The sequence below is a fragment of the Roseovarius azorensis genome, assembly GCF_900109455.1.
Taxonomy (GTDB): domain Bacteria; phylum Pseudomonadota; class Alphaproteobacteria; order Rhodobacterales; family Rhodobacteraceae; genus Roseovarius; species Roseovarius azorensis.
Genome location: NZ_FOAG01000006.1, coordinates 221225 through 271213 on the forward strand (window position 1 = coordinate 221225; position 49989 = coordinate 271213).

Consider the following 49989-nt stretch of genomic DNA (forward strand, 5'->3'; position numbering starts at 1 on the left):
GGATATGCGCACCGCGCTCAATATTGCCGCTGCCGTGCTGATCATCACCTGTCCCTGTGCTCTGGGTCTTGCGGTGCCTGCGGTGACGACCGCCGCCTCGGGGCGGCTGTTCCGGCGGGGGATGCTGATCAAGCATGAAACCGCGCTGGAGCGGCTGGCGCAGGTCGATACGGTGGTGTTCGACAAGACCGGCACATTGACCACTGGCACGCCGCATCTGACCAATCTGGAGGGGTTGCCGCGTCACGTGGTCGAACTGGCGCTGGCGTTGGCGCAGGGATCGTCGCACCCGCTGGCGCAGTCGATCACCCGTGCCGCGCGCGAGGCCGGTTTTGCGGCGGCGGCGGTCACGGATGTGACCGAGGTGCCGGGATATGGCACGAGGGCGATGGCCGGGGGGCAGGAGGTGCGTCTCGGGCGGGCCAGCTGGACCGGAGCGCGGGCGCTGTCGGAAACGGCGGCATTCCTGCGGCTGGGGGATCAGCCGCCGGTGGCCTTTACCTTTGCCGATGCGCTGCGCCCCGGTGCGGTCGAGGCGGTGGCGGGGCTAACCCGGCAGGGCAAGCGGCTGATCCTCATATCAGGCGACACCCCCCCGGCGGTCGAGGCGCTGGCCACCCGTCTGGGCATCCCGCAATGGATGGCCGAGGCGTTGCCCGCCGACAAGGCGGCGCGCGTCGAGGCGCTGACTGCCGAAGGCGCGCATGTGCTGATGGTGGGCGACGGGCTGAACGATACGGCGGCGCTGGCTGCCGCGCATGTCTCGATTTCGCCCGCCACGGCGCTTGATGCGGCGCGTGTGGCCAGCGATATCGTGCTCCTGGGCAATGACCTCTCGCCGATTGCGTCGGCCTGCGATACGGCCCGTTCGGCGACCCGCCGCATCCGTGAGAATTTCCAGATCGCCACGGTCTATAACGTGATTGCCGTGCCGCTTGCCGTGGCGGGACTGGCGACGCCGCTCATTGCGGCCTTGGCCATGTCGCTGAGTTCGATTACCGTAACGCTGAACGCGCTGAGGCTGAGGTAGCGGCGATGAATATTCTCAGCTACCTGATTCCGATTTCGCTGATCCTGGGGGGGATTGGCCTGCTGGCCTTTGTCTACACGGTGCGCAGCAACCAGTATGATGACCCCGAGGGCGACGCGCGCCGTATCCTGTCGGATGACTGGGACGACCGGCCCAAGCCGTGAGATCGGTCTCGTTTCAGCTTGGCCCGATCATGAAGCAGGTGATCTTCTTGGCCTGCAATCGGCGGCAGGCGAGATCGGCGGATTCGCGGGTCATGCCCATGAAATTCGCGTCAAAGCCGGACGGTCTCCGGACTACCTTGCGCAGCGATCCGTCGAGCGTGGCCATTTCATTGAGTGCGGTTTGTAACAGAACCTGCCGCGCCTTGTATTCATTGGGATAACGGCCCACATTGATGCCCCAGTGCCGCCCCCCGGATGTCGAGACGCGGGTCACGACCTCTGGTGTCGGATCGGCCTCGGGCAGGCTTGCCAGCACGACATCCTCAGGACGGGGTTCGGGGCGCACTTCGGGGGTTACGCCGGTGCTGCCCTGGGGTATCGAGGCGGGCTCAGGTTCAGCGGAGGCAACCGCGGTCCCCTGGGCTGCGCGCAGAGCGCGTTCGATGTCTGACCGGGCGGCGACCAGCACGGGCGCGGACTGAGGCATTGGCCTGACCTGTGGTCTCAGGCTCTTGCGCACAGCGGCCGCTTCGGCGAGGCGCACGGTCTTGCCGGCCAGTTCGGGACGGTCCTGTCCGACGGCGATCATGATCGGGCCAGAGCCGATCTTGCCCATGTAGGGGGGACGCGCGGGACGATGCAAGGCGACGCGGTTCGGGGCCTTGTTGAAGCCGAGATCGAGCAGTTCGGCCACCTTGGCATTGCGCGCGGCGGTGGACTGGCCGCCAAAGACGGTGGCGATGATCCGCTCGCCGCCACGTTCCGCGCTTGCGGTCAGGTTGAATCCGGCGGCACGGGTATAGCCGGTCTTGATCCCGTCCGCGCCGCGATAACTCTCCAGCATGCGGCGATTCGTGTGGCTCACCTGAGCGATGCCGGCATTGGCGGTGATGCGCGAGAACAGGTTGTAGTATTGCGGATAGTCATAAAAAAGGTGGCGACCCATGATGGTCATGTCGCGTGCGGTCGACAGGTGCCCTGACTGCGTGAGACCATGTGCGTTCTTGAATGTGGTGCGCGTCATCCCGAGCGCCTGGGCGGTGCGGTTCATGCGGCGGGCGAACTGTGCCTCGGAACCCTCTATTGCCTCGCCGAGCGCTGTGGCCGCGTCGTTGGCCGACCGCACAGCCGCCGCGCGGATGAGATAGCGCAGCGCGATGGTCTGGCCTGCGCGCAGGCCCAGTTTGCTGGGCGGCTCATTGGCGGCATTGGCGCTGATGCGCACCTTGTCGTCCAGCCCGATCTCGCCGTTCTCGACAGCCTCGAACACGACATAGAGCGTCATCATCTTGGTCAGCGAAGCCGGATGCAGCCGCGTGTCCGCATTATGGGAATAAAGCACCTCGCCGTTGCGCGCATCCATCACAAGCGCCGCATAGGGCGCTGCCGCCGCGCTCAGCGGCACGATCACCAGCATCCAGAAGGTTGCGAACGCCACCAGACCCCAACGGACCGGCTGCCTGCCCCGTGCTTTCATAGAACCGCTCTTATACTGCCTCACGCCGCCGGTTATCCGACTGGCTTTGATTATGGTCGAACGCTAGCACATGAAGGGCTTGTTTTAAAGCGTTCATTTCTAAGAAATTTTAGCGTGGCAGGTAGGTCAGACAAGATATGGTGGGCAATAAGGCGCCGCCCTCTAAATCCGCCGATGCGCAGGTTGGGAGCAGGATTTTGTCACGAAAAAGCGACCCGGGCGCGCCGCCCGGGTCTGTTCTCTTGCTGAAATATTGATCAGTTCAGCGCCGCATCGGTGATGACATGGGTCCAGGCCGCGTCGCCGGGATGTTTGCTGATCACCGGATCAGAACCACCCGACAGCAGGGATTGCACCGTGCGCTCGTAATCCTCGGGATCAAGCGCGCCGTTTGAGCCTGCGGTCAGCTTGGCCACTTCGCTCATCATGCGGATCTGATGCTCTTCGGTCTGTGCGCCGGTTGCGTCATTGTCCAGCACGATCATCGCCGCCTCTTCGGGGTTTTCCTCGGCCCATTTCCAGCCCTTCATCGAGGCGCGTACGAAACGGGTGAGCTTGTCCACTTCGGCGGGATCGCTCAGCTTGTCTTCGAGCACATAAAGCCCGTCCTCGAGCGTGGCGACGCCCTGATCCTCGTATTTGAAGGTGATCAGTTGATCCTCGGAGATGCCTGCATCAATCACCTGCCAGTATTCGTTATAGGTCATGGTCGAGATGCAATCGGCCTGTTTCTGCAACAGCGGATCGACGTTGAAGCCCTGTTTGAGCACCGTCACGCCATCCGCGCCGCCGGTCGTCGGGATGCCAAGCTGGCTCATCCATGACAGGAACGGAAATTCATTGCCAAAGAACCAGACCCCCAGCGTGCGGCCGGGAAAATCCTGCGGCCCGGTGACGCCGGTTTCCTTGAGGCAGGTCAGCATCATGCCTGAGGACTTGAACGGCTGGGCGATATTCACCAGCGGCAGGCCCTTTTCCCGCGCCGACAGGGCGGCGGGCATCCATTCCACCGTCACATCCGCGCCACCGCCTGCGATCACCTGCGTGGGCGCGATATCCGGTCCGCCCGGCTTGATCGTGACGTTGAGGTCTTCTTCGGCGTAAAAACCCTTGTCCTGCGCCACATAGTAGCCCGCGAACTGCGCCTGCGTCACCCATTTGAGTTGCAGCGTCAGATCATCCGCGGCCTGTGCCATGCCCGCGAGGCTGGTCAGCGCCGCGACGCCAAAAGTTCCCATCAGTTTTTTCATTGGTCGTCTCCCTTGTTGAACATCAAGCCTTATGCCCGGCCTCTTTGCGACGGATGCCAGAAGGTCACCGCCTTTTCCAGCAGCGCTACCGCGCCGTAGAATCCTGAGCCTGCGATGGCGGCCACCACGATCTCGGCCCAGACCAGATCGAGCGCCAGTTGCCCCACCGAGGTGGAAATACGAAAGCCCATGCCACGGATCGGGCTGCCAAAGAACTCTGCCACGATCGCCCCGATGAGCGCCAGTGTCGTCGCGATCTTGAGCCCGTTGAAAACAAATGGCATGGCGGCGGGCAGCCGAAGTTTCAGAAGCGTCTGCCAGTATCCGGCGGCATAGGTGCGCATCAGGTCGCGCTGCATCGCGCCCGCCTCCTGCAGTCCCTGAACGGTGTTCACCAGCATCGGAAAGAACACCATGACCACCACCACGGCGGCCTTGGATTGCCAGTCAAAGCCGAACCACATCACGAGGATTGGCGCCATGCCGATGATCGGCAGGGCGGCGACGAAATTGCCCACCGGCAGGAGGCCGCGCTTGAGAAACGGGAATCGGTCTATGGCAATGGCGATCACAAAGGCGGCGCCGCAGCCCAGCACATAGCCCGTGAGCGCGCCCTTGATCGCGGTCTGCACGAAATCCTGCCAGAGAACATGCGTGGACCTGGCGAAAGTGGTGGCGATTGCCGTGGGCGGCGGCAAAAGCACGGGCGAGATGCCCAGCCCGCGCACCAGGCTTTCCCAGATCACGATGACCGTAAGGCCGAAGATGACCGGCACCAGCAATCCGGTCAGTCGTGTCCGGGACTGCCGCGCCAGCCGTGAATTGATCCACCAGCCAAGCACCCATGCGAAAACCCCCGTGGCCAGCCAGCCCATCACGCCATCCCCATGCGTTTCAGCGTGATCCGCTGGATGAGGCCGATCAGCCCCACCAGCACCGCCGCCAGGGTCGCGGCCATGATGAGCGCGCTCCAGATCTGAATGGTCTGGCCGTAATAGCTTCCGGCCAGCAGGCGCGCGCCCAGTCCCGCCACGGCGCCGGTGGGCAGTTCGCCGACGATGGCGCCTACGAGGCTTGCGGCCATGCCCACCTTGAGCGAGGTAAAGAGATAGGGCATCGACGACGGCAGGCGCAGCCGCCAGAAGGTCTGTGATGCGCTGGCATTCCAGGTGCGCATCTGGTCCAGTTGCATCGCGCCGGGGCTGCGCAGCCCCTTGACCATGCCCACGACGACCGGAAAGAACGACAGATACATCGAGATCATCGCCTTGGGCAGGAGGCCGGAAATCCCCACGGCATTCAGCACCACGATGATCATCGGCGCAATGGCGAGGATGGGAATCGTCTGGCTGGCGATGACCCAGGGCATCACGCTCATGTCCATGGTGCGGTTGTAGACGATCCCGATGGCCAGCGCGATGCCCAGCCCCGTGCCCAGAAGGAACCCGAGCGCGGTGGCGCTGAAGGTGATCCAGCTGTGATAGAACAGCGAGCGTTTCGAGAATCCGCGCCCCTCCAGCACCATTTCGCCTGTGGTCTTCCATATCTCGGCGGCCACCTGATGCGGCGCGGGCAGCTTGGGCTTGTCCTGCGACCAGGTGTCGGCGACGAGTGCGGAAATGGTCAGATCCTGCCCCGCCCGCGCCGCCTGGTCCCGCGCCCATTGCGCGTTGAGCGCCACGGCAGAGCCATACCAGAGGGCGAAAATCGCGGCGACAATGGTGAGAACCGGAAGAAGATTGCGCATCACGTATCCCCTGCTTTCACTGTTCCGGAAATACTCGGATCGCAGCGCTGAAATCGAGCGCAGGTTTGGAGTATTTTGAGAACGAGGAAAGTCCTCCTCCCCGTCAGAGGGGAGGGGGCATTTTCAGGGCGGGCGGGTTCAGACCTCATCGCCATGCCCCGCGCGCAGCCCCTCGCGGACGCGATGGGCGATCTCGAGGAATTCCGGCGTCTCGCGAATGCCGAGCGGACGCTCGCGGGGCAGCGTGCTTTCGATCACGTCGGTGATCCGGCCGGGGCGCGGCGACATGACCACGATCCGGGTGCTCAGATAGACCGCCTCGGGGATCGAATGGGTGACGAAGCAGATCGTCTTGTTGGTCCGCTCCCAGAGCTGCAAGAGTTGCTCGTTGAGGTGATCGCGCACGATCTCGTCGAGCGCGCCAAAGGGTTCGTCCATCAAGAGGATGTCGGCGTCAAAGGCCAGGGCGCGGGCGATCGAGGCGCGCTGTTGCATGCCGCCCGAGAGCTGCCAGGGGTATTTCCGTTCGAACCCCGCCAGATCGACCAGTTCAAGCACGCGCTTGACGCGGGCGTCCTGATCGTCGTGCGCATAGCCCATGATTTCGAGAGGCAGGCGGATGTTGCCGCCGATCGTGCGCCAGGGATAAAGTCCCGCCGCCTGAAACACATAGCCATAGGCGCGGGATTTGCGCGCCTCTTCCGGGCTGATACCGTTGACGGTCATCGTGCCGCCGGTGGGATGTTCCAGATCGGCCATGCAGCGCAGGAATGTCGTCTTGCCACAGCCCGAGGGGCCGATGAAGCTGACGAAATCGCCCTTTTCGACGTCGAGGCTCACGTCCTTGAGCGCATGCACCGGCCCGTCATTGGTCTGAAAGGTCAGCGACAGGTCGCGCGCGCTGATCACCGTATTCGTCGTCAATTTCCATCCCCTGCTGGCCCCGCGCGTAATGCGCCCGGCTGGCTCGTTCTTGTCAAGAGGCGCGCCTCGCGAAATCGGCGGGGCGCGCCGGATTTCTCAGATCCCTGCCGGAATGTTGAGCGGGTCGCGCCGGATCATCTTGGGCGCGGTCAGCGCCTTCCATTTCGAGAGCGCCTGATGCGCCGAGGGGAAGGCCGGGCGCGGCACGAAGCGGCCGCGACCGGGCTGTGGCTGCGAATTCTGCCCCCAGGCCCAGATCACCTCGCCGCGGCTGAGGGTGTAGCGCGGTTGCGCCTTGACCTCGAAGCCCTCGAAGACGTTGTAATCGAGGATCGAATGGTGGTTCGAAGCGCTGATCGTCTTGGTGATCTTTGGATCCCAGACCACGATATCGGCATCCGCGCCCTCGACCAGCGCGCCCTTTTTCGGATAGATATTGAGGATCTTGGCCACGTTCGATGAGGTGACGGCGACAAATTCGTTCATCGTCAGGCGCCCCGTTTCCACCCCGTGCGTCCAGAGCACCGCCAGCCGCTCCTCCAGCCCGTTCGAGCCGTTGGGGATGATGCGGAAATCGTTGCGTCCGGCGCGTTTCTGCTCGGTGTTGAAGGCGGCGTGATCGGTGGCCACCACCTGCAACGAGCCGGCCTGAAGCCCGGCCCACAGACTGTCCTGATGATCCCTGGAGCGGAAGGGGGGCGACATCACCCGGCGCGCGGCGTGGTCCCAGTCCTTGTTGAAATACTCGGATTCGTCCAGCGTCAGAAACTGGACCAGCGGCTCGCCATAGACGCGCATGCCCTTTTGCCGCGCGCGGCGGATCGCCTCGTGCGCCTGTTCGCAGGAGACATGCACGATATAGAGCGGCACGCCCGCCGCATCGGCAATGCAGATCGCGCGGTTGGCGGCCTCGCCCTCGAATTCGGGGGGGCGGGAATAGGCGTGGCCCTCGGGTCCGGTGATGCCCTGGTCAAAGTATTTCTGCTGCATCTCGGCCACCAGATCGCCGTTCTCGGCATGGACCATCGGCAGCGCGCCCAGTTCCGCGCAGCGCTTGAAGGAGGCGAACATCTCGTCATCCTCGATCATCAACGCGCCCTTGTAGGCCATGAAATGCTTGAAGGAATTGACGCCCATGTCGACGGCATCCTTCATCTCGTTGAAGACGCTCTCGTTCCAGCCGGTGATCGCCATATGATAGCCGATGTCGCTGCAAATCTGCGGCGTGGATTTGCGGTGCCATTCGTTGATGGCATTTTTAATGCTGCCATCGGCGCCGGGCAGGCAGAAATCCACCACCATCGTGGTGCCGCCACAGGCCGCCGCCCAGGTGCCGGTCTCGAAGGTTTCCGCCGCCGTGGTGCCCATGAAGGGCATTTCCAGATGGGTATGCGGGTCGATACCGCCGGGGATGACATAGGCGTCCGTGGCGTCGATATAGGTGTCGCCTTTAAGGTCCGTGCCGATCTGCCTGATCGTCTCGCCCTCGATCAGCACATCGGCCTTCCATGTCCGGTCGGCGGTGACGACGGTGCCGTTCTTGATGACTTTGGTGGTCATGTCCTGTCTCCCTGTAGCTCTGATGCCCGGGGTTTCTTCTTGGCGAAAATACCCCGGGGGTTTGGGGGCTGGCCCCCAATCATTCCACCACCTCCGCCGTCTCCAGCACCGCGTGCAGGAGCACGTCCGCGCCGGCGCGCGCCCAGTCGGGGGTGATTTCCTCGGCCTCGTTGTGGCTGAGGCCGTCCTTGCAGGGGCACATGACCATGGTGGTGGGATAGAGCTTGTTGACCCAGCAGGCATCGTGGCCTGCGCCCGAGATGATGTCCATATGGCTGTAGCCCAGCCGTTTCGCGGCGTCGCGCACCCGGCCCACCAGCGTCTCGTCAAAGGCGGGCGGGTCGAAGAAGCCCACGACCTCGGCGCTGAATTTCACCCCGATGTCGGCGCAGAGCCCCGGCGCGGTCTCCATGAGTTCCTCGACCATCGCCTCCAGCGTTTCGAGCACGTGGCTGCGGAAATCGACCGTGAACACCACCTTTTCGGGGATGATGTTGCGGCTGTTGGGGTAGACGTCGATATGGCCGATCGCGCCAACGGCATTGGGTTGGTATTGCAGGGCAATCTCATGCACCAGTTCGGTGACACGCGCCAGCGCGCGGCCCGCGTTGCGGCGCATGTACATGGGCGTCGATCCGGTGTGCTGTCCCTTGCCCGTCACCGTGCATTCGATCCAGCGCAGGCCCTGACCGTGGGTCACGACGCCGATCTGTTTGCCTTCGGCCTCCAGAATCGGCCCCTGTTCGATGTGCAGCTCGAAAAAGGCGTGCATCTTGCGGTCGCCCACCTTTTCCGGGCCTTTCCAGCCGATCCGCTCCAGCTCGTCGCCAAAGCGTTTGCCCTGCGCATCGACCCGGTCATAGGCCCAGTCCTGATCCAGCACGCCGGCAAAGACGCCCGAGGCCAGCATGGCGGGGGCAAAGCGGGCGCCTTCCTCGTTGGTCCAGTTGGTGACGACGATGGGGTGGCGCGTCCTGATGTCGAGATCGTTGAGGGTGCGGATGATTTCCAGCCCCGCCAGCACGCCCAGCACACCGTCGTATTTGCCGCCCGTGGGCTGCGTGTCGAGATGGCTGCCGACATAGACCGGCAGCGCCTTGGGGTCGGTGCCCTCGCGGCGTGCGAACATGGTTCCCATCTCGTCCACGCCCATGCCGAGGCCCGCCGCCTCGCACCATTTCTGAAAGAGCGCGCGGCCTTCGGCATCCTCGTCGGTGAGGGTCTGACGGTTGTTGCCGCCCGCCACGCCGGGGCCGATCTGCGCCATTTCCATGATGCTGTCCCAGAGCCGTTCGCCGTTGATTTTCAGGTTTTCGCCGGGTGCCGCCATTGGTGTCCTCACTGTATTTCCTGCCGGGGGCGCCGCGCCGCCCCTTGTCGCTTTTTTACCATTTGGTAAACTTACGATTGCGTGCCGGGGTTGCCCTGTCAAGATTCGTCTTGGGACGAGGGGGCGATCTGGCTAACCTGAACGCGGGGGCGGTGAAAATCGCACCGCTCGACGTGAAAGGACCAGGATGCAGGACAGCCCCGCCGCGCAGGCGACGCGCAAGCCCAGCCGCATTCAGTTGCGCAATCGCAAGCGGATTCTCGATGCGGCGCTCGAGGTGTTCTCGGCGCATGGATATCGCGGTGCGACGCTGGATCAGATCGCGGAGGAGGCCGGGATCAGCAAGCCCAACATCCTCTATTATTTCGAGGGCAAGGAAGAGATTCACGTGACGCTGCTCAATCATCTGATGGATGAGTGGCTGGCACCGCTGCGCGCGGTCGACCCGGAGGGCGATCCGCTGGAGGAGTTGCTGACCTATGTGCAGCGCAAGCTGGAGATGGCCCGCGATCTGCCGCGCGAGAGCCGACTTTTCGCCAACGAAATCCTGCAGGGTGCGCCGCGCATGACCCCGCATCTGGAGAGTGTGCTGCGACCGCTGGTGGATCAGACGGCGCAGTTGATCTCGGGCTGGATCGCTGTTGGCAGGCTGGCCCCGGTGGACCCGCGGCATCTGCTGTTCTCGATCTGGGCGACGACGCAGCATTACGCGGATTTCGACGCGCAGGTGCGGGTGCTGATGGACGAGGCAGAGGTGCATGCGGGCGCCGCGGCGCATCTTGAGCGGATGTTCCGGCGGCTGCTGACGCCCTGAGGGCGGGCGTGGTCGGACGACAGGCCCTATTCCGCCGCGCATCGCCCCGGATTGTTGGGATGCGTCGTCCAGTTGGCATACTCCCGGCGCACCACTTCGCCGGTGCGCGGATCGACCGCGCCCGCCGCCATGGGTTCCATCGTGATGCAGCCCTCGACCGGACAGACATTCACGCAGAGATTGCAGGCGACGCATTCGTCATCCTTGACGGTAAACACGCGGTCGGGTGACATCGCGATCGCCTGATGGCTGGTATCCTCGCAGGCGGCATAGCAGCGACCGCATTTGATGCAGTCGTCCTGACTGATCCTGGCCTTGGCGACATAGTTGAGGTTCAGATCCTGCCAGTTGACCACATTGGGCACGGCGCGCCCGACCAGTTGGTCGACCGAGGCAAAGCCCTTGTCGTCGATGTATTGCGACAGGCCCGAGATCATTTCCTGCACGATCCTGAAGCCATAGGTCATGGCCGCTGTGCAGACCTGGACATTGCCCGCGCCAAGCGCCATGAATTCCGCCGCGTCGCGCCATGTTGTGACGCCGCCGATGCCGCTGATCGGCAGGCCCCTTGTGGCCGGATCACGGGCAATCTCGGCCACCATGTTGAGCGCGATGGGTTTCACCGCAGGCCCGCAATAGCCGCCATGCGCGCCCTTGCCGTCGATGCTGGGTTCGGGGCTGAAGCTGTCGAGATCGACCGAGGTGATCGAGTTGATCGTGTTGATGAGGCTCACTGCATCGGCGCCGCCCTCCTTGGCGGCAAGGGCGGGTTTGCGGATGTCGGTGATATTCGGCGTCAGTTTCACGATCACCGGCAGGCTTGAGTGTTTCTTGCACCAATGCGCCACCTGACCCACATATTCCGGCACCTGGCCAACGGCGCTGCCCATGCCGCGTTCGCTCATCCCGTGCGGGCAGCCGAAATTCAGTTCTACCCCGTCGCATCCGGTATCCTCGACCCGGTGCAGGATTTCGCGCCATGCGTCCTCGTTGACCGGGACCATCAGGCTTGCGATCAGCGTCCGGTCGGGCCAGTCGCGCTTGACCCGCTTCATTTCCTCAAGGTTCACTTCGAGCGGGCGGTCGGTGATCAGTTCTATATTGTTGAGCCCCAGAAGGCGGCGATCAGCGCCATAGATGGCCCCGTACCGGGGGCCGTTGACGTTGACGACGGGTGGCCCCGCTTCGCCCAGTGTTTTCCATACGACGCCGCCCCAGCCCGCCTCGAAGGCGCGGCGGACATTGTATTCCTTGTCCGTCGGCGGGGCCGAGGCCAGCCAGAACGGGTTGGGCGATGTGATGCCGATGAAATTCGTCGTAAGGTCAGCCATGGCTCTGTCTCCCTTAGCTCGCCCGGCCTGTCAGGCTGGCGTGGATGTCCTCGGCGGCGTCGCGGCCCTGGGCCACCGCCGTCACGGTCAGATCGTCCCCTCCCGCTGCGCAATCGCCCCCGGCCCAGACACCGGGCAGCGAGGTGCGCCCGGCGCCGGTGACGGCGATCTTGCGACCCTCGAGATCGGGCAGTTCCGCCCCTTCGAGCGTCTGGCCGATGGCCTTGAACACCTGATCGGCGGCAAGGCGGAACCGCTGGCCGGTGGGGTTGAGATCGTCATCGGTATATTCGAACTCGACCTCGCGCACCGCGCCATTGCCATGCACGGCGATGGGGGTGGCATTGGTGATGATCCGCACGCCCTTGGAGGTGGCGAGATCCTGTTCATAGCGGCTGGCGTTCATTCGGTCGCGGCCCCGGCGATAGACGAGGCTGACATTGAGCGCGCCAAGGAGTCTGGCCTGAACGGCGGCGTCCACGGCGGTCATGCCGCCGCCGATCACCACGACGTCGCGGCCGATGGGCAGGCGCGCCAGATCGCCGGCCTGCCGCAGGTCTGCGATGAAATCCACCGCGTCGCGCATCCCCTCGCGGTCCTCGCCGTTCAGACCGAGCGCATTGACCCCGCCCAGCCCGATGCCGAGAAAGACCGCATCGAAATCCTCGCGCAGGCCGGCCAGTGACACCTCGCGGCCCAGCCGCTTGCCGGTCTCCAGGGTGATCCCGCCAATCTGCATCAGCCAGTCCACCTCGCGCGCGGCGAAGCTGTCGGTGCTCTTGTAGGCGGCGATGCCGAATTCGTTGAGGCCGCCGGGTTTCGCGCGCCCGTCGTAGAGCGTCACGTCATGTCCGTGCATCGCCAGCCGGTGCGCGCAGGCGAGGCCCGCAGGCCCCGCGCCCACCACCGCGATCCGCCGCCCGGTGGGCGCGGCGCGGGTGAAGGGATGCACGCCCTGCGCGATCAGCGTGTCGGTGGCATAGCGTTGCAGGCGGCCAATCAGGACCGGCTTGCCCTCCGCCGCCTCGCGCACGCAGGCCTCTTCGCAGAGGGTTTCGGTCGGGCAGACACGGGCGCACATGCCGCCAAGAATGTTCTGGCTGAGGATCGTTCTGGCCGCCGCCTCGGGCGTGCCGGTGGCGATCTGCCGGATGAAAAGCGGGATGTCGATATCCGTGGGGCAGGCGGTGATGCAGGGCGCATCATGGCAGAAATAGCAGCGGTCGGCGGCAACCAGCGCCTCGTGATCGTCAAGTGCCGGGTGCAGATCGGTGAAATTCTCGGCCAGATGCTGTGGATCGAGGCGACCGGCGACGATGCCGGGGGTCAGCGCGTTGTCACTCATGGCGGTCTCCATAGGATCGGATGGCTGATCTCAGTATTCCACGATTTGAAATTTTATCAATTGGTAAAATTTAGAATGAGGGTCAAAATTGCTTGCCCATGCTGCGGCAGGGCGGCTTGGTCTGAAATTCAGGACGGCTGAAGGGTGTGACGTACGACGCTCAGCGCGAGCGTTCGTGTTCGAATCGCTGGCGCGCGATCGCCTCGTTGCGGTCTGCCTTTTGCTGATCGGCGAGTGACTTCTCGACATAGTTCAGATGCGCGGTGACGGCGGCCTGGGCGGCCTCGGCGTCGCGCGCCTGAATGGCGGTGTTGATGGCGCGGTGCTGATCGAGCAGCGCTCCGCGCGTGGTGCGTTGTTTGAACATCACCTGACGATTGTAGAACACGCCTTCGCGCAGCAACTGGAACATCGAGCGCATCATGTGCAGCATGATCACGTTGTGACTGGCCTCGATGATCGCCATGTGGAACTCTGCGTCGAGCCGGGCTTCGTCTGCCGGGTTGGTCTTGCGGTGTGCCGCTTCCATCTTGTCCATGATGGTCTGGATCACCTGTCGATCCGTGTCCGAGGCCAGTTTTGCCGCGCGGCAGGCGGCCAGCCCCTCAAGGTCACGGCGAAAGGCGATGTAGTCGAACACCGCCTCGTCATGCTCGGCGAAGAGCCGGATCAGGGCCTCGGAAAACGCGCTGCCCAGCACATCGGCGACGTAGACACCGGCCCCGGCGCGGGAGGTCAGCAGGCCCTTTTCCTGTAGCTCCGCGACGGCCTCGCGCAGAGAGGGGCGCGAGACACCCAGTTTCTCGGCCAGTTCCCGCTCGGCGGGCAGACGTTCGCCGGGACGCAGGATACCGCGCAAAACGAGTTTCTCGATCTGCCGGGTGACGGCGGTTGAGAGTTTCTCGGGAGTGACTTTCTGAAAAGGCATGTCTTCACTCTGGTACAATTGGTCAGATCATATGACCACCGGGGCAATCGGGCAAGCGTGCTGTGGTCAGAACTCGACACCCGGCTGCGCCTTGACGCCCTGATCGCGGAACGGGTGCTTGATCTCCTTCATCTCGCTGACCAGATCGGCGATTTCGATGAGTTCGGGCTTGGCGTTGCGCCCGGTCAGCACCACATGCGTCATCGGCGGTTTTTCCTCGGTCAGAAAGCGCACCACGTCCGCGATATCGAGATAGTCGTAGCGCAGCGCGATGTTGATCTCGTCCAGCAGCACCATGCTGTTGGCGTCGTCGCGGATCAGATCCTTGGCCTTGTGCCATGCCGCCTGCGCCATTTCCGTATCGCGGACGCGGTCCTGCGTTTCCCAGGTGAAGCCCTCGCCCATCGTGTGAAAGGCGCAGACATCGGCAAAGCGTTCTTTCAGCAGGCTGCGTTCGCCGCTGGGCATGCTGCCCTTGATGAACTGCACCACGGCGCATTGCATGCCGTTGCCGATGCAGCGCAGGATCATGCCAAAGCCGGAACTGCTCTTGCCCTTGCCATTGCCGGTATGGACGATGATGAGGCCCTTTTCGCCGGTCTTGGTGGCCATCATTTTGTCGCGCGCGGCCTTGATGCGGATCATTTTCTGCGTGTGGCGTTCGGGGTCGTGGGTCATGGGCGGCTCCTTGGAAAGATCGGGGGCAAAGGAAGGTGACGATAGGACGCCAGGCGGTCGCGGGCAAGGCATCGCATGCCGGGTGCGCGGCGTTAAGGGGATGTTAATCATATCCGATACAGGGTCCGCGGCATGCGCGGATTTGTTGTGATACTCATGGCGGCACTTGCCGGGTGCAACACACCCGGTCCCGAGTTTCGCGGGACAGACCCGGTAAGGGCGCAGGTCGGGCGGAGCGTTTTCGATGTGCGTGTCGACGGCACAAGGGCGCAGGCAATCCGGGTCAATTCCGAATGGGCGCCACGGCTGGAGGCGGTGGCGCCGCGCGGGGCCGCGGCCATCGCGCAGGTGAGCGGCTGCCGGGTGGTGCGCGTCTGGGGCGATCAGGCGGTGATGGTGGCCGAGATTGATTGCGGAGAGGGCGCCGCCCTCCTGCCCAGGGGGCATGCCTATGACTGTGAACTGGATCATATCCATGGCGGCTATGCCGAGTTGATCTGCACACCGAGACATTGACCGACTGCGCGGTTGCCGCTTGAATGAATGCCGGGTTTGCGGCACAGAGCGGCCAGAGCGACCCGGCAGCGGGTGCACAGCCGAAAGGGTACGATCATGGATTACAAAGCAGCAGGCGCGCCCAAAAAGGGCAACAAGATTCCGCGTCACAAGGAGCATAACGCGCCCGGATCGGAGAAGAACCCGTTTGGCAAGCGCCCTTCCAAGGAAGAGTTGGTTGCCCGGCTCAAGGCCAAGGCTGAAAAGTCCGCGAAAGAGGGCTAGAGGGTCTTTTCCAGAAACAGCGACGAGGGCGCGGCGGGATAGTCGCCGAAGGGTCCGCGCGGGACAAAGTCGTGGCGTTCATAGAGCCGGTGCGCCGCGTGCAATTTGTCGCCGGTCTCAAGCCGGAGATAGTGTAGATCAAGGTTGCGCGCCTCTTCTTCGATCCGGCGCAGCAGGGCGTCGGCGATGCCACGGCCACGGGCCGAGTCGTCCACGAACATGGATTTCACCTCGCCATAGCCGCGCCTGAGCGCCAATGCGCCGGTGCCGAGAACGCGGTCGCCGATCCGGGCGGTAAAGAAGCGGATGTCCGGCGCGCAGAGCGCGTCGATGTCGAGAAAGAAATTCTCTTCGGGTGGAAACAGCGATTGCATCAGCGCGTGGCTGGCGCGCAGCAGGGCCACCGTGCCGGGCTCGCGGGGATCACCGTAGCCGATGTGCAGCGTGGCGTCGGGGGTCATGGCGGTCCTGATCTCAGCCTGCGATCATCGCCAGAACCGGGGTCTCGATGGCCTCAAGGCACAAGAACAACCCGATGCCTGCAATCATGGCACCGGCAAGGCGGGCGTTGATCGCGTCCGCCTCGGTCGCGCCGAGAAATTTCCCGGCGGCCCGCCCTGCGGCGAGCGCGATCACATATTGCACCAGCCCCAGCCCGATGAGGTAGCCGATCAGGACCGGGATGCCTGCGCCGCCTTCCTGCGCCGCGAGGGTGTCACCGAAGGCAGAGCCGTGAAACAGGCCGAAGCCTGCGAAAATCGCGATGGCGCCGCCGGTGGACAGCGCGCGGCCCGACAGGATGACGCCGCCAAGCACCAGCAGCGAAAGTGCGATCATCGCCTCCTTGAGCGGCAATCCCAGACCGGCATACATCAGGCCGCAGCCAAGCAGCATGGCGGCGATATAGCCTGCGGGGGCCAATATCGGGCGCGGAGTGAAGCGCGCGGCAATGCCCATCGCGATGACAAAGAAGAGATGATCGAACCCCAGAACCGGATGGCCGAGGCCCGAGAGCACCCCCTGGCCAAAGGTGATCATCGGCGCACCCGCAAGCGGATGATGCGCCAGCGCGGGTGACGCGGCCATGATGATGGCGGCGACGGCGCAGGGCTTTTTCATGTATCGTCCCTCCGGCTTTGGGAAAATTCCCGCTGCAAACGGGTCTGGTATGCAGAGCCGGACGCCATGCGTCAACGTCGATTGTGGGCGGATCAGGTCATGTTCCAATGGCGGCAGGGTTGGCGCCGACGGAGTTTGCCGCAATATTGTGTGGATAACTGGTCGGTGCGCCCCATATGCGGTGGTTCGCCGTTGACAGACGCAGGCCCCGCCGCCCACAATTCCGGGATAGTGGAATCACCGGGCCAGAGATAAGCGTGCAGTTTTCCAAACTCAGATTGACCGGCTTCAAGAGCTTTGTCGATCCGACCGACCTGATCATCGCCGATGGGTTGACGGGTGTGGTGGGGCCGAACGGCTGTGGCAAGTCGAATCTGCTGGAGGCGCTGCGCTGGGTGATGGGCGAGAACCGGCCCACGGCGATGCGTGGCGACGGGATGGAGGATGTGATCTTTGCCGGGGCCGCCACGCGGCCCGCGCGCAATTTCGCCGAAGTGGTCATTCATCTCGACAATTCCGAACGTCTGGCGCCTGCGGGTTTCAACGAGGCCGACCACCTGGAGATCGTGCGCCGGATCACCCGCGATGTGGGCAGCGCCTACAAGCTGAACGGCAAGGATGTGCGCGCGCGCGATGTGCAGATGCTGTTTGCCGATGCATCGACGGGGGCGCATTCGCCCGCGCTGGTGCGGCAGGGGCAGATTTCGGAGTTGATCAACGCCAAGCCGAAATCGCGGCGGCGCATTCTGGAAGAGGCGGCGGGAATTTCCGGCCTCTATCAGCGCCGTCATGAGGCCGAGTTGAAATTGCGGGCTGCGGAGACGAACCTCACGCGCGTCGATGACGTTGTCGAGCAACTGGCAGCACAACTGGCGCAATTGGCGCGGCAGGCGAAGCAGGCGGCGCGTTACAGGCAGATCGGCGAGGAGTTGCGGCTGGCCGAGGGGCTGTTGCTCTGGCGACGCTGGAAAGAGGCCGATCTGGCGCGGGCGCGCGCCGAGGACGAGTTGCGCGAGCGCACCACGGCGGCGGCCCGGTCCGAGGCGGCGGCGCGCGAGGCCGGCAGGCTGCGCGCCAAGGCCGAAGAGGCGCTGCCCGGACTGCGCGAGGAAGAGGCGATCGCGGCGGCCATCCTGCAGCGCCTGACTGTTCAGCGCGATATCCTGCGCGATCAGGAGGCAAGCGCCCGCGACCGGATCGAGATGCTGACTGGCCGGATCGAGCAACTGGCCCGCGACATCGAGCGCGAGACCGGCCTCAACCGGGACGCGGTCGAGACCATCGCGCGGCTCGACTGGGAAGCGGCGGAACTGGCCAAAGGGGCCGAGGGGCAGGAGGCGCTGCTGGAGGCGGCGCAGGCCGAGGCGCGAGACGCGGCGCGGGTGTTGCAGGAGCGTGAGAACGACCTGAGCCAGATGACCGAGGACCTGGCGCGCCTTGCCGCACGCCATCAATCGGCGCAGCGCCTGCTGGAAGACTGCCGCAAGACGTTGGCCAAGAGCGAGGCAGAGGCGGAGCGCGCCCGCGCGGCGCAGACCGAGGCGCGCACGGCGCTCGATACGGCGATCAGCGATCATGGCGTGGCGGTCGAGGCCGAGCGCCGCGCCGTGGCGGCGGCAGAGGCGGCAGAGGTCGCACTGGTGGCCGCCGACGAGGCGCGCACAGAGGCGCAGGCGCATGAGGCCGAAGCCCGCGCCGCCCGCTCCGAAGCCGAAGGCGAGTTGAACGCCCTGCGCGCCGAGGTGACGGCGCTGGCAAGGCTGGTGCAGCGTGATACCGCCGAGGGCGGGCAGGTCATGGACCGGCTGCGCGTCGCGCAAGGCTATGAAAAGGCGTTGGGTGCGGCATTGGCAGACGATCTGCGCGCGCCCGAGGTCGGGGTGGACGGGCCGTCGGGCTGGACCGTCCTGCCGGGTTATCCCGCGCCACAATCCCTGCCCGAAGGCGTGAGCGCGCTCAGCGCGCATGTTTCCGTGCCTGCCGTGCTGGCGCGGCGGATGGCGCAGATCGGGCTGGTCGATGCGGATGACGGTGCACGCCTGCAGGCGCAGTTGAAGCCCGGTCAGCGGCTGGTCAGCATCGAGGGCGATCTGTGGCGGTGGGATGGTTTCCGGGCCTGGGCCGAGGATGCGCCGAGCGCGGCGGCCCTGCGCCTGCAGCAGTTGAACCGTCTGGAGGAACTCAAGCAGCAGTTGGAGCATGCGACGGCGCGGGCTGATGGCGCGATGCGGGCGCATGAGGCGTTGCGCGTGACGCTGACGCAGCGCACCGAGGAGGATCGCGTGGCGCGCGAGGCGCGGCGGGCGGCGGATGCGGCTGTGAACGAGGCCAACCGCGCGCTGAGCCGGGCCGAGGCCGATCGGAATCTGGCAGGCTCGCGGCTCGAATCTCTGGGCCTTGCGGTTGCCCGCCATGAAGAAGAGGCGATGGCGGCGCGCAAGGGTCTGTCAGAGGCTGAGAAGGGGGTGGCCGGTCTGGGGGATCTCGACGCGGCGCGTGCGGATCTCGAAGACATCAAGATGACGGTCGAAGCCGCGCGCATGACCATGATGGCCAAACGCTCGGCGGCGGATGAATTGCGCCGCGAGGGCGAACGTCGCACCCGTCGCAGTCAGGAGATCACCAAGGAAGTCAGTGGCTGGCGGCACCGTCTGGAAACGGCGGAAAAACGCAGTGCGGAACTTGCCGAACGCAAGGCGGCGTCAGAGGCCGAACTGACCGAGGCAAGTGCCGCGCCCGAGATCCTGAGCGCCAAGCGCGCCGAACTGGGTGAGGAAATCACCCGCAGCGAGGCGCGCCGCGCCGCCGCCGCCGATGCGCTCTCGACAGCCGAGGGTGTGGCGCGGCAGGCGGCGCTGGATGAACGCGAGGCAGAGCGGCTGGCCTCGGAGGCGCGCGAGATGCGGGCGCGCGCCGAAGCGCGTGTGGATGCCGCGCGCGAGACGCTGGATCTGGCGTCGGAGCGCATTCACGAGGCGCAGGAGGTGACGCCCGAGGCGCTGCTCGACAGCCTCGGGGCCGATCCCGATGCAATGCCTGCCTCGGATGTCATCGAGGCGGATGTGAACCGTCTCAAGCGGCAGCGCGATGCGCTTGGCGCCGTCAACCTGCGCGCCGAAGAGGATGCGCGCGAGGTCGAGGCCGAACATATCGCGCTGATCACCGAAAAGATTGATCTGGAAGAGGCGATCAAGACCCTGCGCAGCGGTATTGCCAGTCTGAACCGCGAGGGGCGCGAGCGGCTGTTGACCGCGTTCGAGCAGGTGAATTCGAATTTCACGCTGCTGTTCCGGCATCTGTTCGGTGGCGGCGAGGCCAGTCTGGTGCTGGTCGAGAGCGACGATCCGCTCGAGGCGGGGCTGGAGATCATGTGCCAGCCACCGGGCAAGAAACTGGCGACGCTGAGCCTTTTGTCCGGTGGCGAGCAGACGCTGACGGCGCTGGCGCTGATCTTTGCGGTATTTCTGGCCAATCCCGCCCCGATTTGTGTGCTCGACGAGGTCGATGCGCCGCTGGACGACGCCAACGTGACGCGGTTCTGTGATCTGCTGGACGAGATGTGCCGCCGCACCGAAACCCGCTTTCTGATCATCACCCACCATGCGGTGACGATGAGCCGGATGGATCGCCTCTATGGTGTGACGATGGCCGAGCAGGGGGTCAGCCAGCTTGTTTCGGTCGATCTGCGCAAGGCCGAGCAGATGGTGGCGTGAAGCCGGTTTCGCGCAGCTGAGGGCCAGGCTGTTCTTGCCTGTATGGCGTATCGGGTGTCGCTGCCTGCATCTTGATGATGATTTGCCGCCCTCCACAACTTATTGCATATATCCACAACAAATTGCTTTACACCCTGCCTGAAAGGCCGCACCATATCTGGTATGGACGGTGGGAATAGCCCCCGTTCGTAGAGCAGGCACCTAGCGCTTGGGGGTGCAACGCCATCCCTGCGCTATAGCAAATGAGGCGGCGCCATGGGACTTTCCGAGCAGTTCTTGCAGGATGACATCCACCCTATCGACATAGTCGAGCATATTGCCGAGCATCACGACTGGGAGTTTGACCGCATCGGTGACGATCAGATCGCGATGGCTGTCGAGGGACAGTGGCGCACCTATTCGATCACGCTGGCGTGGTCGGGCTATGACGAGACGCTGCGCCTGGTCTGCACGTTCGACATGGAGCCGCCCGAGTCCAGGCTGCCGGTGCTGCATGAGATGCTCAACAGCATCAACGACCAGTGCTGGGCGGGGGCGTTTACCTGGTGGGACGAGCAGAAGCTGATGGTCTATCGCTATGGCCTGGTGCTGGCGGGCGGGCAGGTGGCCAGCCCCGAGCAGATTGACACCATGTTGAACGCGGCGGTGATGAGCGCAGAGCGGTATTATCCGGCGTTGCAACTGGCGATCTGGGGTGGGAAATCCCCGCGCGATGCGATGCAGGTCGCCATTGCAGAGGCCTATGGACGCGCGTAACACTGGCCCCCGCGAAATGATCTGAACGACGTGGGGGCGATACGATGACCATGGATCATGTGGCCGAAAACGGTCTTGTTCTGCTGGGTTGCGGCAAGATGGGCAGCGCCATGTTGCAGGGCTGGCTGGCGCAGGGGCTGCCACCCGCATCGGTCTGGGTGATTGATCCCAATCCGTCCGAATGGCTGCGCGGCACCGGCGTGCATGTCAACGCCGATCTGCCCGGCAAACCGGCGATTGTGCTGATTGCCGTCAAACCGCAGATGATGGGCGAGGCGTTGCCGGTGCTCGCGGCCATGGGCAATGGCGAGACGCTTTTTGTCTCGGTTGCCGCCGGCACTCCGATCGCGGCCTTCGAGGTGGTGCTGGGCGAGCGGACCCCGATCGTGCGGGCGATGCCCAATACCCCCGCCGCCATAGGGCGCGGGATCACGGCGATCATCGGCAATGCGCATGCCGGGGCGGACGCTGTCGATCTGGCCGAGATGCTGCTGCGGGCGGTGGGGCAGGTGGTGCGGCTCGAGTCCGAGGATCAGATGGATGCGGTGACGGGGTTGTCGGGCTCTGGCCCGGCCTATGTGTTCCACATGATCGAATGCATGGCACGCGCGGGCGAGGCGCAGGGGCTGGCGCCGGATCTGGCGATGCAACTGGCGCAGGCGACGGTGGCGGGCGCCGGAGCGCTGGCCGAGGCGGCAGAGGAAAGCCCGGCGCAGTTGCGCAAGAATGTCACAAGCCCCAATGGCACCACGCAGGCGGGCCTTGAGGTTCTGATGGACGAGGCCACCGGATTACCGCCGCTGATCGGCAAGACCGTGGCGGCGGCGACGGATCGCTCGCGGGAGCTGCGCGATGGCTGAGATCAGTTTCGACGATTTTCTGAAGGTGGACATCCGTGTGGGTCGCGTCACCCGCGCCGAGCCTTTCCCCGAGGCGCGCAAGCCCGCGATCAAGCTATGGGTCGATTTCGGTGCGGAGATCGGCGAGAAGAAGAGCAGCGCGCAGATCACCGCGCATTACGATCCGGATCGTCTGGTCGGACGGCAGGTCATGGCCGTGGTCAATTTCCCACCGCGCCAGATCGGCCGGTTTTTATCAGAGGTGCTGGTGCTGGGGGTCAGCGATGGCAATGGAGATATCGTTCTGGTAGGCCCCGACCAGAATGTGCCCATCGGAGAGAGATTGCATTGAAACGTATCCTGCTGACCCGTCCGCTGCCTGACCGTGTGGTCGAGGCCGCGCGCGACCTGTTCGAAATCGAGATGCGTGAGGAGAACACGCCGCTGAAACCGGGGCAGATGCGTGGCGCGTTGGCGCTCTATGACGGGATTCTGCCGACGCTGGGGGACATGTTCTCGGTCGAGGTATTTGCGGAGGCCGAAAATTGTCGCTGTCGAATCCTGTCGAATTTTGGCGTGGGATATAACCATATTGATACAGCCGCCGCGCGGGGCGTGGGAATCGCGGTCACCAACACGCCGGGCGCCGTGACCGATGCGACTGCGGATATCGCGATGACGCTGATCCTGATGAGCGCCCGGCGCGCTGGCGAGGGCGAGCGGATGCTGCGGGCGGGCAGGTGGTCCGGCTGGAATCCGACGCAGATGCTGGGCCTGCATGTGACGGGCAGGACGGTAGGGATCATCGGCATGGGCCGGATCGGGCATGCGATTGCCCGGCGCTGCCATTTCGGGTTTGGCATGAAGGTGGTCTATCACAACCGTTCGCCCAAATCCGTGGAGTTCGAGGCCCGTCAGCTGGAAACGCCGGAGGCGGTCGCGGCAGAGGCGGATTTCGTCGTGGTTGCCGTTCCGGGCGGGACCGAGACCCGTCATCTGATCGGGCAGGGGGTGTTTGCCGCGATGAAACCCACCGCGCATTTCATCAATATCGCGCGCGGCGACGTGGTGGACGAGGCGGCGCTGATCGCCGCCCTTCAGTCGGGCCGGATCGCCGGTGCCGGGCTGGATGTCTACGAGCAGGAGCCCCTGGTGCCCGAAGCGCTGAGGGCGCTGGAGAATGTCACGCTGCTGCCGCATCTGGGCACCGCGGCGCTGGAGGTGCGCGAGGCGATGGGGCTGATGGCGGTGGATAACCTGCGGGCATTTTTCGCGGGCGAGACGCCGCCCAATCTGGTCAACTGAGGAAGGCCGCGCCGGGGCACGGCCCGGCGCGCAGTATTCAGACGCGCCCTTTCCACGGCACCAGCCAGTTCTCGGCCTTGCGCATCAGGATGTCGATGCCATAGCCGATGATCCCGATCAGGATGATCCCCATCAGAACGATGTCGGTGAGCTGAAAGCGGCTGGCCACCATGATCATCATGCCAGCGCCCTTTTCGGCGGCCACCAGTTCGGCAGCGACTACCGTGCCCCAGCAGACCCCCATGGCGACGCGCGCGCCGGTGAATATCTCGGGCAGGGAATTGGGCACGATCACATGGCGCATCAACTGCCACTTGGACGCGCCCAGCGAATAGGCGGCATGCACCTTGGAAATCGCCACGCCGGACACACCCGCGCGCGCCGAGATCGTCATGATCCAGAGCGCGGCCAGAAACAGCAGGATGATCTTGCCGCTTTCGCCGATCCCGGCCCAGATGATGACCAGCGGGATGAGCGCCAGCGGCGGCACCGGGCGCATGAATTCGACGATCGGGTCAAACCAGCCGCGGAACCAGTCGCTGAGGCCCATGGCATATCCCAGCGGGATCCCCACCAGCGCGCCCAGGGCAAAGCCCACGATCACCCGAAAGAGCGACCAGTAGAGATGCTCCCACAGGGTGAAATTCTGATAGCCGGAATTCGCGATCTCGGCGACGCGGGCGACCACCGCCTCGGGCGGCGGCAGCCAGATCGGTTCCATCTGCATGCCCTTGGTAGGTGCGAAATTGAGCGACCCCTTGGCGGTCACCGCCACCGTGCCGTCAGCCACGCTGACGGTCTGGCCTTCGGTCACGGGTTGGCCGTCAATCGCCACGACGCGCGCACCGTCCTCCCGCGTTATCTCGTCGTTCTTGTCCATCAACAAGAGCTGCGAGCGCCACGCGCCCACGGCCAGCACGTCATTCCTGGCAAAGCCGTCGCCCGGTTCCGCCTCGGGTTCCGAGACTGTTTCGCCTACCTTGAACACGCGCACGAACACGGTGGCATCGTCGCGGCGCCCGTCAGGGGCCTCGAGCGTGTAGGTGAATTGGGTGTCGCCAACGAACGGCCCCGGCGCGTGGACGGGCACCCATTTGCTGCCGGTGAACGCCCCCCAGATCAGAAAGATCGTGAGCACCGAAATCACGCTGGCCCAGCGATCCGGTCGCACCGCGCTCTCATCGCCAAAGGTCACCGTCTTGAGCGAGGTGAAATCGTTGAGTTGACGGAACTTGCGCACGCCAAAGCGGACCACGAAAAACGCCGCCGTGAAGATCGCAACATAGATAACCAGGATGATCATGCGCCCACCTCTTCGGTCCGACCCATGATCTCTTCTTCCATGTCCCAGATCATCGACAGGATTTCCTCGCGTTTCGCGCCAAAGTCCGGATCCTTCTTGACCTCGCGCAGATCCTTGCCCACGCCCGCATCGGCAAAGGGCAGGCGGTATTCGCGATGGATCCGCCCCGGACGCGGAGCCATGACCAGAAGCCGCTCGCCCAGAAGCAGCGCCTCTTCGACCGAATGGGTGATCAGGATGATCGTCTTGCCGGTCTCTTTCCAGAGTTTGAGCACAAGCCCTTGCATCTTTTCACGGGTCAAGGCATCGAGCGCGCCCAGCGGTTCATCCATCAGGATCACGTCGGGTTCATTTGCCAGACAGCGTGCGAGCGCGACGCGCTGCTGCATGCCGCCGGAGAGTTCATAAACCGCCTTGTCCTTGAAGTCGCGCAGCCCGACCACATCAAGCAGGTGATCGACGTTCTGCCTGAACTGTGTCTCACGCTGTCCCTTCATGCGGGGACCGAAACTCACGTTGTCGCGCACGCTCATCCATTCAAACAGCGCGCCCTGCTGAAACACCATGCCGCGTTCCGCGTCCGGGCCGGTCACGCGGCGACCGTTTAGGGTGACCTGCCCCTCGGTGGGGGCGAGAAACCCGGCGAGAATGTTGAGCAGCGTGGTCTTGCCGCAGCCTGATGGACCCAGAACGCTCATCAGTTCGCCGGTGTTCAACTCGAGCGATACGTTCTGGAGCGCCTGAACATGGCTGCCATTGGGCAGGTCGAACCGCATCGAGATGTTTTCGATGGAAAGTGTAGACATCCCCACCCCCTGAATGTGTCGGATCATCGGGTGAGGGCTGCCCGGATCGCAGGCAGCCCCCTCGATCGCACCGGTCCGGAGATTACATCCCGCTGGCAGAAGCAAGAGGTCCGGTGTTGACGTTGTTTTCATAGGTATCGAGCGCCTTGTCGATGCTACCTGCCTGCACAAAGACATCGGCAACGCCCTTCATGAACTCCTGCGCGCCGCCGCCCAGCCATTTGGCGGAGAGTTGCTCTTCGACCGTGGGGAAGACGAAAGTGTCGATGGTCGCGGCTGTCGCCTCGACGTCCATGCCGCTGTCCTTGGCGATCACGGGCAACATCTCGTCGCGGTTGGCGGGGTCGGCCCACATTGCGTTGGCATCTGCCGTCACCTTGAGAAACTTGGCCACCAGATCAGGATTTTCCGCGACAAAGGCCGCCGGGGCCGAGGTCACGTCAAAGACCAGAATGCCCAGTTCTTCCTTTTCCGCGCCGGTCAGCAGCACATTGCCATGTTCCTTGGCGCGGCGCAGGCTGCCGCCCCAGCCGCAGAACAGATCGACCGCACCCTGTGCGATGGCCGCCGCTCCCTCGGGCGGGGCCATGTTGACCACGTCCATTTTCGCGACATCAACGCCAAAATGGTTCATCTGCTTGAGAAAGCCGTAATGCGCCGCAGTACCGAGCGGCACGGCGACCTTCTTGCCTTCGAGTTCCTTGGCGTTGGTCTTGTCGATTTCCAGCGCCTCGGCGGCGACACAGTTGTCATTGTCCGAGTAGCTGACCGCCACATCGACGATCTGCAGATCCTGTCCGGCGCTGGTCGCCACCACGAACGGTGGCACGCCCTGGCTGACCGAAAGATGCACATCGCCCGATGCCATCGCGGCGCTCATGGCCGTTCCGGTATCGAAGGCGCGCCAGTTCACCTTGACGCCCATCTCCTCGTCATAAGTGCCCATTTCCTTGGCATACTGGAACGGCATCGGCCATTCGAGGAAATAGGCAACGGTAATCTCCTGCGCATTGGCGATTCCGGTCCCCGCCAGAACAGCCAGTCCCGCCGCCGCTGACATCAGCTTTGATTTCAATTTCATTTTATACTCTCCCGTTGGTTCAAGTTCATTCTCTGCCTGGCACCGCACGTTCCGGCGGGTTCTGGTTGCGCCCGGGCTGCGACCTGAACGGCCATCCCGACGACAGGCAATAGTCAGGAGTGAAACCGATCCGCAGGCACCGATCAACGCAATAATAGCAGACCTAAGGTCATTTCAGTATTTCCGAAAAGAGGTTTTCGGATAGCCCGAGATATGCTGTCATCAATGTGGCCCCGGGAGGAAACATTTACCTTTCAGGGTGTTAGTATGAATTTCATGTGAGGCCGCACATATTTGGTCTTAAATAATGGATTGATCTGGCCCTATCGGAATGCCCGGTTTCGCGGCTGATATGATTGTCGGAACACCCGTGTTACAGATACATGGCCCGCGTGCCCGCGCCGGGCCTCAACCTGATGGAGCATCGCCATGGACGGCAAACTTCGCGACAACGACATCTCTCATGTGGTCGAGGCCGACCGCGCGCATGTCTGGCATCATCTGATTCAGCATGCAGGCTGGACCGGCCCGGATCCCAAGGCCGATCCGCGCATCATCGTCGAGGGACGCGGCATGCGGGTCTGGGATCAGAAGGGCAAGGAGCATCTCGACGGTGTGTCGGGCGGCGTCTGGACCGTGAACGTGGGCTACGGGCGCGAGCGCATCGCCAATGCAGTGCGCGATCAGTTGATCAAACTGCCCTATTTCGCCGGTACCGCCGGGTCGATCCCCGGCGCGCTCTTTTCCGAGAAGCTGATCTCGAAAATGCCGGGGATGAGCCGCGTTTACTACACGAACTCCGGCTCCGAGGCGAATGAAAAGGCGTTCAAGATGGTCCGCCAGATCGCGCACAAGCGTCATGGCGGCAAGAAGCACAAGATTCTCTATCGCGACCGCGATTATCACGGCACGACGATTGCCTGCCTCTCGGCCGGCGGTCAGGACGAGCGTAATGCGCAATACGGTCCCTACACCCCCGGTTTCGTGCGGGTGCCGCATTGTCTGGAATATCGCGCGCAATGGGATCTGAGCGGAGAGGAATACGGGCTGGCCGCCGCCAATGCGATTGAAGAGGTGATCCTGCGCGAAGGCCCCGATACGGTGGGCGCGCTCTGTCTTGAGCCGGTGACCGCCGGTGGCGGCGTGATCGTCCCGCCCGAGGGCTATTGGCCCCGCGTGCAGGAGATTTGCCGCAAATACGACATCCTGCTGCATATCGACGAGGTGGTGTGCGGCGTCGGGCGCACCGGCACTTGGTTCGGCTATCAGCATTACGGGGTAGAGCCCGATTTCGTGACCATGGCCAAGGGGGTGGCAAGCGGGTATGCCGCCATCGCCTGTTGTGTGACGAATGAGCGCGTGTTCGAGATGTTCCGCGATGATGCGACGGATCCGATGAACTATTTTCGCGATATTTCCACCTTTGGCGGCTGCACCGCCGGTCCCGCCGCGGCGCTGGAAAACATGGCGATCATCGAGGAAGAGGGGCTGCTCGACAATACCGTGGCGATGGGCGACTACATGCTCGACCAATTGCGTGCGCTCAAGGACAAGCACGCGGTCATCGGCGATGTGCGCGGCAAGGGGCTGTTTCTGGGGGCCGAACTGGTCAGCGACCGCGGCAGCAAAGAGCCCGCGCCGGAGAAACAGGTGCAGGCCGTCGTCGCCGACTGCATGGCGCAGGGCGTCGTGATCGGCGCCACCAACCGTTCGCTGCCGGGGTTCAACAACACGCTGTGTTACAGCCCGGCCCTGATCGCCACCAGAGATGATATCGACCATCTGGTGTCAGCCACCGATCAGGCATTGACCCGCGTTTTCGGCTGATCCGGTTCCGGAGTTCCCTGACTGACCCGGCGCGAGGCAACTGCGCCGGGTTTTTTCGCGCGCCTCAGGCGCGTTCGACCAGAACCGAACCCACCGAATAGCCAGCGCCAAAGGAACAGATCAGGCCACGGTCGCCGGGGGCCAGATCGTCCGAGTATTTCGAGAACGCGATGATCGACCCCGCCGACGAGGTATTGGCGTAATCCTGCAGGATATTGGGCTGCTCGCCGGGCTCTGGCACGCGGCCCAGCACCTTGCGCCCGATAAAATCGTTCATGGCCTTGTTGGCCTGATGCAGCCAGAGACGGCGCAGGTCGGCCGCCGCAACGCCTTCGTCGTCCAGATGCGCCAGAACATGCGCCGAAACCATCGGCAGCACCTCCTTGAACACCTTGCGCCCCTCCTGCACGAACTGCATGTCGCGCCGGTCGGCCATGCCATCGGGACGGGTGCGGCGCAGAAATCCGTTGTTGTTGCGGATGTTGTTGGAGAACTGCGTGGCACAGCGGGTCGAGCGGATGACGAAATGCGATCCCTCTGCGTCCTCGGCCGGCTCAATCAGCAGGGCGGTGCAGACATCGCCAAAAATGAAATGGCAGTCCCGGTCGCGCCATTCGAGATGCCCCGAACAGATTTCCGGGCTGACCACCAGCGCGCGGCGCGCACTGCCTGAACGGATCATGTCGGCGGCGGCCTGAATGCCGAAAGTGGCGGAGGAACAGGCGACGTTCATGTCAAAGGCAAACCCGCCTGCGCCCAGCAATTGCTGGATCTCGATGGCGATCGCCGGATAGGGGCGTTCGTGGTTGGAGGCCGCGCAGATCACCAGATCGACCTCCCGCGCCTCTCGCCCCGCCTGTGCCAGCGCCCTGGCGCAGGCATCGAGCGCCATTTCCGCCATGATCCCCGGTTCGTCATTGCTGCGTTCGCGCAGGTGGGGGTGCATCACGTTCGGGTCGAGCACCCCGCTCTTGTCCATCACATGACGTTGCTCGATGCCCGAGGCGCTGACGATGAAATCGGAGGAGGACGGTGCCTTGGCCTCGACCGTTCCGGCGGCAATGGCCTCTGCGTGGGTGGCATTGTATGTTGCAGCGTAGGCGTTGAACGCCGCCACCAGTTCGTCATTGGTGATCACCTCGGGCGGTGTGAACACGCCTGATCCCGTTATTGCGGGTTGAACCATCGTCTTTCCCCCTCCGGTTCCGGCCAGATCAGCCCAAGCCCGTCGCGGCGTCAAGGTCGATGTGACGCTGGCGCGTCAGTTGATCAGGCCCGCGTGACGCAGGCCATCCTCGACCAGTGCGCGGGTCGGGTCGGTAAGGCCGGTGAGCGGCGAGCGCACCTCTTCGCTGCACAGCCCCAGCCGAGACATGGCGTATTTGACGCCGACCACGCCCGGTTCGGCAAAGATCGCGCGGTGCAGCGGCATCAGGCGGTCCTGAAGGTCGAGCGCCGTGGCATAGTCGCCCGCCAGCGTCGCCTCCTGCACCTGCGCCACCAGTTTCGGCGCGACATTGGCGGTGACCGAGATCACGCCGACCCCGCCCTGCGCGTTGAAACCGTGAGCGGTCGCGTCCTCGCCGGAAATCTGGATGAAGTCCTTGCCGCAGGTGATCCGCTGCGCGCAGACCCGCGCGAGATCGCCGGTTGCGTCCTTGACCCCGATGATGCGCGGCAGTTGCGCCAGCCTGCCCATGGTTTCGGGCGTCATGTCCACCGCCGAGCGACCGGGAATGTTGTAGATGATGATCGGCAGATCGCAGGAGTCGTGCAGTGCGGTGAAATGTGCGATCAGCCCCGCCTGCGTCGGCTTGTTGTAATAGGGGGTCACCACGAGGGCGGCATCGGCGCCTACCTTGTGGGCGTGGCGCATGAAACGGATCGATTCGACCGTATTGTTCGAACCTGCGCCGGCGATCACCGGAATGCGCCCGGCGGCGGCGCGCACCACCTCTTCTACCACGGTTTCATGCTCTTCATGCGACAGCGTCGGGCTTTCGCCGGTGGTACCGACCGGGACAAGGCCATGGCTGCCCTCGCCGATATGCCATTCCACGAGGGTCTTGAGCGTGTCGAGATCCAGCGCGCCGTTCTTGAACGGCGTGACCAGGGCAGGAAAAGATCCTTTGAACATGACACGCTCCTTTCGTTTCCATTTGGCGGGCCTTGGGCGGTTCATCGCGCAGGGGTCCGTGATCGTGAATGGACGCGGGCGCGCGGGCCGCATAGGCTGGCGCTGTCTATCCTTCGCAATGACGGGAAATGCAAGAGATGTTGCGCGCGCTCACCCTGGTTCTGGGGATGATTTCACAGGTTTCCGCCGCATATGCGGCGGATGTGCCGCGGATCGCCCCGCGTCCCCTGGCAAGTGCCGTGGAGGCGATGCAGGGCGGTCGCTGGGAGATCGCCGCGCGCCTTGCGGCGCGCGAGGGTGCGGCGGCGGTCGATCTGATCGAATGGCATCGGCTGCGTGCCGGGCTGGGTACGCCCGCTGAGGTGCTGGCCTTTCTCGCGCGCAACGGGCACTGGCCGGGCCTGGATCGGTTGCGGTGGCAGTGCGAAGAGGTGATGGCGCGTGCCGATTTCGACGAAGTGCTTGCGTTCTACGATGGCTACCGGCCCCAGACCGGCACCGGCGCGCTCAGCCTCGCGCGGGCACTGATCGCTCGTGGGCGGCAGGGCGAGGCCGAGGCGGGCCTGGTTCTGGCGTGGCGCACGCTGGATCTGACGCGCGCCGAGCATGAAGGTTTCCTGCGCGAGCATGGCGCGCTGCTGGCTCCGCATCACGAGGCGCGGCTGGAGATGGCGCTCTGGCGCGGGCTGAACGATGTCGAGGACATGCTGCCGCTGGTCAGCGACAGCACCCGCGCCCTGGCGGAGTTGCGGGCGAAGGTCAAGCGTGAGGGCGGCGAGGGGTTGAGCACGGCACAGGCGCGTAATGCGGGCATCGCGCATGAGCTCTTTACCCGTCACCTGAGCAACGCGCCCGAGAAGGCGATCGAGGTTCTGCTGCGCCAGAGCCGGATCGAGGGAGGTCTGGGAGAGCCGGAGCGCTGGGCAAGCTGGCGGCGTGCGCTCGCCCGGCAGAAAATGCGCGAGGGTGATGCCATGCTGGCCTATGATATCGCCTCGGTGCATCAGTTGGTCGAGGGGTCGGACTACGCAGACCTGGAATGGCTGTCAGGATATGTGGCGCTGACCTACCTGAATGCGCCCGAACTGGCGCTGGATCATTTCCAGCGGCTTCGCGCCGCCGTCGGCACGCCGATTTCGCTGGGGCGGGCGGGATACTGGATCGGGCGCGCGCAGGAGGCGCTGGGGGATAGCGAGGCGGCGCAGGTGGCCTATGCCGAAGGGGCCGCGCATCAGACCAGCTTTTACGGGTTGCTGGCGGCGGAAAAGGCGGGCTTGCCGCCCGACGACCGGCTGGGCGGGCAGGAGCGTTTCCCGCCCTGGCGTGACGCGGCCTTTGCGGCGAGCGATCTGCACGAGATCGGCACGCTGGCACTCAGGATGGGCGATGCGGGGCTGGCGCGCCAGTTTTTCATCAGGCTTTCAGAGTTGCAGGATCGTACCGGGCTGGGGCAGATGGGGCAGATGCTGGAGGAACTGGGCCAGCCGCATCTTCAGATCATGCTGGGCAAGGCGGCGGCAGAGCGCGGGATCGTGGTCGAGGGGCCGTATTATGCGCTACACCCGATGGCCGAAATGGAGCTGAGTGCTCCGATGGAGCTTGCCCTCGCGATTGCGCGGCGTGAGAGCGAGTTCAACTCCGTCGTGGTCAGCGGTGCGGGGGCGCAGGGGCTGATGCAGCTCATGCCCGGCACGGCGCGGGACATGGCGCGCGATCTTGGCTTGATGTATGTGCCCTCGGACGTGCTGAACGACTGGGTCTATAACGCGCGGCTCGGCTCGGCCTACCTGGCGCATCTGGGTGGGCGGTTCGGTGGCAACGTCGTGCTGGTGGCGGTAGGCTATAACGCCGGTCCTGCGCGGGTGGCGCAATGGGTGCAGGAATACGGCGACCCGCGCGCGCGCGATGCGCATGGCATCGTCGACTGGATCGAGAACATCCCCTTTCGCGAGACCCGCAACTACGTGATGCGCGTGGCCGAAAGCCTGCCCGCCTATCGCGCGCGTCTGGGCAAGGAGCCGCTGCCCGGACCGTTTTCCGAGGAGCTGAGCGGCAGCAGCGTTGCTCCGGTCGGAGAGTAGTCGCGCACCGGGTGACGTTCTGATGTCGGTCGGGGCTCGGCGGTCAGCCGAGCCGCCGCTGCCGCCAGAGGGTGAACAGCCCCGCCCCCACGATCAGCGCGCCGCCAAGCGCCACGTTGAGGCGTATGGTCTCGGAAAAGACGAGAATGCCGATGGTGCTGGCGAAGAGCAGTTGCAGGTAGGCAAAGGGCTGCACTGCGCTGGCCTCGGCCACCTCGTAGCATTTGATGAGCGTATAATGCCCCGCCGCCCCGGTGATGCAGAGCGCGCCCATCCAGATCCAGTCGGAGCCTGTCATCGGCTCCCAGAACCACATGCCGACAGCGGTCATGGCAACAGAACCCACAGTGCCGGTCCAGAAAAAGCTGGTGGCGGCGCTGTCGCGACGTGCCACGTAGCGCGTCAGCAGGCCATAGAGCGCGAACATCAGCGCGGCGATGAAGGGAACCACCGCCGCGGGTTTGAAAACGCCAAAGCCCGGTTCCAGAATGATGATGACGCCGACAAAGCCCACGCCGATGGCCGTCCATCGGCGCCAGCCGACATTCTCACCCAGAACCGGCCCCGAGAGGGCCGCAACGAGCAGCGGATAGCAGGCAAAGACCGCGTGGCTCTCGACCAGCCCTAACAGGGTGAAGCCGAAGATCATCACGCAGATTTCCGTCACCAGCAACAATGCGCGAAACCCCTGCATCAGCGGCTGGCTGGTAGTGGCGGCGGCGCGCAATCCACCGGCCTTGCGCGCGGCGATGGTGATCACGAAGGCGGCAAAGAACCAGTAGCGGATCATCACCACCATGAGCACGTTGTACTCGGCCGCCAGATGGCGCGAGAGACCGTCCTGCACCGCAAAGATGAAGGTGGTGAGCACCATGAGCCAGATGCCTAGACGGGTGTTCTGCGTGGTCATGCCCTGCCCTTTGCCGCGACGGTCATGTGCCGTTTGCGGCCATATCCCGGCAGACGGGTAACAGAAAATCCCGCCGCCTCAAGCCCCCGCCGCACGAAGCCGGCGGCGGTATAGGTGGCCGCAGTGCCAGTGTCGGTGGTATGGGCGGCAACCGCTGCCATCAGGTCGGGTTGCCAGAGTTCGGGATTTTTCGCCGGGGAAAACCCGTCGAGAAACCATGCGTCCGCCTTGCCTTTCCAACGGTTTAGGGTCTGGCGCGCGTCGCCGTCGATCAGGGTGAAATGCAGGTCCGGCAGGGCGATCCGCTGCGCCTGTCCCTGCCAATGGGGGGCAAGCTCTGCGGCGATCCCGGCAAGTTCCGCAAAGCGGCTTTGCGCGCGGCGCATGTCTTGCGGCGTCATCGGGTAGGCCTCGAAGCTGGTGTAATGCAGCACGCCGGGGATGCCCGCCGCCCGCCATGCGGCAAGACTGGCCAGAAGGTTCAGCCCGGTGCCAAAACCAAGCTCGGCGATGTGAAACCCGTCCACGAAGCGCGCGGGCAGGTCATTGCCTGCGAGAAACACATGCCGTGTCTCGGCCAGGCCGTTTTCGAGGCTGAAATAGGGATCGTCAAAACGCACCGAGACGGGAATATCGCCGTCGCGCCAGAAGAGTTCTGCCTGCTGGCCCTGCATGCCGCGATCCTCTAAGACGGGGTGGATGCGCGCGACCATGGCGCGGAGGCAGGGGATTGGCAATGGCCGATATCACGGTGATGGGCGCGGGGATTTTCGGCCTGTCGGTTGCGTGGTCCTGCGTGCAGAGGGGCGCGCGGGTGCGGGTGATTGATCCGTTTGGCCCCGGTGCCGGGGCGTCGGGGGGCGTTGTCGGCGCGCTTGCCCCGCATGTGCCGGAAAACTGGAACGACAAGAAGGCGTTTCAGTTTGAAAGCCTCGTGATGGCAGGGGCGTTCTGGGGCGGGGTGGCGGAGGCGGCGGACCTCTCGCCAGGTTATGCGCGGCTGGGGCGGGTGCAGCCGATCATGGACGAGGCGGGACTGACCCTGGCGCGGCGGCGCGAGCAAAGTGCGCGGGATCTGTGGCTGGGCAAGGCCGCGTGGCGCGTCGAGCGGGCAGAGGGCGAGTGGATGCCGGTCAGCGCCACCGGGTATGTGATCCGCGACACGCTGAGCGCGCGGCTGCATCCGCGCCGCGCCTGCGCGGCGCTGGTGGCGGCGCTGCGGGCCAGAGGGGCCGAGGTGCTGCACGAGGGCGCGGCGTCGGGTCAGGTGATCCGGGCCACGGGCGTTGCCGGGCTGGAGGAACTGAACGCGGCTTTCGGGCGGCTGGTCGGTAACGGGGTCAAGGGGCAGGGTGCGGTGCTGGCGTATGATGCGCGTGATCTGCCGCAGATCTTTGCGGATGGCGTGCATGTCGTGCCGCATGAGGATGGCACGGTGGCCGTGGGATCGACCAGCGAACGTGATTATGACGAACCCGCCAGCACCGATGCGCAGCTTGACGAGGTCATCGCGCGGGCGGTTGCCGCTGTGCCTGTGCTGGATGGGGCCAGGGTGCTGGAGCGGTGGGCGGGGCTGCGCCCGCGCGCACGGTCGCGCGCACCGATGCTGGGCCCGCACCCCCTGCGCCGGGGCGAATTCATCGCCAATGGCGGTTTCAAGATCGGGTTCGGCATGGCCCCCGGCATAGGGCAGGTGATGGCCGACCTGGTTCTGGAGGGGGTGGATCATATCCCCGAGGGTTTTCGGCCAGAGGCGTCTTTGTAAGGGATCACGATGATGTAAAGAGACCGGCATAGTCGGCGCGCAGGATGTTTTTCTGCACCTTGCCCATGGTATTGCGCGGCAACTCGTCCAGAACGATCAGCCTGCGCGGATGCTTGAACCGGGCGAGCGATTGCGCGACCGTCCCCGCGATGGCGTCGAGATCAAGCGTGGCCCCCCTCTGCGCCACCAGAAAGCCCACCACCGTCTCGCCGAAATCGGGATGCGGCACGCCCACTACCGCGCTTTCCAGCACGCCGGGCTGTTCGTCGAGCAGCAACTCGATCTCCTTTGGGTAGATGTTGTAGCCGCCCGAGATGATCAGATCCTTGTTGCGACCGACGATCTGCACGTAGCCCTGATCGTCGATCATTCCCAGATCGCCGGTGATGAAAAAGCCGTTCTCGCGCAGCTCTTCCGCCGTTTTCTCGGGCATGTTCCAATAGCCCTTGAACACATTGGGTCCGCGCACCTCGATCAGGCCGATCTCGCCCTGCGGCAGCTCCGCACCGGTCTGCGGGTCGGTGATCTTGAGTTCCACCCCCGGCAGGGGAAAGCCCACCGTGCCCGCGCGCCGCGCGCCGTCATAGGGGTTCGAGGTGTTCATGTTGGTTTCGGTCATGCCATAGCGTTCAAGGATGCGATGGCCGGTCCGTTCCTCGAACGCCACATGGGTTTCCGCCAGCAGAGGTGCCGACCCGGACACGAAGAGGCGCATATGCGCCACGAGATCGCGGGTGAAACGCGGATCGTCCAGAAGGCGGGTGTAGAATGTGGGCACTCCCATCATCGAGGTGGCGCGCGGCAGGTTGTCGATCATCTGGTCGAGGTCGAATTTCGGCAGGAATATCATCGACCCGCCCGCCAGAAGGATGATGTTGGTCGCCACAAAGAGGCCGTGCGTGTGAAAGATCGGCAGCGCGTGCAGCAGGACATCTTTGGCCGTGAAGCGCCAGCAATCCACCAGCACCTCGGCATTGGACAGCAGGTTGGTCTGCGTCAGCATTGCCCCCTTGGAACGTCCCGTCGTGCCTGAGGTATAGAGGAATGCCGCCAGATCATTGGCACCGCGCGGGGTGGTCTCGAACGTCTCGGGCTGGCCCTTGGCCGCCTCTGGCAGGGTGCCGGTGCCATCGGCATCGAGCGTCATCAGCCGCGCCCCGGCCTGATCGGCCACGACCTTCAGCGCATCCGCCCGCCGGCTGTCGCACAGGAGCAGCCGTGCGCCGCTGTCGGTCACGAAATAGGCCAGTTCATCGGCAGTGTAGCCGGTGTTGAGTGGGAGGAAAACGATCCCCGCCTGCACGCAGGCCGCATAGACCGCGAGCGCTTGCGGAGATTTCTCGACCTGCGCCGCCAGCCGGTCACCGGGTGCGAGGTCCGCGTTGCGCAGCGCGTGGGCAAACCGTGCGGTCAGGCGCAGAAAGGCATCGTAGCTGACCGCCGATCCATCGGCGAGATGCAGGAACGGCGCGCTCTGCCCGGCATGGCGACCGAACAGCGTGTCATAGAGGGGATTGGCCATGCGTCTTGTCCTTCAGTCCGTCTTTTTCCCGGCGGCGGCCAGCGTCGTCACCTCTGCCGAGGCGGCAATCGCGCCCGCCCCCGCGAACCGCTCGTGGTTCTGCGAGATCTGCGCCCGGTCGTAAAGGTAATTCACCATCACGCCGCCCGATTGCCTTTGTCCGTTGGGGGACAGATCGGCATCGGCGTGAATGGCATGCACGGACGCCCCGTTGCCCAGATGGAACCGCGCCACCGGATCATAGGGTCCGCCATCCTCGCGCCTGGCGTTAAGCAGATAGCGCGCAGTGATCGCGCGCCGCGCCTCCGCCTCGTCGGGCAGCGGCGTGCCGGTCTCGTCCAGCCAGCGGGTCAGCCCTGGGATTGGCGAGAGCGTGACAAATGTTCCGAGATTGGGCAATTCCTGCGAGAGATCCGCCACCACCTGCTTGATCAGCGAGTTGCCGAATGAAATCCCGGCCAGTCCCGCCTGACAGTTCGAGATCGAATAGAACACCGCCGTGTCCGCCTGATCCGCCGGGATCGCCTCGCGGTCCTCGGACAGCACGTCATGGATCGCGCCGGGTATCCCGCGGCTCAGCGCCACTTCGACAAAGATAAGCGGCTCGTCCGGCATCGCCGGGTGAAAGAACCCGAAACAGCGCCGGTCCTTTGGCGCCAGACGGCGGCGCAGATCATCCCAGCTGTCGATCGCATGCACCGCCTCGTAGGCGATGATCTTTTCCAGGATATCGGCGGGCGAGGACCAGTTGATCGGCCGCAGCACCAGAAAGCCGCGATTGAACCACGAGGCAAAGAGATGCTTGAGATCCAGATCGACCACCGCCAGAGCCGGATTGTCCCGCGCCAGCCGCAAGAGATCGGCGCGCATCGCCACCAGTTGCGCGGTCGCCCCCGGCACCTGATTGAGCCTGCGCGCCAGTTCCTGACGCGGCGGTTCCGCGGCTGCCATGAAAGCGCGGTAGCTGCCCCGGTCGGGGGCCGTCTCAAAAGCGTCCAATGCGTTGCGCACCGTTTCCGGGTCGACACCAAGATCGTTCGTCAGAAACCCGAAGAACGCCAGTTTGCCCGCGTCCTCCATGCCGGCGTAGCGATCCAGGATCAGTCGCGAGAGCGCCATGCCCGAGACCTCGCCGGAACTGCCCAGGAGATCGCGGGCCAGATCCTCGATGCTGCGATTCTGCCGGTCAGGTTCGGACGCGCCGCGATAGCGCCGCTCGAAGATCGTCGTCAGCAGATCGGCCAGAACGCTCATTGCGTCACTCCCATGACCACATCGGGCAGCCATGTTGCAAGCCCCGGAAAGAAGCACAGCAGAACGATGGCGAGGATCATGCAGCCGACATAAGGCAACGAGCCATAGAGGATCGTCTTGAGCTTAATATCCGGCGCGATGCCGTTGATGACATAGAGGTTGAGGCCCACGGGCGGCGAAATCAGGCCGATTTCCATGTTGATCGTCAGAACCACGGCAAACCAGATCGGATCGAAGCCAGCCGTGATGATGATCGGCAGAAGGATCGGCGCCGCCATCAGGATCACCGCCACCGGCGGCAGGAAAAAGCCCGCGATCAACAGAAAGACATTGACTGCCCCCATCAGCACCCAGCGGTTCACCTCCAGTGTGCCGATCCATTGGGCAATCGACTGGGTGATGAACAGCGACGACAGCATGTAGGAAAACACCCCCGCCGCGGCGATGATGAAGAGGATCATCACGCTTTCGCGCGTCGAATCGCGCAGGACGACCCACAGCGCGCGGGGCGACCAGAGGCTGTAGATGATCATGGCGATCAGCAGGCAGAGCAGCGCGCCGACAGCGGCGGTTTCCGACGGTGTGGCGATGCCGCCATACATGGCATAGAGCACGCCCAGAATGATCGCCAGAAACGGCAGCACGCGCGGCAGGATCTCGAGCCGCTCGGTCCACGAATAGCTGCGCCCGCCCAGAAGGTTCACGTCGCCCGAGCGCCAGGTGGAATAGAGCGACCATATCATGAAGAGGCCGACCAGCATCAGGCCCGGAATGACCCCGGCGAGAAACAGCCGGCCAATCGAGGTTTCCGTGGCGATGCCGTAAACGATCATCGTGACCGATGGCGGGATGAGGATGCCCAGCGTGCCACCGGCGGCGATGGAGCCGGCCGCGACCGCATCCGGATAGCCGCGCTTGCGCATCTCGGGAATGCCCATTTTGCCGATGGCGGCGCAGGTGGCGGGCGACGACCCGGACATCGCCGAAAACAGCGCGCAGGCCCCGAGGTTGGAGATCACGAGGCCGCCCGGCACGCGCGTCAGCCAGCGTTCCAGCGCCTCGTAGAGATCAGCCCCGGCGCGGGTCGAGGCGATGGAGGCCCCCATGATGATGAACATCGGGATCGACAGCAGCGCGAAATTGTTGAGTTTGCCAAAGAAGATCTCGGGCATCAGTTCCAGCGAGCGCACCCCGTCAAAGACGATCAGGAACCCGCCCGAGACAATCAGCAGGCCGAGCGCCACCGAGACGCCGGAGAACAGCACCACAATCGTTGCAATCGCCACGATCAGGCCAAGCAGAAGCGGGTCCATCAGGCGTCCTCCAGTCCAAAGGGCGTGTCGATATTCAGCACCACCGCCACCAGATCGGCGATGAGTTGCAACAGAAACAGGCCAAGCCCGATCGGCAGCGCGAGGTAGGGTATCCACAGCCTGACCGCCCAGACCGTGTCGGATGTCCAGCCGCGCGCCCAGGCGATGTGCCAGAATTCATAGCCATACCACAGCATGACCGCGACAATTGCGATGGAGAGCGTCAGCGTGAGCACGGCCAGCCCCTTGCGCGCGCGTCCGGGCAGGGCGAGCGGGATCAGATCCACATTCACATGCCCGCGCAGCCGCTGCACATAGGGCAGGCCCAGCAGCGTGGCGGCGATCATCAGGTAGATCACCACCTCTGTCTGCCAGACGGTTGTGCCATTGAGGACAAAGCGCACCCAGATCATCTGACAGGTGATGATGACAGAGGCGACGATCATCCCGGCGGCGACCCAGCCCGCAAAGGTCGAGAGCGCCGCAACAGCGCGCAGAAACGGATTTTGTCCAGTGCGCGCAACCGTACCCGATACATGGCCAGCCATGGTCAGTCCTCGCGTAAATAAAAGGTGTCAGGAAGGGCCGCCGCGCCTTGCCCGGCGGCCCGGTGCGACTACTCGACGGCGAAGGCCATATCCAGCAGCGCCTGCCCGTCCGGCACGCTCTCGACAAATGCCTTGTAAGAGGTTTCCTGCGCCAGCGCACGCCAGGCCTGGAAATCCTCTTCGGTCATTGCGGCGATCTCGACGCCTGCATCGCGGAACACATCGACCGAGGCGGCATCCTCTTTCTTGGCCTCTTCCAGATAGAACGCTTCGGCCTTCTCGGCGGCGGCAAGCAGGGCGCTCTGTTGTTCTGCGGTCAGACCCTCGAAGGTGGATTTGTTCATCAGGAGCGGTTGATACATGAACCACAGCGCGATATCGCCTGCGGGCGTGTAGCATTTGACCTGCTCATAGATGCGGAACGATACAAAAGACGAGGACGAGGTGTTGACCGCATCCAGAACCCCGGTCTGCATCGCGTTGTAGATTTCCGACGACGCCATCGAGGCAATCGACGCCCCGGCACCGGCCAGCATCTGCTCGAACGCCTTGCCCGCCGCACGGGTCTGCATTCCGGCTACATCCTCGGGGCGGGTAATGCACTGACCGGTGCTGGCAAAGCCACCGGCCAGATAGCCATGCACCAGAACCATGACGTCATCCTCGGCCATCTTGGCCTCGATCGCCTCCATGAAAGGGCTGTCGGACAGACGTGCCGCGTGGTCGTGGTTCTTGACCAGACCCGGCATCAACGTGAGGTTGTAAGAGGGTTGCTGCCCACCTGCATAACTGAGCGGCAGCACGGTCATGTCGAGCTGGCCCCGGCTGAGCGGGGTATATTGCTCGCGTGCCTTGAACAGCGATTCAGAGCCGAAAATCCTGATCTCCAGATCGACCCCCGCAGCGGCGACCTCGTCGGCCACGATCTGTGCGACCTGATGGCGCACATCCTGACTGGACCATTGATGCGAAAGCCGCAGTTCGGTTGCGGTGGCGATGCTGCCGAGCAGCATCATCCCGGCGGCTGTTGCTGCCGTGAAAGTCATCTTGTTCATTCTATCCTCCCATTTTGCCCGGACAGGGTAGCCCGGAAGCGTGGCGGGCAGTGTTCGGGGTTTTGAATTCAGAGTCAAGATTTTTGTATACAAGAACTTTGATCTTGCGCACAGGTCGCGCCACGGCTAGGCTTTTTTCATGGAAATGAGACGTGCCGATATCATTGCGGATGCGCTGGAGGAACTGGTGTTTACCGGCGGTTTCAGCGATGGCGACAGGCTGGACGAATTGCGTCTGGCCCGGCAATTCGACGTCTCGAGAACGCCAATTCGTGAGGCATTGCAGAGGCTTGTGTCCTCTGGCCTGGCCGAGCAGATCCCGCGCCGGGGCGTCTTTATCCGGCAGCCCGGTCCGGTGGAACTGATGGAGATGTTCGAGACCATGGCGGAAATCGAGGGGGTGTGCGGGCGGTTGGCGGCGCAGCGCATCTCGGAGGCGGCGCTGGATGATCTGGATGCGGCAAACATCCGTTGCAATGCCGCCGTGCAGGCTGGCGATACCGACGGGTATTACCGGGAAAACGAGCATTTTCATCATGTTATCTATCACGAGGCGGGCAATGCCTTTCTCGAGCAGGAGGCGCTGCGCCTGCATCGGCGGCTCAAGCCGTTTCGACGACTGCAACTGCGTTTCAGAGGCCGAATGGCGCAATCCATGGCCGAACACGAGACGATCGTCGCGGCATTGCGCGCCGGCGAAGCCGAACGGGCGGCAGAGGCGTTGCGCGGCCATGTGGCGATTCAGGGCGAGAAATTCCATTTGCTGATGGCCAGCCTGCGGCGCGCGGCGGAATAGGTTTCGATCCCGCTGCCGCCAAGACCGTACAGTTCTGCCCGGATTTCGTAGGGTTGGTGCGCTCTGCTGGACAGTGTGCGCGCGCGCGATTAGGTAGGCCGAATGGCCAAGGCAAAGGACAATCCGAATTACAAGGTGATCGCCGAGAACCGGCGCGCACGCTATGACTATGCCATCGAGGCCGATGTGGAATGCGGTATCATCCTGCAGGGCTCCGAGGTGAAATCGCTGCGCACCCATAGCGCCAATATCGCCGAGAGCTATGCGGCGGTGGAGAACGGCGAATTGTGGCTGATCAACTCCTACATCGCGCCCTATGAGCAGGCCAAGACATTCGGGCATGAAGAAAAGCGGCGACGCAAGCTGCTGGTGTCGAGAAAGGAACTGGCGAGGCTCTGGAGCGAGACGCAGCGCAAGGGCATGACGCTGGTGCCGCTGGTTCTGTATTTCAATCATCGCGGCATCGCCAAGTTGAAGATCGGTATCGCCAAGGGCAAGAAGACCCATGACAAGCGCGACACCGAGGCCAAGCGCGACTGGGCCCGGCAGAAGCAGAGATTGCTGCGGCATGGAGAGTGAGGGCACAGTGAGGCCCGGGAGATGGATCGCATGGAACTCATCCTCGGTCTGATCGCGGGGGCGGTCGGGGGCAATGTCGCGGGGGGAGTATTCAAGACCCTGAGTCTCGGGCTGACGGGCAATTCTCTGGCCGGGATTCTGGGTGGCGGTCTGGGCGGGCAGGCTCTGTCCGCGCTGGGTGCTGGCGGTGGCGATATGGGTGCGATTGCCGGTGCGCTGGTCTCGGGCGGCGCGGGCGGCGGGGCGGTGATGATTGTCCTCGGGCTGATTCGTCGAATGCTGGTGAAATGATGCGCGTACGACGCGTCCGGCCGTTGACAAAGGTCGGGGCAAGGAAGGTCCGGGCAGCAGCACGCTCCGAAGCCGGAAAAGGGCGAACAGACAGGACACAGGCGGTGGACTTTTGACGCGCCTGCCCCAACCGGAAACAGCAGGGGCTTTGTCAGCGAACCGATGCGCCGCCCGGCGCGTCGCGGGACGCCGGGACCGGCCTCGGACGTGAGCCTTTCCGCGCTGCGCGGTCTTGCCCTTTTGCCCCCCGGACTGTAGGCAGAAAGGGTCTGAACCCGGGGGGCGCATATGGCCAGTGACGATCCGAAAACCCTTGTTTCCACCGACTGGCTGGCGGCCCATCTGAAGGATCCGGATCTGCGGGTGCTGGACGGCACATGGTTCATGCCCGCCGAGGGGCGCGATGCGCGCGCCGAATACGAGGCCGCGCATGTTCCCGGCGCGCGGTTTTTCGACATCGAGGATATCAGTGATGCCCGTTCGGACCTGCCGCACATGGCGCCGCCGGTCGAGAAATTCATGTCGAAGCTGCGCGCGATGGGCGTGGGCGACGGACATCAGGTGGTGGTTTACGATGCCAAGGGGCTGTTTTCGGCGGCGCGGGTCTGGTGGCTGTTCCGGCTGATGGGGCAGGATAACATCGCCGTGCTGGATGGCGGTTTTCCCAAGTGGCAGGCCGAGGGGCGGCCGGTCGAGGACATGCCGCCGGTGATCCGCGACCGGCACATGACCGTGCGGCGGCAGAACCACATGGTCAAGGACGTGACGCAGGTGTCGGCGGCGTCGAAACTGGGCGATTACGAGATCCTCGATGCGCGCTCTGCCGGGCGGTTTCGGGGCGAGGCGCCGGAGCCGCGCGCCGGGCTGCGTCCGGGGCATGTTCCGGGGTCGAAGAATGTGCCCTACACGGATCTTCTGAATGCCGACATGACGATGAAGGATCCTGATGGCCTGCGCGCGGTGTTTGCCGCCGCCGGGGTGAACATGGCCAAGCCGGTGATCACAAGCTGCGGTTCCGGGGTGACGGCGGCGGTGATCAACCTGGCGCTGGAGCGGATCGGCAAGTCCGACCACGCGCTTTATGACGGGTCATGGACCGAATGGGGCGCGTTTCCGACGCTGCCCGTCGCCACGGGAGAGGCATGATGTTCGAGCAGTTGAAGGAAAAGCCCGCCGACAAGATCCTGGCGCTGGCGCAGGCGTATCGCGAGGATCCGCGCGCGGACAAGATCGACCTGGGCGTTGGTGTCTACAAGACGCCCGAGGGGGTGACGCCGATCATGCGCGCCGTGAAGGCGGCGGAAAGGCAGCTCTGGGAAGTCGAGACGACCAAGGCCTATACCGCGCTGACGGGCGATCCGGCGTTTCTCGATGCGATGGTGGGGCTGGTGCTGGGCGAGGCGCTGGCGCGCGATCAGGTGTCGGCGATTGCCACGCCGGGCGGCACAGGGGCGGTGCGGCAGGCGTTCGATCTGATCCGCATGGTCAATCCGGGGGCGCGGGTCTTTGTCTCGGATCCGACATGGCCCAATCACTTGAGTATTCTGGCGCATATGGGGATCGAGGTGGTGATGTACCGCTATTTCGATGCCGAGACGGTGGGTGTCGATTTCAGCGGCATGATGGCTGATCTGGACGGATTGCGCGCGGGTGACGTGGTGTTGCTGCATGGTTGCTGCCACAATCCGACGGGCGCCAATCTGAACATGACCGAATGGCAGGCGGTGGTCGATCTGCTGAACGCCAAGGGCGCGCTGCCGATGATCGACATTGCCTATCAGGGCTTTGGCGACGGGCTCGAGGCGGATGCGGCGGCGGTGCGTTACGTGGCGGTGAACTGCCCCGAGACGCTGATCGCCGCAAGCTGTTCCAAGAATTTCGGCATCTACCGCGAGCGCACCGGCATTCTGATGGCCGTCGCGCAGGATCGCGCGCTGCAGAGGGTGGCGCAGGGCAATCTGGCCTATCTAAACCGGCAGAATTATTCCTTTCCGCCCGATCACGGCGCGAGGCTGGTGAGCATGGTGTTGACGGATGACGCGCTGCGGGCCGACTGGCAGGCAGAGCTGGAGGAGGTGCGGCTGGGCATGCTGCGGCTGCGCGAGCAGCTGGCTGGAGAGTTGCGGCGTTTGTCCGGGTCGGACAGGTTCGGGTTCATCGCGCAGCATCGCGGCATGTTTTCGCGGCTGGGGGCCACGCCTGAGCAGGTCGAGCGGTTGCGGGCGGAGCATGGCATCTACATGATCGGCGACAGCCGGATCAACATTGCCGGGCTGAACGAGACGACCGTTCCGGTGCTGGCGCGGGCGATGATCGACGTGGGTATCTGAGACGGGTCTTGCCCCAATCCGGGCAGTGGCGGAGCGGGTCAGTGACGCAAGAGGTTGTTTTCATCTGCCGCAGGCGTCTGTGGCGCGCCGGGTCCAAGATCATGCGCTGCGATCAACTGGCCGAGATCGGTCGGTGCAATCTGGGAGAGCGTTACAGGTTTTCGGTGCGTGCCCTGCCGCAGATGGCCACGGACGATGCGCGCCGTGACTTTGCCGAAAGTCTGGCGGGCAGTATCGTGGTTCTGCTCAAGGGCACGGCCGCGATGCTGGGTCAGGAGGGCATGCGGATGCTGCGTGCGGCAAGCCGGGGTCTGGCGATCGACTATGTGGACGGACATGCGGGCGAGTGTTTCTCGCCGCATGCGGATCTGCATATCGCGGCCTCGCATGCCGGTGAGGCGATCCTGCGGCGGGTGCTGGCGCGCAAGGGATCTGTCGACGGGCGGGCCGGAGTGGCGTATCTGACGCATCATCACGACCCGCGACTGGAGGGGATGGTGCCGCGCAGGCAGGATACCCTGCGGGCCGCATATCTGGGGCATCCCCGCAATGTTCATATCCCTCGGGAAATCAGTCATCGGATCCAGCGAATCGCGCTGGGCCGGGGAGCGGGTATGCCCGCGGCCTTTGACAGGCTGTGCGATTTCAATCTGCATTACACGATTCGCCCGCCCGGTCCTGCGGGAGCGCCGGATGGTGATGTGGCCAAGCCCTTTACCAAGGGATTCGTCGCGGCGGCGCTGGGGGCCAATGTGCTGGTGACGCGCGACACCGATGATGCCGAGCTGTATCTGGGGCGGGAGTATCCGTTTCTGGTCGATGACTCTGCGCCCGCGACCATCGCGGCTGCGCTCGACCGGGCGGAGGATCTGTACGATACATCCGCGTGGCGCGAGGCCAGCGAACGGATGCGGTATCTACGCGAGATGTCATCGCCGCGGCATGTGGCGCGCGAGTTTGACGTGATCCTGTCGCGGTTGCAGGTTCGTGGTGGGGCGGCCCGCAAGGGCCGTCCCGGCCCGTGAGTGGGCGGTCGCGTTATTCCGGCAGGATCACCGCGTCTATGACGTGAATGACGCCATTGCTGGCCTCGATATCGGCTGCGGTTACGTTCGCACCCTGCACGGTGACGCCGCCCTCGGTCATGATGGTGACGTCGGTGCCCTGCACGGTGGTGGCGGTCATGCCGTTCGACAGGTCGCCCGACATCACCTTGCCCGGCACTACGTGATAGGTGAGGATCGCGGTCAGCTGATCCTTGTTCTCGGGTTTGAGCAGGTTCTCGACCGTACCTGCGGGCAGGGCGGCGAATGCCTCGTTGGTCGGTGCAAATACGGTGAAGGGGCCTTCGCCCTTGAGGGTATCCACAAGACCCGCGGCCTGCACGGCGGCGACGAGGGTAGAGAAATTCTCATCACCGGCGGCAATGTCAACGATATCCTTGCCGTGACCATCGGCAAATGCCGGGCCTGCCATCAGGGTGGCTGCGGTCAGGGCGAGATAAGTTCTGCGAAACATGGTTTACGTCTCCGTTTTCAGACATGGTTTGACGATGCCTGCATTGGCATCATGGGGTGAGCTACGGGCGCTCGGGCGTTCTGGTTCATCGGGGATTTCCGCCAAGGCGGTTTGACAAAAAACGGATGGCCGCTAAGCTGGGTCTGTCTGAAATATCCAATCACGTTTTTGTGATAATGCGGCAAGCCTCCCGTGTTTCAACGGCGTTTCAGCCGGTTGTCCTGCGGGTTTCGCAGGCGGCGGGAAAATCGCCCGGAGGCCACGAATTCGTTATGAAACATGATGTCTTCAGGCGATTTACCGGCTTGTCTGACGCGGGTGAAAGGCGCAGGTTGCCGCCAAAGACCCCTCGGGTGCAGGGGCTGGTTTCATCGGAGATTGCGAATGGAATACGTCACGCAGATCCTTGAGGTTCTGGCGTTGCTTCTGGTGCTGGTTCTGGGCGCGGTGCTGTTCATGGTGGTGCTGTTCTACGTGCTGGACAAGACGCAGACCGGCGATGCGATCCGGCGCAACTATCCGGTGATCGGACGGTTTCGCGGTCTGTTCACCAAGCTGGGGGAGTTCTTCCGGCAGTATTTCTTTGCCATGGATCGCGAGGAGATGCCGTTCAACCGTGCGCAGCGCGATTGGGTCAGTCACGCGACCAAGGGCAAGGGCAATACGATCGCCTTTGGCTCGACGCGCAATCTGGGTGTGCCGGGCACCCCGATCTTCGTGCCGGCGGTGTTTCCTCCGCTGGACGATCAGTTCGCCATCACCGCACCGATGGAAATCGGGCCGACAGCGGCGATTCCCTACCGGGCGAAATCCATCTTCAACGTTTCGGGCATGAGCTATGGCGCAATCTCGCGCCCCGCGGTCGAGGCGCTGAGCCGGGGGGCGGCCAAGGCAGGGATCTGGCTGAATACCGGCGAGGGCGGTCTGAGCCCGTTTCACCTGATCGGAAATTGCGATCTGGTCTATCAGATCGGCACGGCGAAATACGGCGTGCGCGATGCGGCGGGCAATCTGAGCGATGCGCGGCTGCGCGAGGTGTCGGACAACCCCTCCGTCAAGATGTTCGAACTGAAGCTGGCGCAGGGAGCCAAGCCCGGCAAGGGCGGCATCCTGCCCGGCGAAAAGGTGAGTGCCGAGATTGCCGAAATCCGCGGGATCGAACAGGGCCGCGACAGCATCTCGCCCAACCGCCATGCCGATATCAATGATTACGGTGAGTTGCTGAATGTGATCGGCCATATCCGCAAGGTGACGGGCCGCCCTGTCGGATTCAAGACGGTGATCGGATCGTCAGAGGCGTGGGAGCCGCTGTTTGAGATGATCAACGCGCGGGGGGCGGATTGTGCGCCGGATTTCATTGCGATCGACGGTGGCGAGGGCGGCACCGGGGCGGCGCCGATGCCGCTGATGGATCTGGTCGGCATGCCGATCCGTGACGCGCTGCCGCGCATGGTGGATCTGCGGGACCGCTATGGTCTGAAAGAGCGCATCCGGATGATCGCCAGCGGCAAGCTGATCAATCCGGGCGACGTGGCATGGGCGATCTGCGCGGGGGCCGATTTCGTGACTTCAGCACGTGGCTTCATGTTCAGCCTTGGCTGTATCCAGGCGCTGAAATGCAATCGCAACACCTGTCCTACGGGCATCACCACGCATGACAGGCGGTTGCAGGCGGGTCTGGTGGTCGAGGACAAATACCTCAAGGTCGCCAATTATGCGCTGTCGGTGATCAAGGAGGTCGAGACCATCGCCCATTCGGTCGGCGTCGCCGAGCCACGCCTGATGCGGCGGCGGCATGTGCGGCTGGTGCAGGCGGATGGCACGTCGGTGCCGTTCAACAAGATCCGGCCAAGTTACAATGCGGACGCGGTTTTGTGACCGCGTGGTGAAACCCTTTGCTGGCGGTCGCCGTGTCTGCCCCTATATGATCGTTGAACCTGCAGGAGGGATGACATGGCCTATCGCTGGACAAATACGCTGAGCGCGCAGGATGTGACGCCGGAGGCGGTGTTTCTGAACCGCCGTCAGCTGATCGCCGGGGCGGTGGCGGGTCTTGGTCTTGCCGGAACGGGAATGCCCGCGCGGGCAGAGACGCTGGAGCCGAACAGTTGGGAGGATATCACCACCTACAACAATTACTACGAGTTCGGCACCGACAAGGGCGATCCGGCGCGCAATGCCCGGATGCTGACGACCAAGCCATGGAACGTCACGATCGACGGTCTGGTGGACCGGCCGGGTGACTATGGGTTTGACGAGATCATGGCGCAGATGACCGTCGAGGAGCGCATCTACCGTTTCCGCTGTGTCGAGGCCTGGTCGATGGTGGTGCCGTGGAACGGGTTTGAACTGGCCGATCTGCTGGCGCTGGCCGGGGTGCAGAGCGGCGCGCGTTATGTGGCGTTCGAGACGGTGCTGCGCCGCGAAGAAATGCCCGGCACGCGCTATCCGGTGCTGGACTGGCCCTATGTCGAGGGGCTGCGGCTGGATGAGGCGCTGCATCCGCTCACGATCATGGCTACGGGCATCTATGGCCGCGATATTCCCAACCAGAACGGCGCGCCGCTGCGGCTGGTCGTGCCGTGGAAATACGGGTTTAAGTCGATCAAGTCGGTGGTGCGGATCACCCTGACGGACACCGAACCGCCGACAAGCTGGAACCGGGCCAACCCCCGCGAATACGGGTTCTACAGCAATGTGAACCCCGAGGTGGATCACCCGCGCTGGTCACAGGCGACGGAACGGGTGATCGGCGGTGGGCTGTTCTCGCCGCGCAGGCCGACCCTGATGTTCAACGGCTATGGTGACGAGGTGGCCGGTCTTTATCAGGGTATGGACCTGGCAAAGAACTTCTGATGTGGGTCGACCGGATCAACGGGGTCGCCCGGCGGATTCCGGTCTGGGCCATCTGGCTGGTCTATGGTGCGCCGTCGGTCTGGTTCTTCTATCTGGGGATGACCGGGGGGCTGGGGGCAGAACCGATCAAGGCGCTGGAGCGCGAACTGGGCGAGGTCGCGCTGCAACTGCTGATCATCTGTCTGTCGATCACGCCGCTGAGGCGGTATCCGGGGATCAACCTGATCCGGTTCCGGCGCGCCTTTGGTCTGCTGGTCTTCTATTACGTGAGCCTGCATCTGCTGGTCTGGCTGGTGCTGGATGTGCAGATCATGGCGCAGATCTGGGCCGATATCATCAAGCGGCCCTATGTGACGGTGGGATTCACCGCGTTCCTGCTGATGATTCCGCTGGCGGTGACATCGAACAACTGGTCGGTGCGCCGTCTGGGACCGGGGTGGCGGCGGCTGCATCGGCTGACCTATGTGGTCGCTGTGCTGGGGGCGGTGCATTTCATCTGGCTGAGCAAGGGCTTTCAGATCGAGCCGCTGATCTATCTGGCGGTGATTCTGGGGCTGATTGGCCTGCGGCTGCGCCCGGCGCCACAGAATCAGCGCGCCTGAGCGGGCGAATTCGCCCGCGCGGACAGATGCCGCGCGCCGCGACTTGGGGCGCGTCCTGTGGATGACGCAATATCTGGTGCACGAAACCGGGAAGGGGTGACAACAATCTTGCGCAAGCGCTTTGCGGTCTTGCCGAACGCTTCGCTAATCCCTTTGTTTTCAGGTGAAATTCCAGATTTTGAAAAAAACATGACAAAAGGGGAAAAAAGGGGTTGCAGGGGCAGGCCCCTATCCGTAAATAGCGCTTCACCGGCGGCGCTTTGGTGTTGTCGTGTATGTCGGACGGGCTGTTTTGGTTTTTCTGTGACGGTCTGCGAGGCTCGAA

General features: G+C 64.0%; 49 protein-coding genes (1 of these 49 running past the window's edge). 22 read left to right on the forward strand and 27 right to left on the reverse strand.

The window, feature by feature from the left end; genetic code table 11:
* Both BSG08_RS11190 and ccoS read left to right on the forward strand, forming a co-directional pair.
* On the forward strand, positions 1-1030 hold the 3' end of the coding sequence (locus tag BSG08_RS11190; protein WP_093036612.1) for a heavy metal translocating P-type ATPase. It extends 1154 nt beyond the left edge of the window; only the last 1030 of its 2184 coding nucleotides appear in the window; its start codon lies beyond the left edge, outside the window; it ends in the stop codon at positions 1028-1030.
* A gap of 5 nt (positions 1031-1035) precedes the next feature.
* Positions 1036-1194, forward strand: a complete 159-nt coding sequence (gene ccoS, locus BSG08_RS11195) for a cbb3-type cytochrome oxidase assembly protein CcoS (protein WP_093036615.1) — start codon at positions 1036-1038, stop codon at positions 1192-1194.
* Positions 1195-1207: 13 nt separating this feature from the next.
* On the opposite strand, the gene BSG08_RS11200 is transcribed toward ccoS, so the two are convergent.
* From BSG08_RS11200 to BSG08_RS11230, 7 genes are all read right to left on the reverse strand, one after another.
* Positions 1208-2671, reverse strand: coding sequence for a D-alanyl-D-alanine carboxypeptidase family protein (locus BSG08_RS11200; RefSeq protein WP_093036618.1), 1464 nt, complete (start codon positions 2669-2671; stop codon positions 1208-1210).
* A 257-nt stretch (positions 2672-2928) separates the two neighbouring features.
* Entirely contained in the window at positions 2929-3921 is a 993-nt protein-coding gene (locus tag BSG08_RS11205) for an ABC transporter substrate-binding protein (RefSeq protein ID WP_175544766.1), read from the reverse strand.
* 29 nt (positions 3922-3950) lie between these two features.
* Positions 3951-4796 carry an ABC transporter permease gene (locus BSG08_RS11210; RefSeq protein ID WP_093036621.1) on the reverse strand — a complete coding sequence of 282 codons (846 nt, stop codon included), beginning with the start codon at positions 4794-4796 and terminating at the stop codon, positions 3951-3953.
* Positions 4796-5668 carry an ABC transporter permease gene (locus BSG08_RS11215; RefSeq protein WP_425439279.1) on the reverse strand — a complete coding sequence of 291 codons (873 nt, stop codon included), beginning with the start codon at positions 5666-5668 and terminating at the stop codon, positions 4796-4798. The genes BSG08_RS11210 and BSG08_RS11215 overlap by 1 nt, the downstream gene beginning before the upstream one ends.
* 138 nt (positions 5669-5806) lie before the next feature.
* Complete coding sequence (locus tag BSG08_RS11220; RefSeq protein WP_093036627.1) at positions 5807-6592, reverse strand: ABC transporter ATP-binding protein; 786 nt, start codon at positions 6590-6592, stop codon at positions 5807-5809.
* Positions 6593-6688: 96 nt separating this feature from the next.
* Complete coding sequence (gene hydA / locus BSG08_RS11225; protein WP_093036630.1) at positions 6689-8152, reverse strand: dihydropyrimidinase; 1464 nt, start codon at positions 8150-8152, stop codon at positions 6689-6691.
* Between the two features lie 79 nt (positions 8153-8231).
* Entirely contained in the window at positions 8232-9482 is a 1251-nt protein-coding gene (locus BSG08_RS11230; protein ID WP_093036633.1) for a Zn-dependent hydrolase, read from the reverse strand.
* A gap of 187 nt (positions 9483-9669) precedes the next feature.
* On the opposite strand from BSG08_RS11230, the gene BSG08_RS11235 reads away from it, so the two are divergent.
* Positions 9670-10296, forward strand: a complete 627-nt coding sequence (locus BSG08_RS11235; RefSeq protein WP_093036636.1) for a TetR family transcriptional regulator C-terminal domain-containing protein — start codon at positions 9670-9672, stop codon at positions 10294-10296.
* A 26-nt stretch (positions 10297-10322) separates the two neighbouring features.
* Here BSG08_RS11235 and preA read toward each other — a convergent pair whose 3' ends face one another.
* From preA to cobO, 4 genes are all read right to left on the reverse strand, one after another.
* On the reverse strand, positions 10323-11627 hold the full coding sequence (gene preA / locus BSG08_RS11240) for an NAD-dependent dihydropyrimidine dehydrogenase subunit PreA (protein WP_093036639.1): 1305 nt from the start codon (positions 11625-11627) through the stop codon (positions 10323-10325).
* Positions 11628-11640: 13 nt separating this feature from the next.
* On the reverse strand, positions 11641-12972 hold the full coding sequence (locus BSG08_RS11245) for an NAD(P)-dependent oxidoreductase (RefSeq protein ID WP_093036827.1): 1332 nt from the start codon (positions 12970-12972) through the stop codon (positions 11641-11643).
* Between the two features lie 160 nt (positions 12973-13132).
* Positions 13133-13900, reverse strand: a complete 768-nt coding sequence (locus BSG08_RS11250; protein ID WP_093036642.1) for an FCD domain-containing protein — start codon at positions 13898-13900, stop codon at positions 13133-13135.
* Between the two features lie 66 nt (positions 13901-13966).
* On the reverse strand, positions 13967-14578 hold the full coding sequence (gene cobO / locus BSG08_RS11255) for a cob(I)yrinic acid a,c-diamide adenosyltransferase (protein WP_093036645.1): 612 nt from the start codon (positions 14576-14578) through the stop codon (positions 13967-13969).
* Between the two features lie 132 nt (positions 14579-14710).
* Between cobO and BSG08_RS11260 the strand changes: the two genes are divergently transcribed.
* Together BSG08_RS11260 and BSG08_RS19480 are read left to right on the forward strand one after the other, a co-directional pair.
* Entirely contained in the window at positions 14711-15094 is a 384-nt protein-coding gene (locus tag BSG08_RS11260) for a hypothetical protein (RefSeq protein ID WP_093036648.1), read from the forward strand.
* Positions 15095-15190: 96 nt separating this feature from the next.
* Positions 15191-15358, forward strand: coding sequence for a hypothetical protein (locus tag BSG08_RS19480; protein WP_093036651.1), 168 nt, complete (start codon positions 15191-15193; stop codon positions 15356-15358).
* Here BSG08_RS19480 and BSG08_RS11270 read toward each other — a convergent pair.
* Positions 15355-15819: a GNAT family N-acetyltransferase gene (locus tag BSG08_RS11270; protein ID WP_093036654.1), complete on the reverse strand. Its 465-nt coding sequence runs from the start codon at positions 15817-15819 to the stop codon at positions 15355-15357. The two genes, BSG08_RS19480 and BSG08_RS11270, sit on opposite strands and share 4 nt — an antisense overlap.
* Before the next feature lie 13 nt (positions 15820-15832).
* On the reverse strand, positions 15833-16477 hold the full coding sequence (locus BSG08_RS11275; RefSeq protein ID WP_093036657.1) for a HupE/UreJ family protein: 645 nt from the start codon (positions 16475-16477) through the stop codon (positions 15833-15835).
* Between the two features lie 257 nt (positions 16478-16734).
* Here BSG08_RS11275 and BSG08_RS11280 point away from each other — a divergent pair, with 257 nt between their 5' ends.
* The 5 genes from BSG08_RS11280 (at position 16735) to BSG08_RS11300 (ending at position 23090) form a co-directional block, all read left to right on the forward strand.
* Positions 16735-20190 (forward strand): chromosome segregation SMC family protein, encoded by a 3456-nt coding sequence (locus BSG08_RS11280; RefSeq protein WP_175544767.1) that lies wholly within the window; start codon positions 16735-16737, stop codon positions 20188-20190.
* A gap of 255 nt (positions 20191-20445) precedes the next feature.
* Positions 20446-20946 (forward strand): type III secretion system chaperone family protein, encoded by a 501-nt coding sequence (locus BSG08_RS11285; RefSeq protein WP_093036662.1) that lies wholly within the window; start codon positions 20446-20448, stop codon positions 20944-20946.
* 44 nt (positions 20947-20990) lie between these two features.
* Entirely contained in the window at positions 20991-21806 is an 816-nt protein-coding gene (proC, locus tag BSG08_RS11290) for a pyrroline-5-carboxylate reductase (RefSeq protein WP_093036665.1), read from the forward strand.
* Entirely contained in the window at positions 21799-22137 is a 339-nt protein-coding gene (locus tag BSG08_RS11295; RefSeq protein ID WP_093036668.1) for a tRNA-binding protein, read from the forward strand. Before proC ends, BSG08_RS11295 begins: the two co-directional genes overlap by 8 nt.
* Positions 22134-23090 carry a 2-hydroxyacid dehydrogenase gene (locus BSG08_RS11300; RefSeq protein ID WP_093036671.1) on the forward strand — a complete coding sequence of 319 codons (957 nt, stop codon included), beginning with the start codon at positions 22134-22136 and terminating at the stop codon, positions 23088-23090. Before BSG08_RS11295 ends, BSG08_RS11300 begins: the two co-directional genes overlap by 4 nt.
* Positions 23091-23127: 37 nt before the next feature.
* On the opposite strand, the gene BSG08_RS11305 is transcribed toward BSG08_RS11300, so the two are convergent.
* The 3 genes from BSG08_RS11305 to BSG08_RS11315 form a co-directional block, all read right to left on the reverse strand.
* Positions 23128-24393: an ABC transporter permease gene (locus BSG08_RS11305; RefSeq protein ID WP_093036674.1), complete on the reverse strand. Its 1266-nt coding sequence runs from the start codon at positions 24391-24393 to the stop codon at positions 23128-23130.
* A complete protein-coding gene (locus tag BSG08_RS11310; protein WP_093036677.1) occupies positions 24390-25199 on the reverse strand; it encodes a taurine ABC transporter ATP-binding protein in 810 nt (269 codons plus the stop codon). Before BSG08_RS11310 ends, BSG08_RS11305 begins: the two co-directional genes overlap by 4 nt.
* An 82-nt stretch (positions 25200-25281) precedes the next feature.
* A complete protein-coding gene (locus BSG08_RS11315) occupies positions 25282-26280 on the reverse strand; it encodes a taurine ABC transporter substrate-binding protein (protein ID WP_093036680.1) in 999 nt (332 codons plus the stop codon).
* Positions 26281-26709: 429 nt separating this feature from the next.
* Between BSG08_RS11315 and BSG08_RS11320 the strand changes: the two genes are divergently transcribed.
* Entirely contained in the window at positions 26710-28107 is a 1398-nt protein-coding gene (locus tag BSG08_RS11320) for an aminotransferase family protein (RefSeq protein ID WP_093036683.1), read from the forward strand.
* Between the two features lie 64 nt (positions 28108-28171).
* Here BSG08_RS11320 and BSG08_RS11325 read toward each other — a convergent pair whose 3' ends face one another.
* On the reverse strand, positions 28172-29293 hold the full coding sequence (locus BSG08_RS11325) for a beta-ketoacyl-ACP synthase III (protein WP_093036686.1): 1122 nt from the start codon (positions 29291-29293) through the stop codon (positions 28172-28174).
* 75 nt (positions 29294-29368) lie between these two features.
* Positions 29369-30244: a 4-hydroxy-tetrahydrodipicolinate synthase gene (gene dapA, locus BSG08_RS11330; RefSeq protein WP_093036830.1), complete on the reverse strand. Its 876-nt coding sequence runs from the start codon at positions 30242-30244 to the stop codon at positions 29369-29371.
* 128 nt (positions 30245-30372) lie between these two features.
* Between dapA and BSG08_RS11335 the strand changes: the two genes are divergently transcribed.
* Complete coding sequence (locus BSG08_RS11335; protein WP_093036689.1) at positions 30373-32325, forward strand: lytic transglycosylase domain-containing protein; 1953 nt, start codon at positions 30373-30375, stop codon at positions 32323-32325.
* A gap of 43 nt (positions 32326-32368) precedes the next feature.
* Here the strand turns inward: BSG08_RS11335 and BSG08_RS11340 are convergent, their stop codons facing one another.
* Together BSG08_RS11340 and mnmC2 are read right to left on the reverse strand one after the other, a co-directional pair.
* Positions 32369-33235, reverse strand: coding sequence for a DMT family transporter (locus BSG08_RS11340; protein WP_093036692.1), 867 nt, complete (start codon positions 33233-33235; stop codon positions 32369-32371).
* Entirely contained in the window at positions 33232-33909 is a 678-nt protein-coding gene (mnmC2, locus tag BSG08_RS11345; protein WP_093036833.1) for a tRNA (5-methylaminomethyl-2-thiouridine)(34)-methyltransferase MnmC2, read from the reverse strand. The genes BSG08_RS11340 and mnmC2 overlap by 4 nt, the downstream gene beginning before the upstream one ends.
* A 62-nt stretch (positions 33910-33971) precedes the next feature.
* On the opposite strand from mnmC2, the gene BSG08_RS11350 reads away from it, so the two are divergent.
* Positions 33972-35000 carry an NAD(P)/FAD-dependent oxidoreductase gene (locus BSG08_RS11350; RefSeq protein ID WP_093036695.1) on the forward strand — a complete coding sequence of 343 codons (1029 nt, stop codon included), beginning with the start codon at positions 33972-33974 and terminating at the stop codon, positions 34998-35000.
* A 4-nt stretch (positions 35001-35004) separates the two neighbouring features.
* On the opposite strand, the gene BSG08_RS11355 is transcribed toward BSG08_RS11350, so the two are convergent.
* The 5 genes from BSG08_RS11355 to dctP form a co-directional block, all read right to left on the reverse strand.
* Positions 35005-36522, reverse strand: a complete 1518-nt coding sequence (locus tag BSG08_RS11355; protein ID WP_093036698.1) for a malonate--CoA ligase — start codon at positions 36520-36522, stop codon at positions 35005-35007.
* 12 nt (positions 36523-36534) lie between these two features.
* Entirely contained in the window at positions 36535-37776 is a 1242-nt protein-coding gene (locus BSG08_RS11360) for a malonyl-CoA decarboxylase (protein ID WP_093036701.1), read from the reverse strand.
* A complete protein-coding gene (locus BSG08_RS11365; protein ID WP_093036704.1) occupies positions 37773-39089 on the reverse strand; it encodes a TRAP transporter large permease in 1317 nt (438 codons plus the stop codon). Before BSG08_RS11365 ends, BSG08_RS11360 begins: the two co-directional genes overlap by 4 nt.
* Positions 39089-39637, reverse strand: coding sequence for a TRAP transporter small permease (locus BSG08_RS11370; RefSeq protein ID WP_093036707.1), 549 nt, complete (start codon positions 39635-39637; stop codon positions 39089-39091). The genes BSG08_RS11365 and BSG08_RS11370 overlap by 1 nt, the downstream gene beginning before the upstream one ends.
* A gap of 68 nt (positions 39638-39705) precedes the next feature.
* Complete coding sequence (gene dctP, locus BSG08_RS11375) at positions 39706-40692, reverse strand: TRAP transporter substrate-binding protein DctP (protein ID WP_093036710.1); 987 nt, start codon at positions 40690-40692, stop codon at positions 39706-39708.
* Positions 40693-40831: 139 nt separating this feature from the next.
* Between dctP and BSG08_RS11380 the strand changes: the two genes are divergently transcribed.
* The 6 genes from BSG08_RS11380 to BSG08_RS11405 all read left to right on the forward strand — a co-directional run bounded on the left by BSG08_RS11380 (position 40832) and on the right by BSG08_RS11405 (position 45713).
* Positions 40832-41488, forward strand: a complete 657-nt coding sequence (locus tag BSG08_RS11380) for a GntR family transcriptional regulator (RefSeq protein WP_093036712.1) — start codon at positions 40832-40834, stop codon at positions 41486-41488.
* A 102-nt stretch (positions 41489-41590) separates the two neighbouring features.
* The gene (gene smpB, locus BSG08_RS11385) at positions 41591-42067 is read left to right on the forward strand and encodes an SsrA-binding protein SmpB (protein ID WP_093036715.1); all 477 of its coding nucleotides are present in this window, start codon (positions 41591-41593) and stop codon (positions 42065-42067) included.
* 30 nt (positions 42068-42097) lie between these two features.
* On the forward strand, positions 42098-42358 hold the full coding sequence (locus tag BSG08_RS11390) for a hypothetical protein (protein WP_217649891.1): 261 nt from the start codon (positions 42098-42100) through the stop codon (positions 42356-42358).
* Positions 42359-42646: 288 nt separating this feature from the next.
* Positions 42647-43504, forward strand: coding sequence for a 3-mercaptopyruvate sulfurtransferase (gene sseA / locus BSG08_RS11395; protein ID WP_093036721.1), 858 nt, complete (start codon positions 42647-42649; stop codon positions 43502-43504).
* A complete protein-coding gene (locus tag BSG08_RS11400; RefSeq protein ID WP_093036724.1) occupies positions 43504-44688 on the forward strand; it encodes an amino acid aminotransferase in 1185 nt (394 codons plus the stop codon). Before sseA ends, BSG08_RS11400 begins: the two co-directional genes overlap by 1 nt.
* A gap of 41 nt (positions 44689-44729) precedes the next feature.
* Positions 44730-45713 carry a hypothetical protein gene (locus BSG08_RS11405; protein WP_093036727.1) on the forward strand — a complete coding sequence of 328 codons (984 nt, stop codon included), beginning with the start codon at positions 44730-44732 and terminating at the stop codon, positions 45711-45713.
* A 13-nt stretch (positions 45714-45726) separates the two neighbouring features.
* Here the strand turns inward: BSG08_RS11405 and BSG08_RS11410 are convergent, their stop codons facing one another.
* Entirely contained in the window at positions 45727-46206 is a 480-nt protein-coding gene (locus tag BSG08_RS11410) for a fasciclin domain-containing protein (protein ID WP_093036730.1), read from the reverse strand.
* A gap of 384 nt (positions 46207-46590) precedes the next feature.
* Here BSG08_RS11410 and BSG08_RS11415 point away from each other — a divergent pair, with 384 nt between their 5' ends.
* From BSG08_RS11415 to msrQ, 3 genes are all read left to right on the forward strand, one after another.
* The gene (locus BSG08_RS11415) at positions 46591-48084 is read left to right on the forward strand and encodes an FMN-binding glutamate synthase family protein (protein WP_093036733.1); all 1494 of its coding nucleotides are present in this window, start codon (positions 46591-46593) and stop codon (positions 48082-48084) included.
* 75 nt (positions 48085-48159) lie between these two features.
* Positions 48160-49062, forward strand: coding sequence for a protein-methionine-sulfoxide reductase catalytic subunit MsrP (gene msrP / locus BSG08_RS11420; RefSeq protein ID WP_093036735.1), 903 nt, complete (start codon positions 48160-48162; stop codon positions 49060-49062).
* Positions 49062-49664, forward strand: coding sequence for a protein-methionine-sulfoxide reductase heme-binding subunit MsrQ (gene msrQ / locus BSG08_RS11425; protein ID WP_093036738.1), 603 nt, complete (start codon positions 49062-49064; stop codon positions 49662-49664). The genes msrP and msrQ overlap by 1 nt, the downstream gene beginning before the upstream one ends.
* Here the strand turns inward: msrQ and BSG08_RS19605 are convergent.
* Positions 49652-49989, reverse strand: a 338-nt coding sequence (locus BSG08_RS19605) for a hypothetical protein (protein ID WP_217649892.1), incomplete at its 5' end; no start/stop codon positions are given. The two genes, msrQ and BSG08_RS19605, sit on opposite strands and share 13 nt — an antisense overlap.

Bases quoted from the DNA above. Each gene is read 5' to 3' on its own strand.
- ccoS (WP_093036615.1), top strand. From the start codon at position 1,036: ATGAATATTCTCAGCTACCTGATTCCGATTTCGCTGATCCTGGGGGGG.
- BSG08_RS11200 (WP_093036618.1), bottom strand. From the start codon at position 2,671: ATGAAAGCACGGGGCAGGCAGCCGGTCCGTTGGGGTCTGGTGGCGTTC.
- BSG08_RS11205 (WP_175544766.1), bottom strand. From the start codon at position 3,921: ATGAAAAAACTGATGGGAACTTTTGGCGTCGCGGCGCTGACCAGCCTC.
- BSG08_RS11210 (WP_093036621.1), bottom strand. From the start codon at position 4,796: ATGGGCTGGCTGGCCACGGGGGTTTTCGCATGGGTGCTTGGCTGGTGG.
- BSG08_RS11215 (WP_425439279.1), bottom strand. From the start codon at position 5,668: ATGCGCAATCTTCTTCCGGTTCTCACCATTGTCGCCGCGATTTTCGCC.
- hydA (WP_093036630.1), bottom strand. From the start codon at position 8,152: ATGACCACCAAAGTCATCAAGAACGGCACCGTCGTCACCGCCGACCGG.
- BSG08_RS11230 (WP_093036633.1), bottom strand. From the start codon at position 9,482: ATGGCGGCACCCGGCGAAAACCTGAAAATCAACGGCGAACGGCTCTGG.
- BSG08_RS11235 (WP_093036636.1), top strand. From the start codon at position 9,670: ATGCAGGACAGCCCCGCCGCGCAGGCGACGCGCAAGCCCAGCCGCATT.
- preA (WP_093036639.1), bottom strand. From the start codon at position 11,627: ATGGCTGACCTTACGACGAATTTCATCGGCATCACATCGCCCAACCCG.
- BSG08_RS11245 (WP_093036827.1), bottom strand. From the start codon at position 12,972: ATGAGTGACAACGCGCTGACCCCCGGCATCGTCGCCGGTCGCCTCGAT.
- BSG08_RS11250 (WP_093036642.1), bottom strand. From the start codon at position 13,900: ATGCCTTTTCAGAAAGTCACTCCCGAGAAACTCTCAACCGCCGTCACC.
- cobO (WP_093036645.1), bottom strand. From the start codon at position 14,578: ATGACCCACGACCCCGAACGCCACACGCAGAAAATGATCCGCATCAAG.
- BSG08_RS11260 (WP_093036648.1), top strand. From the start codon at position 14,711: ATGCGCGGATTTGTTGTGATACTCATGGCGGCACTTGCCGGGTGCAAC.
- BSG08_RS19480 (WP_093036651.1), top strand. From the start codon at position 15,191: ATGGATTACAAAGCAGCAGGCGCGCCCAAAAAGGGCAACAAGATTCCG.
- BSG08_RS11270 (WP_093036654.1), bottom strand. From the start codon at position 15,819: ATGACCCCCGACGCCACGCTGCACATCGGCTACGGTGATCCCCGCGAG.
- BSG08_RS11275 (WP_093036657.1), bottom strand. From the start codon at position 16,477: ATGAAAAAGCCCTGCGCCGTCGCCGCCATCATCATGGCCGCGTCACCC.
- BSG08_RS11285 (WP_093036662.1), top strand. From the start codon at position 20,446: ATGGGACTTTCCGAGCAGTTCTTGCAGGATGACATCCACCCTATCGAC.
- proC (WP_093036665.1), top strand. From the start codon at position 20,991: ATGACCATGGATCATGTGGCCGAAAACGGTCTTGTTCTGCTGGGTTGC.
- BSG08_RS11295 (WP_093036668.1), top strand. From the start codon at position 21,799: ATGGCTGAGATCAGTTTCGACGATTTTCTGAAGGTGGACATCCGTGTG.
- BSG08_RS11305 (WP_093036674.1), bottom strand. From the start codon at position 24,393: ATGATCATCCTGGTTATCTATGTTGCGATCTTCACGGCGGCGTTTTTC.
- BSG08_RS11310 (WP_093036677.1), bottom strand. From the start codon at position 25,199: ATGTCTACACTTTCCATCGAAAACATCTCGATGCGGTTCGACCTGCCC.
- BSG08_RS11315 (WP_093036680.1), bottom strand. From the start codon at position 26,280: ATGAAATTGAAATCAAAGCTGATGTCAGCGGCGGCGGGACTGGCTGTT.
- BSG08_RS11320 (WP_093036683.1), top strand. From the start codon at position 26,710: ATGGACGGCAAACTTCGCGACAACGACATCTCTCATGTGGTCGAGGCC.
- BSG08_RS11325 (WP_093036686.1), bottom strand. From the start codon at position 29,293: ATGGTTCAACCCGCAATAACGGGATCAGGCGTGTTCACACCGCCCGAG.
- dapA (WP_093036830.1), bottom strand. From the start codon at position 30,244: ATGTTCAAAGGATCTTTTCCTGCCCTGGTCACGCCGTTCAAGAACGGC.
- BSG08_RS11335 (WP_093036689.1), top strand. From the start codon at position 30,373: ATGCAAGAGATGTTGCGCGCGCTCACCCTGGTTCTGGGGATGATTTCA.
- BSG08_RS11340 (WP_093036692.1), bottom strand. From the start codon at position 33,235: ATGACCACGCAGAACACCCGTCTAGGCATCTGGCTCATGGTGCTCACC.
- mnmC2 (WP_093036833.1), bottom strand. From the start codon at position 33,909: ATGCAGGGCCAGCAGGCAGAACTCTTCTGGCGCGACGGCGATATTCCC.
- BSG08_RS11350 (WP_093036695.1), top strand. From the start codon at position 33,972: ATGGCCGATATCACGGTGATGGGCGCGGGGATTTTCGGCCTGTCGGTT.
- BSG08_RS11355 (WP_093036698.1), bottom strand. From the start codon at position 36,522: ATGGCCAATCCCCTCTATGACACGCTGTTCGGTCGCCATGCCGGGCAG.
- BSG08_RS11360 (WP_093036701.1), bottom strand. From the start codon at position 37,776: ATGAGCGTTCTGGCCGATCTGCTGACGACGATCTTCGAGCGGCGCTAT.
- BSG08_RS11365 (WP_093036704.1), bottom strand. From the start codon at position 39,089: ATGGACCCGCTTCTGCTTGGCCTGATCGTGGCGATTGCAACGATTGTG.
- BSG08_RS11370 (WP_093036707.1), bottom strand. From the start codon at position 39,637: ATGGCTGGCCATGTATCGGGTACGGTTGCGCGCACTGGACAAAATCCG.
- dctP (WP_093036710.1), bottom strand. From the start codon at position 40,692: ATGAACAAGATGACTTTCACGGCAGCAACAGCCGCCGGGATGATGCTG.
- BSG08_RS11380 (WP_093036712.1), top strand. From the start codon at position 40,832: ATGGAAATGAGACGTGCCGATATCATTGCGGATGCGCTGGAGGAACTG.
- smpB (WP_093036715.1), top strand. From the start codon at position 41,591: ATGGCCAAGGCAAAGGACAATCCGAATTACAAGGTGATCGCCGAGAAC.
- BSG08_RS11390 (WP_217649891.1), top strand. From the start codon at position 42,098: ATGGAACTCATCCTCGGTCTGATCGCGGGGGCGGTCGGGGGCAATGTC.
- sseA (WP_093036721.1), top strand. From the start codon at position 42,647: ATGGCCAGTGACGATCCGAAAACCCTTGTTTCCACCGACTGGCTGGCG.
- BSG08_RS11400 (WP_093036724.1), top strand. From the start codon at position 43,504: ATGTTCGAGCAGTTGAAGGAAAAGCCCGCCGACAAGATCCTGGCGCTG.
- BSG08_RS11410 (WP_093036730.1), bottom strand. From the start codon at position 46,206: ATGTTTCGCAGAACTTATCTCGCCCTGACCGCAGCCACCCTGATGGCA.
- BSG08_RS11415 (WP_093036733.1), top strand. From the start codon at position 46,591: ATGGAATACGTCACGCAGATCCTTGAGGTTCTGGCGTTGCTTCTGGTG.
- msrP (WP_093036735.1), top strand. From the start codon at position 48,160: ATGGCCTATCGCTGGACAAATACGCTGAGCGCGCAGGATGTGACGCCG.
- msrQ (WP_093036738.1), top strand. From the start codon at position 49,062: ATGTGGGTCGACCGGATCAACGGGGTCGCCCGGCGGATTCCGGTCTGG.